This window comes from Kitasatospora sp. NE20-6, assembly GCF_045862635.1.
The window spans coordinates 1-55,898 of sequence record NZ_BPRL01000004.1; the positions used below are offsets into that span (position 1 = coordinate 1).

Annotated in this window: 56 protein-coding genes and 2 rRNA genes (1 of these 58 running past the window's edge); 42 read left to right on the forward strand and 16 right to left on the reverse strand. The window is 72.9% G+C overall.

Features of this window, described 5'->3' with window-relative positions:
- The 10 genes from SNE206_RS04220 to pstB form a co-directional block, all read left to right on the forward strand.
- Window positions 1–125 (forward strand): 23S ribosomal RNA (locus SNE206_RS04220); the annotation flags it as partial.
- Between the two features lie 94 nt (window positions 126–219).
- Window positions 220–336, forward strand: a 5S ribosomal RNA gene (rrf, locus tag SNE206_RS04225).
- A 195-nt stretch (window positions 337–531) separates the two neighbouring features.
- Window positions 532–1,551 (forward strand): mycothiol synthase, encoded by a 1,020-nt coding sequence (gene mshD / locus SNE206_RS04230; RefSeq protein ID WP_407911984.1) that lies wholly within the window; start codon window positions 532–534, stop codon window positions 1,549–1,551.
- A gap of 264 nt (window positions 1,552–1,815) precedes the next feature.
- On the forward strand, window positions 1,816–4,212 hold the full coding sequence (locus tag SNE206_RS04235) for an RNA degradosome polyphosphate kinase (protein ID WP_407912221.1): 2,397 nt from the start codon (window positions 1,816–1,818) through the stop codon (window positions 4,210–4,212).
- Between the two features lie 101 nt (window positions 4,213–4,313).
- Complete coding sequence (locus tag SNE206_RS04240) at window positions 4,314–5,372, forward strand: CHAD domain-containing protein (protein ID WP_407911985.1); 1,059 nt, start codon at window positions 4,314–4,316, stop codon at window positions 5,370–5,372.
- Entirely contained in the window at window positions 5,357–5,917 is a 561-nt protein-coding gene (locus SNE206_RS04245) for an NUDIX hydrolase (protein ID WP_407911986.1), read from the forward strand. Before SNE206_RS04240 ends, SNE206_RS04245 begins: the two co-directional genes overlap by 16 nt.
- Before the next feature lie 311 nt (window positions 5,918–6,228).
- The gene (gene pstS / locus SNE206_RS04250; protein ID WP_407911987.1) at window positions 6,229–7,365 is read left to right on the forward strand and encodes a phosphate ABC transporter substrate-binding protein PstS; all 1,137 of its coding nucleotides are present in this window, start codon (window positions 6,229–6,231) and stop codon (window positions 7,363–7,365) included.
- Between the two features lie 137 nt (window positions 7,366–7,502).
- Window positions 7,503–8,486 carry a phosphate ABC transporter permease subunit PstC gene (gene pstC / locus SNE206_RS04255; RefSeq protein WP_407911988.1) on the forward strand — a complete coding sequence of 328 codons (984 nt, stop codon included), beginning with the start codon at window positions 7,503–7,505 and terminating at the stop codon, window positions 8,484–8,486.
- A complete protein-coding gene (gene pstA, locus SNE206_RS04260) occupies window positions 8,483–9,550 on the forward strand; it encodes a phosphate ABC transporter permease PstA (RefSeq protein WP_407911989.1) in 1,068 nt (355 codons plus the stop codon). The genes pstC and pstA overlap by 4 nt, the downstream gene beginning before the upstream one ends.
- Window positions 9,551–9,587: 37 nt before the next feature.
- A complete protein-coding gene (gene pstB / locus SNE206_RS04265) occupies window positions 9,588–10,364 on the forward strand; it encodes a phosphate ABC transporter ATP-binding protein PstB (protein ID WP_407911990.1) in 777 nt (258 codons plus the stop codon).
- A 126-nt stretch (window positions 10,365–10,490) separates the two neighbouring features.
- Here pstB and SNE206_RS04270 read toward each other — a convergent pair whose 3' ends face one another.
- Together SNE206_RS04270 and SNE206_RS04275 are read right to left on the reverse strand one after the other, a co-directional pair.
- The gene (locus SNE206_RS04270; protein WP_407911991.1) at window positions 10,491–11,486 is read right to left on the reverse strand and encodes an anion permease; all 996 of its coding nucleotides are present in this window, start codon (window positions 11,484–11,486) and stop codon (window positions 10,491–10,493) included.
- Window positions 11,487–11,491: 5 nt separating this feature from the next.
- The gene (locus tag SNE206_RS04275) at window positions 11,492–12,112 is read right to left on the reverse strand and encodes a DUF47 domain-containing protein (protein WP_387586396.1); all 621 of its coding nucleotides are present in this window, start codon (window positions 12,110–12,112) and stop codon (window positions 11,492–11,494) included.
- 232 nt (window positions 12,113–12,344) lie between these two features.
- On the opposite strand from SNE206_RS04275, the gene SNE206_RS04280 reads away from it, so the two are divergent.
- The gene (locus tag SNE206_RS04280) at window positions 12,345–12,728 is read left to right on the forward strand and encodes a metal-sensitive transcriptional regulator (protein WP_407911992.1); all 384 of its coding nucleotides are present in this window, start codon (window positions 12,345–12,347) and stop codon (window positions 12,726–12,728) included.
- A gap of 105 nt (window positions 12,729–12,833) precedes the next feature.
- Here the strand turns inward: SNE206_RS04280 and SNE206_RS04285 are convergent, their stop codons facing one another.
- The gene (locus SNE206_RS04285; RefSeq protein WP_407911993.1) at window positions 12,834–13,040 is read right to left on the reverse strand and encodes a hypothetical protein; all 207 of its coding nucleotides are present in this window, start codon (window positions 13,038–13,040) and stop codon (window positions 12,834–12,836) included.
- Window positions 13,041–13,178: 138 nt separating this feature from the next.
- Window positions 13,179–14,021, reverse strand: coding sequence for a hypothetical protein (locus SNE206_RS04290; RefSeq protein WP_407911994.1), 843 nt, complete (start codon window positions 14,019–14,021; stop codon window positions 13,179–13,181).
- 159 nt (window positions 14,022–14,180) lie between these two features.
- Between SNE206_RS04290 and SNE206_RS04295 the strand changes: the two genes are divergently transcribed.
- Complete coding sequence (locus SNE206_RS04295; protein WP_407912233.1) at window positions 14,181–14,363, forward strand: hypothetical protein; 183 nt, start codon at window positions 14,181–14,183, stop codon at window positions 14,361–14,363.
- Between the two features lie 100 nt (window positions 14,364–14,463).
- Here the strand turns inward: SNE206_RS04295 and SNE206_RS04300 are convergent, their stop codons facing one another.
- Together SNE206_RS04300 and SNE206_RS04305 are read right to left on the reverse strand one after the other, a co-directional pair.
- Window positions 14,464–15,201, reverse strand: coding sequence for a phosphatase PAP2 family protein (locus SNE206_RS04300; RefSeq protein WP_407911995.1), 738 nt, complete (start codon window positions 15,199–15,201; stop codon window positions 14,464–14,466).
- Window positions 15,202–15,351: 150 nt separating this feature from the next.
- Window positions 15,352–16,401: an NlpC/P60 family protein gene (locus SNE206_RS04305; protein ID WP_407911996.1), complete on the reverse strand. Its 1,050-nt coding sequence runs from the start codon at window positions 16,399–16,401 to the stop codon at window positions 15,352–15,354.
- A 264-nt stretch (window positions 16,402–16,665) separates the two neighbouring features.
- Here SNE206_RS04305 and SNE206_RS04310 point away from each other — a divergent pair, with 264 nt between their 5' ends.
- The 6 genes from SNE206_RS04310 (at window position 16,666) to SNE206_RS04335 (ending at window position 24,085) form a co-directional block, all read left to right on the forward strand.
- Window positions 16,666–17,001 (forward strand): hypothetical protein, encoded by a 336-nt coding sequence (locus tag SNE206_RS04310; RefSeq protein WP_407911997.1) that lies wholly within the window; start codon window positions 16,666–16,668, stop codon window positions 16,999–17,001.
- Window positions 17,002–17,113: 112 nt separating this feature from the next.
- Window positions 17,114–17,929: a hypothetical protein gene (locus SNE206_RS04315; RefSeq protein ID WP_407911998.1), complete on the forward strand. Its 816-nt coding sequence runs from the start codon at window positions 17,114–17,116 to the stop codon at window positions 17,927–17,929.
- A complete protein-coding gene (locus SNE206_RS04320; RefSeq protein ID WP_407911999.1) occupies window positions 17,919–19,172 on the forward strand; it encodes a hypothetical protein in 1,254 nt (417 codons plus the stop codon). The genes SNE206_RS04315 and SNE206_RS04320 overlap by 11 nt, the downstream gene beginning before the upstream one ends.
- Window positions 19,173–19,226: 54 nt before the next feature.
- Window positions 19,227–20,750 (forward strand): SCO6880 family protein, encoded by a 1,524-nt coding sequence (locus tag SNE206_RS04325; RefSeq protein WP_407912222.1) that lies wholly within the window; start codon window positions 19,227–19,229, stop codon window positions 20,748–20,750.
- Window positions 20,751–20,799: 49 nt separating this feature from the next.
- The gene (locus tag SNE206_RS04330) at window positions 20,800–22,110 is read left to right on the forward strand and encodes an ATP-binding protein (RefSeq protein WP_405015435.1); all 1,311 of its coding nucleotides are present in this window, start codon (window positions 20,800–20,802) and stop codon (window positions 22,108–22,110) included.
- Between the two features lie 169 nt (window positions 22,111–22,279).
- Window positions 22,280–24,085, forward strand: coding sequence for a bifunctional metallophosphatase/5'-nucleotidase (locus SNE206_RS04335; protein ID WP_407912000.1), 1,806 nt, complete (start codon window positions 22,280–22,282; stop codon window positions 24,083–24,085).
- A gap of 85 nt (window positions 24,086–24,170) precedes the next feature.
- Here SNE206_RS04335 and SNE206_RS04340 read toward each other — a convergent pair whose 3' ends face one another.
- From SNE206_RS04340 to SNE206_RS04360, 5 genes are all read right to left on the reverse strand, one after another.
- A complete protein-coding gene (locus SNE206_RS04340) occupies window positions 24,171–25,658 on the reverse strand; it encodes a sensor histidine kinase (RefSeq protein WP_407912001.1) in 1,488 nt (495 codons plus the stop codon).
- Window positions 25,655–26,425: a response regulator transcription factor gene (locus SNE206_RS04345; RefSeq protein ID WP_387586408.1), complete on the reverse strand. Its 771-nt coding sequence runs from the start codon at window positions 26,423–26,425 to the stop codon at window positions 25,655–25,657. The genes SNE206_RS04340 and SNE206_RS04345 overlap by 4 nt, the downstream gene beginning before the upstream one ends.
- A gap of 59 nt (window positions 26,426–26,484) precedes the next feature.
- Window positions 26,485–27,708: a S1C family serine protease gene (locus SNE206_RS04350; protein WP_407912002.1), complete on the reverse strand. Its 1,224-nt coding sequence runs from the start codon at window positions 27,706–27,708 to the stop codon at window positions 26,485–26,487.
- An 89-nt stretch (window positions 27,709–27,797) separates the two neighbouring features.
- Window positions 27,798–28,850: a LacI family DNA-binding transcriptional regulator gene (locus tag SNE206_RS04355; RefSeq protein ID WP_407912003.1), complete on the reverse strand. Its 1,053-nt coding sequence runs from the start codon at window positions 28,848–28,850 to the stop codon at window positions 27,798–27,800.
- A gap of 134 nt (window positions 28,851–28,984) precedes the next feature.
- The gene (locus SNE206_RS04360; RefSeq protein ID WP_407912004.1) at window positions 28,985–29,713 is read right to left on the reverse strand and encodes a response regulator transcription factor; all 729 of its coding nucleotides are present in this window, start codon (window positions 29,711–29,713) and stop codon (window positions 28,985–28,987) included.
- A gap of 661 nt (window positions 29,714–30,374) precedes the next feature.
- Between SNE206_RS04360 and SNE206_RS04365 the strand changes: the two genes are divergently transcribed.
- From SNE206_RS04365 to SNE206_RS04390, 6 genes are all read left to right on the forward strand, one after another.
- A complete protein-coding gene (locus SNE206_RS04365) occupies window positions 30,375–30,686 on the forward strand; it encodes a MoaD/ThiS family protein (protein ID WP_407912005.1) in 312 nt (103 codons plus the stop codon).
- 98 nt (window positions 30,687–30,784) lie between these two features.
- Window positions 30,785–31,456, forward strand: coding sequence for a DUF2993 domain-containing protein (locus SNE206_RS04370; protein WP_407912006.1), 672 nt, complete (start codon window positions 30,785–30,787; stop codon window positions 31,454–31,456).
- A 351-nt stretch (window positions 31,457–31,807) separates the two neighbouring features.
- Window positions 31,808–31,888: a putative leader peptide gene (locus tag SNE206_RS04375; protein ID WP_350637490.1), complete on the forward strand. Its 81-nt coding sequence runs from the start codon at window positions 31,808–31,810 to the stop codon at window positions 31,886–31,888.
- A gap of 216 nt (window positions 31,889–32,104) precedes the next feature.
- Window positions 32,105–32,938 (forward strand): sulfurtransferase, encoded by an 834-nt coding sequence (locus tag SNE206_RS04380; protein ID WP_407912007.1) that lies wholly within the window; start codon window positions 32,105–32,107, stop codon window positions 32,936–32,938.
- Between the two features lie 34 nt (window positions 32,939–32,972).
- Entirely contained in the window at window positions 32,973–33,263 is a 291-nt protein-coding gene (locus tag SNE206_RS04385; RefSeq protein ID WP_405012070.1) for a DUF1416 domain-containing protein, read from the forward strand.
- A 63-nt stretch (window positions 33,264–33,326) separates the two neighbouring features.
- Window positions 33,327–33,599 carry a DUF3099 domain-containing protein gene (locus tag SNE206_RS04390; protein WP_407912008.1) on the forward strand — a complete coding sequence of 91 codons (273 nt, stop codon included), beginning with the start codon at window positions 33,327–33,329 and terminating at the stop codon, window positions 33,597–33,599.
- Window positions 33,600–33,610: 11 nt separating this feature from the next.
- Here SNE206_RS04390 and SNE206_RS04395 read toward each other — a convergent pair whose 3' ends face one another.
- Entirely contained in the window at window positions 33,611–33,973 is a 363-nt protein-coding gene (locus SNE206_RS04395) for a DsrE family protein (RefSeq protein WP_405012068.1), read from the reverse strand.
- A 289-nt stretch (window positions 33,974–34,262) separates the two neighbouring features.
- On the opposite strand from SNE206_RS04395, the gene SNE206_RS04400 reads away from it, so the two are divergent.
- The 3 genes from SNE206_RS04400 (at window position 34,263) to SNE206_RS04410 (ending at window position 36,387) form a co-directional block, all read left to right on the forward strand.
- Complete coding sequence (locus tag SNE206_RS04400) at window positions 34,263–34,847, forward strand: FABP family protein (RefSeq protein ID WP_407912009.1); 585 nt, start codon at window positions 34,263–34,265, stop codon at window positions 34,845–34,847.
- 105 nt (window positions 34,848–34,952) lie between these two features.
- On the forward strand, window positions 34,953–35,402 hold the full coding sequence (locus SNE206_RS04405) for a Fur family transcriptional regulator (protein WP_407912010.1): 450 nt from the start codon (window positions 34,953–34,955) through the stop codon (window positions 35,400–35,402).
- Between the two features lie 19 nt (window positions 35,403–35,421).
- Window positions 35,422–36,387: a YgfZ/GcvT domain-containing protein gene (locus SNE206_RS04410; RefSeq protein WP_407912223.1), complete on the forward strand. Its 966-nt coding sequence runs from the start codon at window positions 35,422–35,424 to the stop codon at window positions 36,385–36,387.
- 21 nt (window positions 36,388–36,408) lie between these two features.
- Here SNE206_RS04410 and dtd read toward each other — a convergent pair whose 3' ends face one another.
- On the reverse strand, window positions 36,409–36,840 hold the full coding sequence (dtd, locus tag SNE206_RS04415) for a D-aminoacyl-tRNA deacylase (protein WP_407912011.1): 432 nt from the start codon (window positions 36,838–36,840) through the stop codon (window positions 36,409–36,411).
- Window positions 36,841–37,184: 344 nt separating this feature from the next.
- Between dtd and SNE206_RS04420 the strand changes: the two genes are divergently transcribed.
- From SNE206_RS04420 to SNE206_RS04430, 3 genes are all read left to right on the forward strand, one after another.
- Window positions 37,185–37,694 carry an ABC transporter substrate-binding protein gene (locus SNE206_RS04420; RefSeq protein ID WP_407912012.1) on the forward strand — a complete coding sequence of 170 codons (510 nt, stop codon included), beginning with the start codon at window positions 37,185–37,187 and terminating at the stop codon, window positions 37,692–37,694.
- A gap of 56 nt (window positions 37,695–37,750) precedes the next feature.
- Entirely contained in the window at window positions 37,751–38,701 is a 951-nt protein-coding gene (locus tag SNE206_RS04425) for an asparaginase (RefSeq protein ID WP_407912013.1), read from the forward strand.
- Between the two features lie 152 nt (window positions 38,702–38,853).
- Window positions 38,854–39,069 carry a dodecin gene (locus SNE206_RS04430; RefSeq protein ID WP_407912014.1) on the forward strand — a complete coding sequence of 72 codons (216 nt, stop codon included), beginning with the start codon at window positions 38,854–38,856 and terminating at the stop codon, window positions 39,067–39,069.
- A gap of 144 nt (window positions 39,070–39,213) precedes the next feature.
- On the opposite strand, the gene SNE206_RS04435 is transcribed toward SNE206_RS04430, so the two are convergent.
- Window positions 39,214–39,705: an inorganic diphosphatase gene (locus tag SNE206_RS04435; RefSeq protein ID WP_407912015.1), complete on the reverse strand. Its 492-nt coding sequence runs from the start codon at window positions 39,703–39,705 to the stop codon at window positions 39,214–39,216.
- Window positions 39,706–39,781: 76 nt separating this feature from the next.
- Here SNE206_RS04435 and dacB point away from each other — a divergent pair, with 76 nt between their 5' ends.
- The 6 genes from dacB (at window position 39,782) to folE (ending at window position 47,620) form a co-directional block, all read left to right on the forward strand.
- On the forward strand, window positions 39,782–41,287 hold the full coding sequence (gene dacB / locus SNE206_RS04440; RefSeq protein WP_407912016.1) for a D-alanyl-D-alanine carboxypeptidase/D-alanyl-D-alanine-endopeptidase: 1,506 nt from the start codon (window positions 39,782–39,784) through the stop codon (window positions 41,285–41,287).
- A gap of 98 nt (window positions 41,288–41,385) precedes the next feature.
- Window positions 41,386–42,552: a zinc-dependent metalloprotease gene (locus tag SNE206_RS04445; protein ID WP_407912017.1), complete on the forward strand. Its 1,167-nt coding sequence runs from the start codon at window positions 41,386–41,388 to the stop codon at window positions 42,550–42,552.
- Between the two features lie 320 nt (window positions 42,553–42,872).
- A complete protein-coding gene (gene tilS / locus SNE206_RS04450) occupies window positions 42,873–43,994 on the forward strand; it encodes a tRNA lysidine(34) synthetase TilS (protein ID WP_407912018.1) in 1,122 nt (373 codons plus the stop codon).
- A 62-nt stretch (window positions 43,995–44,056) separates the two neighbouring features.
- Complete coding sequence (gene hpt / locus SNE206_RS04455) at window positions 44,057–44,611, forward strand: hypoxanthine phosphoribosyltransferase (protein ID WP_405012057.1); 555 nt, start codon at window positions 44,057–44,059, stop codon at window positions 44,609–44,611.
- Window positions 44,612–44,833: 222 nt separating this feature from the next.
- Window positions 44,834–46,882 carry an ATP-dependent zinc metalloprotease FtsH gene (gene ftsH, locus SNE206_RS04460; RefSeq protein WP_407912019.1) on the forward strand — a complete coding sequence of 683 codons (2,049 nt, stop codon included), beginning with the start codon at window positions 44,834–44,836 and terminating at the stop codon, window positions 46,880–46,882.
- 132 nt (window positions 46,883–47,014) lie between these two features.
- Entirely contained in the window at window positions 47,015–47,620 is a 606-nt protein-coding gene (gene folE, locus SNE206_RS04465) for a GTP cyclohydrolase I FolE (protein ID WP_405012055.1), read from the forward strand.
- Between the two features lie 61 nt (window positions 47,621–47,681).
- On the opposite strand, the gene SNE206_RS04470 is transcribed toward folE, so the two are convergent.
- Entirely contained in the window at window positions 47,682–48,869 is a 1,188-nt protein-coding gene (locus tag SNE206_RS04470; protein WP_407912020.1) for an alpha/beta hydrolase, read from the reverse strand.
- A 443-nt stretch (window positions 48,870–49,312) separates the two neighbouring features.
- Between SNE206_RS04470 and SNE206_RS04475 the strand changes: the two genes are divergently transcribed.
- The 6 genes from SNE206_RS04475 to SNE206_RS04500 all read left to right on the forward strand — a co-directional run bounded on the left by SNE206_RS04475 (window position 49,313) and on the right by SNE206_RS04500 (window position 54,528).
- Entirely contained in the window at window positions 49,313–51,157 is a 1,845-nt protein-coding gene (locus tag SNE206_RS04475) for a phosphatidylglycerol lysyltransferase domain-containing protein (protein ID WP_407912021.1), read from the forward strand.
- A 109-nt stretch (window positions 51,158–51,266) separates the two neighbouring features.
- Entirely contained in the window at window positions 51,267–52,124 is an 858-nt protein-coding gene (folP, locus tag SNE206_RS04480) for a dihydropteroate synthase (protein WP_407912022.1), read from the forward strand.
- A gap of 139 nt (window positions 52,125–52,263) precedes the next feature.
- Complete coding sequence (locus tag SNE206_RS04485; RefSeq protein ID WP_407912224.1) at window positions 52,264–52,686, forward strand: nuclear transport factor 2 family protein; 423 nt, start codon at window positions 52,264–52,266, stop codon at window positions 52,684–52,686.
- A gap of 202 nt (window positions 52,687–52,888) precedes the next feature.
- Window positions 52,889–53,251 (forward strand): dihydroneopterin aldolase, encoded by a 363-nt coding sequence (gene folB / locus SNE206_RS04490; RefSeq protein WP_407912225.1) that lies wholly within the window; start codon window positions 52,889–52,891, stop codon window positions 53,249–53,251.
- Between the two features lie 40 nt (window positions 53,252–53,291).
- Entirely contained in the window at window positions 53,292–53,891 is a 600-nt protein-coding gene (folK, locus tag SNE206_RS04495) for a 2-amino-4-hydroxy-6-hydroxymethyldihydropteridine diphosphokinase (protein ID WP_407912023.1), read from the forward strand.
- 145 nt (window positions 53,892–54,036) lie between these two features.
- On the forward strand, window positions 54,037–54,528 hold the full coding sequence (locus SNE206_RS04500; protein ID WP_407912024.1) for a DUF3180 domain-containing protein: 492 nt from the start codon (window positions 54,037–54,039) through the stop codon (window positions 54,526–54,528).
- A 24-nt stretch (window positions 54,529–54,552) separates the two neighbouring features.
- On the opposite strand, the gene SNE206_RS04505 is transcribed toward SNE206_RS04500, so the two are convergent.
- On the reverse strand, window positions 54,553–55,898 hold the 3' portion of the coding sequence (locus tag SNE206_RS04505; RefSeq protein ID WP_407912025.1) for an alpha/beta hydrolase. 199 nt of this gene lie beyond the right edge of the window; only the last 1,346 of its 1,545 coding nucleotides appear in the window; its start codon lies off the right edge, out of view — the gene reads right to left on this strand; the stop codon is at window positions 54,553–54,555.

Genomic DNA, 55,898 nt, shown 5'->3' on the forward strand with positions numbered 1-55,898 from the left:
AGATGAGCACTCCCACCTCCTTGAGAGGGTAAGGCTCCCAGTAGACGACTGGGTTGATAGGCCGGATATGGAAGCCCTGTAAGGGGTGGAGTTGACCGGTACTAATAGGCCGAGGGCTTGTCCTCAGTTGCTCGCGTCCACTGTGTTGTTCTGAAACAACGACCCCCATCGCACCGGCCTGTTCCGGTCCGCGGGTGGGTGGTGACAGTTTCATAGTGTTTCGGTGGTCATAGCGTGAGGGAAACGCCCGGTTACATTCCGAACCCGGAAGCTAAGCCTCGTAGCGCCGATGGTACTGCAGGGGGGACCCTGTGGGAGAGTAGGACGCCGCCGAACAATTCTTCGAGAGAAGCCCCCTCCCCTTGCCGGGAGGGGGCTTCTCTGCGTTTCCGGCCCAGTTTCCGGCCGGTATTCACCACACGACCGGACCAGGTGCCGATATCGGTGCCGATGTCGGTGGGACGGCGGCCGTTGCCCGCTCTTCTCGGGGTTCCCCGGAGGGCTCCCTCCTCGGCGACGTAGGGTCGCAGCATGGAGACCACCCCCACGTCGCTCGGCGGCGAGCGCATCCGTGTCACGTCCGTGCTGTCGTCCGACGATCTGGCGGTCGCCCGGGCCGTTCTGACCTCCGCCGCGGTGGACGACGGTCGGGAGGCGGTGTCCGAGGCCGGCCGGCTCCGGTTGCGCGAGGGCGCGGGGCGGCCCGGTGTGCGGCACGTCCTGCAGACGCTCGACGGACGCCCGGCCGGTTACGGCCAGCTGGACGTGCCGGAAGCCGGCGGCCGGGCGACCGCGGAGTTCGCCGTCCACCCCGAGCTGCGGAGGCGAGGTCTGGGCCGCCGGCTCGCGGCCGCCGTGGTGGCGGCGGCAGATCCCGCGGAGGCCGATCCTTCAGCGGCCGATCCCGCGGACGCGGGCACGGCGGAAACGGACGCGGACGCGTCCGGCCTCGACGTGTGGGCGCACGGCGGTCACCCGGGTGCCGCCCGGCTCGCCGAGCGCTACGGCGCCGTCCTGGTGCGGGAGCTCCGCCAGATGCGCCGTCCGTCCGTCGAGGTGCCGGCGGTCGTGCTGCCCGACGGTGTGGAGCTGCGGACCTTCCGTCCCGGCGAGGACGACAAGGCGTGGCTGCGGCTCAACGCCCTGGCCTTCGCCCACCACCCGGAGCAGGGCGCCTGGACGGAGGCCGACCTGGCCGACCGCCTCGCGGAGCCGTGGTTCGACCCGGCGGGCTTCTTCCTCGCGACCCGCGGCGGCGAGCTGGTCGGCTTCCACTGGACGAAGATGCACCCGGACGGCCTCGGTGAGGTCTACGTGGTCGGAGTGGACCCGGAGGAGCAGGGCGGCGGCCTCGGCCGTGCGCTGACCTCGGCCGGTCTGCGGCACCTGTACGGCGACCGCGGCGTGCCGTCCGTGCTGCTCTATGTGGACGCTGACAATCCGGCCGCTGTGCGGGTATATGAACGGTTGGGATTCACCGTGCACGAGGTGGACCTGATGTACCGCGTGCCGGCGGGCGCTGTTCCGGGGGCCTCCGACCCACAGGGGTGACCGACTCAGCTTTCCTCCTGGCCATGCGGTGTTTACCGTGGATTCAATTGACGCCGCGAAGATCACAGGATGACGCCCGTAGTGCCTCGTCCCCGCTCCGCCCGCCGGCCGGCCGCGCATCCCGTGGCCGCTCCCGGAGGGTGGGCGCTGGTGTGGCAGGACGAGGACACTGCGTACGGCACGACCGCGAACGGCGCCGCGAGTGCGGCGGACGCCCGCGGGACGTGCTTCCGGGACTTCGCCCTGCAGGAGGAGCTGGCACCGATGAGCATTCCTGGCCCTGTCTCCGCTTCGTCCGGCGCGGGCTCGAGTGCCGCCTCGTCCGCGGGCTCCGGCGCGAACCCGGGTCCGGCCGGGGAGCCGGCGACGAAGAGCCGCGCGCGGGCGCCGAAGACGTCCCGTGCTGCGGCGCCGTCCGCCGTGCCGGCCCCGGTCTCCCGGACGGCGGCGGCCCCGCCCCCCGGGGTGTCCGCCGCGCTCGGCCTGCCGCTGAAGGACGCGCCGGTCGCCGGAGCGCTGTCCCGGGTGGGGCGGGCTCCCGCGGCGGGCGTGCTGACGGCACCCGCGGACATCGGGTCCGAGTTCGGCGACCTTCCGGAGGGCCGGTTCCTCGACCGTGAGCGCAGCTGGCTGGCGTTCAACGAGCGGGTGCTGGAACTCGCCGAGGACCCGGACGTCCCGCTGCTGGAGCGGGCGAAGTTCCTGGCCATCTTCGCCAGCAACCTGGACGAGTTCTTCATGGTGCGGGTGGCCGGGCTCAAGCGCCGCATCGCCACCGGTGTCGCCACGCGCAGCGCGTCCGGCCTCCAGCCGCGCGAGGTGCTCGACCTGATCTGGCGCCGCTCGCGCGAACTGATGGCCCGGCACGCGGCCTCGTTCCAGCACGAGGTGCTGCCCGACATGGCGGCCGAGGGCATCGAGGTGGTGCGCTGGCCGGACCTCCCGGAGAAGGAGCAGGCCCGGCTGCACACGCTCTTCCGCCAGCAGATCTTCCCGGTGCTCACCCCGCTGGCCGTGGACCCGGCCCACCCGTTCCCGTACATATCCGGGCTGAGCCTCAACCTGGCCGTGGTGGTGCGGAACCCGGTGTCCGGCCACAAGCACTTCGCGCGGGTGAAGGTGCCGCAGTCGCTGTCGCGCTTCCTGGAGTCCTCGCCGCAGCGGTTCGTGCCGCTGGAGGACGTGATGGGCGCCCACCTGGAGGAGCTCTTCCCGGGGATGGAGGTGCTCGCCCACCACGCCTTCCGGGTCACCCGCAACGAGGACCTGGAGGTGGAGGAGGACGACGCCGAGAACATCCTCAAGGCGCTGGAGAAGGAGCTGATGCGGCGCCGCTTCGGCCCGCCCGTCCGGCTGGAGGTGGAGGAGTCGATCGACCCCTACATCCTCGACCTGCTGGTGCGCGAGCTGAACATCACCGAGGCGGAGGTCTTCCCGCTGCCCGGGCCGCTCGACCTGACCGGGCTCTTCGGCATCGCCGGGCTCGACCGGCCGGAGCTGAAGTACCCGGCGTTCGTCGCCGGCACCGCCCGCGGACTGACCGACGTCGAGTCGGCGTCGCAGCCGGACATCTTCGCCGCGATGCGCGAGCGGGACGTGCTGCTGCACCACCCGTACGACAGCTTCTCCACCTCGGTGCAGGCCTTCCTGGAGCAGGCCGCCGCCGACCCGCACGTCCTCGCCATCAAGCAGACGCTGTACCGCACCTCCGGTGACTCGCCGATCGTCGACGCACTCATCGACGCGGCCGAGTCCGGCAAGCAGGTGCTCGTGCTGGTGGAGATCAAGGCGCGGTTCGACGAGCAGGCCAACATCAAGTGGGCCCGCAAGCTGGAGGAGTCCGGCTGCCACGTCGTCTACGGCCTGGTCGGCCTCAAGACGCACTGCAAGCTGTCGCTGGTCGTCCGACAGGAGGGCGACACGCTCCGCCGCTACGCGCACGTCGGCACCGGCAACTACCACCCCAAGACCGCCCGGCTGTACGAGGACCTCGGCCTGCTCACCGCCGACCCGCAGGTCGGTGCGGACCTCTCCGACCTGTTCAACCGGCTGTCGGGCTACTCGCGCCGCGAGTCGTACCGGCGGCTGCTGACCGCGCCGCGCGGCCTGCGGGACGGCCTGGTCTCGCGCATCCACGGCGAGATCGCCCACCACCGGGCCGGCCGCCCGGCGTACGTGAAGCTGAAGGTCAACTCGATCGTCGACGAGGCACTGATCGACGCGCTGTACCGGGCCTCGCAGGCCGGTGTGCCGGTGGACGTGTGGGTGCGCGGCATCTGCGCGATCCGGCCCGGCGTGGCCGGCCTCAGCGAGAACATCCGGGTGCGCAGCGTGCTCGGCCGGTTCCTGGAGCACTCGCGGATCTTCGTCTTCGGCAACGGCGGCGAGCCCGAGGTCTGGTTCGGCAGCGCGGACATGATGCACCGCAACCTCGACCGCCGCATCGAGGCGCTGGTGCGGGTCTCCGACCCGGCGCACCGCACCGAACTGTCCGGGCTGCTCGACCTCGGGCTCTCCGACGAGACGGAGTCCTGGCACCTCGGCGCGGACGGCAGCTGGACGCGGCACGCGACCGACGCCGACGGCAAGCCGCTGCAGCACGTCCAGGATCTGCTGATCGCCTCACGCCGGCGCCGCCGCAACGCGTCCTCGGGGCGCTGACCGACCACTGCCCGGGCCCGTCGGCCGTCCCGGTCCCGGCGGTGGCCGGGGCGGGCGGCCGCGGAGCCGACCCGGGACGACCACATGGGGGAGTCCTTGTCATGACCGATTCGCCGATGACGGCCCCGACGGCGCCCGGTGCGTCCGCCGGGGAAGTCCTCTCCGGCTACCTCACCACCCAGGCCGGCGCGTTCCTGCGCGCCCTGCCGCAGGCGGTGGGCGAGGCCGGATCGAGACCGGGCTCGCTCCCGGCCTCGGCGGCGGGTGCGGACGACCTCCTCCGGGCGGCCCGTCGGATCGGCGGTGCGCTCCACACCTTCGGGCCCGCCTTCGAACCCGGCTGGTCGGGGGAGCTCCGCACCGAGCTGCGCTGGCTGCTCGACCTGCTCGGCCGCGAGCCCGGCTACCGTCGCCGCGCGGCCCGGCTGCTGGCCGCGCTGGACTCCCTCGGCGGCACGTCCGCGGACACGCCCGGCATGCTGGCCGGTCACGCCGGCACCCCGAAGGCGCGGGCCCTGCTGGAGCGCCAGCTCACCCTGGCCCGGACCCGGGCGCACACGAGCCTGCTGCAGGAGCTCCGCTCCTCCCGGCTGCACGCCCTCGCCGACCGGATGACCCTGCTGACCGGCGACGTGCCGCTGGCCGGCGAGGCCGCCGACCGCTCCGGCGCGGCCCTGCTGGGGCAGGCCGGCGCCGCGTTCGCTGCCCTCGCCGCCGGGGCCGGCCGGCTCCCGCTGGACCGTGCCGTGCAGCCGTACGGCGGTGACGGCCTGCACCGGCTGGCCGTCCTGCCCGCGCCGCGCAGCGGGGCGGTCCCCGGGCCGTCCGACGCCGACAGCCTGCTCGCGGCGGACGACGAGCCCTGGCACCGGGTCCGCATCCTGCTCAAGCGCATGCGGTACGCCCTGGAGGTGTGCGGGGCGCCGGCCACCGGCCTGGACGGGCTCGCCGGCGCGCTCGACCGGCACCGGGACGCCTCCGACGCCGCGGCCACCGTCTCCCTGGCGGCACGGACGCCGAGGATCACCCCGGCGACGGCGTACGTGCTCGGAGTGGTGCATGCTGATCAACGACTGGAGGTGGAGGCGGCCCGGTACGCCTTCGGAGTCCAGTGGCCGAAGCTCCCGCACCACGGATGGCATGAATGGGCGACCGCCTGACCGCAGCGCACACCGGCGCCGCCAACCCCTTCGCCGTCCGCCCGGACGGCGGGCCCGGCGGCCCCGCGTCCGGGGGCGGCCCCGTGCCCGTCGTACGGCGCGGCGCGGGCCGCGGCTCCACGGTGCTGGCCGCCGGGGCGGTGCTGTGGGTGCCCGGCCCGCCCCGGAAGGACGGCCGGGGCTGGAAGAAGCCCCGGATCGCGCTGATCCACCGGCCCAAGTACGACGACTGGAGCCTGCCGAAGGGCAAGCTCGACCCCGGCGAGGGCTGGCGGGCCGCCGCGCTGCGGGAGGTCCGGGAGGAGACCGGGCTGTCCTGCGTGCTCGGTCCCGAGCTGCCGGCCCAGCACTACCTGGTCGACGGCCGGCCCAAGGAGGTCCGGTACTGGGCCGGTTCGCCGACGGGCGGTTCGTTCACTCCCAACCGGGAGGTCGACCGGCTGGAATGGCTGCCTCCGAAGAAGGCCCGGGCCCGGCTCACGCACCCCCGCGACCGGGCGCTGATCGACGCGCTGCTGCACCTGCTGGGCTCCGGGGAGGGCTGACCGGGGAGGTCCGGGGCCGGTCCGCCGCCCGCTGCCGCGCCGCAGGTCAGGGCCGGTGGTGGCGGCCGGCGCCGGGAGACCTCACCGCGCCCTCACCGTGACGCAACCGTTACTACCGGACGCGGTTTCCTGCCATCCGTTCGAGGTTCACTCTCCGTTCATTTGCGACCGGGTGATGCGTCACCTGTCCGGCCTACCTTCGGGACTACCGGAGGGCCGAACGGGCCCCGGACCACAGCACGACCTGCGCCGAATCGAGCCATCGACGAGCTCGCCCCGGGCGTCGGCCGTGCGTCAGAAAGGGACACCCAGTGAAGCTCCAGCGGAACGGCCGCTCCAAGGCCCTCGCCATCGGTGCCGTGGCGCTCGTCAGCTCGCTGTCGCTTGCGGCCTGCGGCACGGACGACAACACCACCACCACCGGCACCGGCTCCTCGGCCTCCGGCGCGGCCTCCGCCGCCTCGATCGAGTGCGGCAAGGGCGGCCAGCTGCTGGGCGCCGGCTCCACCGCGCAGACCAACGCGATCGACGTCTGGAAGGCCGCCTTCGGCTCCGCCTGCTCCAGCTCGACCATCACCTACGGCGGCGGCGGCTCCGGCGCCGGCGTGCAGCAGTTCAACCAGGGCAAGGTCGCCTTCGCCGGCTCCGACTCCGCCCTGAAGCCCGCCGAGGTCGACGCGTCCAAGGCCGCCTGCAAGACCGGCCAGGGCATCAACCTCCCGATGGTCGGCGGCCTCATCTCGATCGTCTTCAACATCGACGGCGTCGACAAGCTCGTCCTCGACGCGCCCACCGTCGCGAAGATCTTCGACTCGCAGATCACCAAGTGGAACGACCCGGCCATCGCCGCCCTCAACGCGGGCGTCACCCTGCCGGACGCGCCGATCCAGGCCATCCACCGCTCGGACGACTCCGGCACCACCGCCAACCTGACCGGCTACCTCGCCAAGGCCTCGGGCGGCGCCTGGAAGTACCCGGCCGCGAAGACCTGGGCGGGCCAGGGCGGCCAGTCCGCCAACGGCTCGGCCGGCGTCTCGGCGCAGGTCAAGCAGGTCAAGAACTCGATCAGCTACGTCGAGCTCTCCTACGCGCAGACCAACAGCCTCAAGAGCGCCGCCATCGCGACCGGCGCCTCCAAGCCGGTCGACGCGACCGCCGAGAACGCCGCCACCACCTTCGCCACCGCGAAGGTCACCGGCACCGGCAGCGACCTGGCCCTGAGCCTGGACTACGCGACCAAGACGGACGGCGCCTACCCGATCGTCCTGGTCACCTACGAGATCGTCTGCGACAAGGGCAACAAGGCCGAGAGCCTCGACACCCTCAAGGCGTTCCTGACCTACACCATCAGCGACGCCGGCCAGCAGGCCATCGGCGCCAAGGGCTACGTCCCGCTGCCGAAGGAGCTCTCCGCCAAGGTCCAGGCCGTCATCCCGACCCTGGCCTGATCCCGCGCCACCGGCGGAGCGGCCCCCTAGGGGGGACGGGCCGCTCCGCCGGAGCACCACCCACAGCACAGTCCGGGGCACCGCCGCCAGGTGCCGTCCCCCACGGGGACAGCGCCGTCAGACCGGAGTAGACGATCATGACTTCATCCCCCCCTGCCGCCTCACGAGGCAGGGCCCGCCGCAGCCGGAGCGACAGCCGGCTCGGCGACAGCATCTTCTTCAACCTCTCCCGAGGGTCGGGCATCCTGCTGCTGGTCATCATGGCCGCCATCGCCGGGTTCCTCGCCTACCGCTCGGGCATCGCCCTCTCCAAGAACGAGGGCAACTTCCTCACCACCTTCGAGTGGAACCCCGACGCGCCCCAGCCGGTCTTCGGCATCGCCGTCCTCGCCTTCGGCACCATCGTCAGCGCGCTCATCGCCATGGTGATCGCCGTCCCGGTGGCCGTCGGCATCGCGCTGTTCATCTCGCACTACGCGCCGCGCCGCATCGCCCAGCCGTTCGCCTACCTGGTCGACCTGCTCGCAGCCGTCCCCAGCATCGTCTACGGCCTGTGGGGCGTGCTCTTCCTCGTCCCGCACATCGACGGCCTGACCTCCTGGCTGGACGAGTACCTGGGCTGGACCTTCGTCTTCGACCAGACCCAGCCCGGCGTCACCCCGCGCAACCTCTTCACCGTCGGCATCCTGCTGGCCATCATGATCCTGCCGATCATCACCGCGGTCAGCCGCGAGGTCTTCCGGCAGGTGCCGCGGATGCACGAGGAGGCGGCGCTCGCCCTGGGCGCGACCCGCTGGGAGATGGTCCGCACGGCCGTCCTGCCGTTCGGCCGCCCCGGCATCATCTCCGCCTCGATGCTCGGCCTCGGCCGCGCGCTCGGCGAGACCATCGCCGTGGCCATCGTGCTCTCCGCCAACAGCGTCCTGTCGCTGCACGTGCTCGACACGGGCGGCGGCACCTTCGCGCAGAACATCGCGCTGAAGTTCAACGAGGCCCAGCCCTTCGGCCGGGACGCGCTGATGGCCTCCGGCCTCGTCCTTTTCGTGATCACCCTGCTGGTGAACGGCGCCGCCCGACTGATCATCGCGCGCCGCAAGGAGTACTCGGGGGCCAACGCATGAGCACGGCAACACTCTCCGACACGGTGCCGGTGCGCCGCGACCTGACCGCCGCCCGGCTGCCGAAGTGGGCCCCGGCCGGCGTGGCCGTCCTCTCCGTCGGCGTCGGCTGTGCCGTCGGCGCGGCTGCCGGTCTCGCCAGCCACCTGCAGTGGGGCATCATCGCCGCCGCCCTCTACGTGGTCGTCAGCTACGCGCTCTCGGCCCGCGTCGAGGGCCGCCGGCAGGCCAAGGACCGGCTGGCGACCGCGATCGTCTGGGTCGCCTTCATCCTGGCGGTCGTGCCGCTCGCCGCGCTGACGATCTACACCGTGCAGCAGGGCCTGGCGGTCGTGGACGGCAACTTCCTGTCCCACTCCATGAAGAACGTGATCTCCTCCGGCCCCGGCGGCGGCATCTACCACGCCATCATCGGCACCCTGGAGCAGGTCCTCCTCGCGACGGCCATCGCCGCCCCGATCGGCCTGCTGACCGCCGTCTACCTGGTCGAGTACGGCCGCGGCCGGCTCGCCGCGTGGGTGACCTTCTTCGTCGACGTCATGACGGGCGTCCCGTCGATCGTCGCCGGCCTGTTCATCCTCTCGCTGTGGAACCTCATGCTCGGGTTCGACTACTCGGGCTTCTCCGGCAGCCTCGCGCTGGCCATCCTCATGATGCCGGTCGTCGTGCGCTCCACCGAGGAGATGCTCAAGCTCGTCCCGAACGAGCTGCGGGAAGCCTCGTACGCCCTCGGCGTGCCCAAGTGGAAGACCATCCTGCGGATCGTCCTGCCGACCGCGATCGGCGGTATCACGACCGGCGTCATGCTGGCCGTCGCCCGCATCACCGGCGAGACCGCGCCCGTGATGATGCTGGTCTTCGGTGCCGACGCGATCAACGGCGACCCGTTCAACGGACCGCAGCAGTCACTGCCGCTCTACATCTGGCAGCAGTACTCGATGGTCAACAACGACTTCGGCTATGCCCGTGCCTGGGGTGCCGCGCTGGTGCTGATCGTCCTCGTGATGGGGCTCAACCTCATCGCGCGGGGCATCGCCCGCTGGCGTTCGCCCAAGGGCGGACACTGACCCGACTGACGTACGAGAAGACGAGAGAAGAAGAATCATGGCCAAGCGCATCGACGTCAGCGGACTGTCCGCCTACTACGGCTCCACCCGTGCCATCGACGACATCTCGATGACCATCGAGCCCCGCTCCGTGACGGCCTTCATCGGCCCCTCCGGCTGCGGCAAGTCCACCTTCCTCCGCACCCTCAACCGGATGCACGAGGTCATCCCCGGCGCCCGCGTCGAGGGCAAGGTGCTGCTCGACGACGAGAACCTCTACGCCGCCAACGTCGACCCGGTGGCCGTGCGCCGCTCGATCGGCATGGTCTTCCAGCGCCCGAACCCCTTCCCCACCATGTCGATCTACGACAACGTGGCGGCCGGCCTCAAGCTCGCCGGTGTCCGGAGGAAGTCCGTGCTGGACGGCGTCGTGGAGAAGTCCCTCAAGGGCGCCAACCTCTGGAACGAGGTCAAGGACCGCCTCAACAAGCCGGGTGCCGGTCTCTCCGGCGGCCAGCAGCAGCGCCTCTGCATCGCCCGCGCCATCGCGGTCGAGCCCCAGGTGCTCCTGATGGACGAGCCCTGCTCCGCCCTCGACCCGATCTCCACCCTCGCCATCGAGGACCTGATCGGCGAGCTGAAGGCGCAGTACACGATCGTGATCGTGACGCACAACATGCAGCAGGCGGCGCGCGTCTCCGACCGCACGGCCTTCTTCAACCTCGCCGCCGTCGGGCAGCCGGGCAAGCTGATCGAGCTGGACGACACCCAGCGGATCTTCTCCAACCCGTCCGTCCAGGCCACCGAGGACTACATCTCCGGCCGCTTCGGCTGAGCCGACCGCACGGAGACACGAACTGCTCCGCGGCGCTGCATGGCGGTGCCGCCGCGGAGTACGAAGGGCCCGCCCCCGTGATGTGGGGGCGGGCCCTGCCCTGTGCCGGCCGCGGGCCGACGGGGCTCAGAGGAAGATCAGGTCGACGATCCCGTACATGGCCGCCGCCACCAGGGCCGCGGCCGGCATGGTGATGAACCAGCCGAGCACGATGTTCTTCGCCACGCCCCAGCGCACCGCGCGGATCCGCTTGGTCGCACCCACGCCCATGATCGCCGAGGTGATCACGTGGGTGGTGGAGATCGGCGCCGCGTAGACGAACGAGGTGATGTACATGACGCTCGACGCGGTCGCCTCGGCGGCGAAGCCCTGCGGGGGGTCCAGCTCGATGATCTTGCGGCCGAGGGTGCGCATGATGCGCCAGCCGCCCGCGTAGGTGCCCAGCGAGAGCATCGTCGCGCAGGAGATCTTCACCCAGATCGGGATGTCGCTGCCGCTCTGGTGACCCGAGATGGTGAGCGCCAGGACCACGATGCCCATCGTCTTCTGCGCGTCCTGGAGACCGTGCGCCAGGGCCATCGCCGCCGCCGAGGCGGTCTGCGCGACCCGGAAGTTGCGCTTGGCGCGGTGCGGGTTGGCCCTGCGGAAGATCCACAGGATGGCCAGCATCACCAGGAAGCCGCCGATCAGACCGACGACCGGCGAGACGAACATCGGAATGATGATCTTCTCGACGACGCCGCTCCAGATCACGTCGGTACCGCCGGCCAGCGCCGCACCCACCATGCCGCCGAACAGCGCGTGCGAGGAGGAGGACGGGAGCCCGAAGTACCAGGTGATCAGGTTCCAGGTGATCGCACCGACCAGTGCGGCGAAGAGGATCGCCATGCCCTGGCTGCCGGTGGGTGTCTCGATGATGCCCTTGGAGACGGTCTTCGCCACGCCGGAGCCCAGGAAGGCGCCCGCCAGGTTCATCACCGCCGCCATCGCCAGCGCCGCCCGCGGGGTCAGCGCCCGCGTGGAGACGGAGGTCGCGATGGCGTTCGCCGAGTCGTGGAAGCCGTTGGTGTACGTGAAGAAGAAGGCCACGCCGAGGACGGCGATCAGTGCTGCCATGTCCACGGGGGTCAGGACTCCTTGACCGCGATGGTCTCCACCGTGTTGGCCACGTGCTCGAACGCGTCGGCTGCCTCTTCGAGGACGTCCACGACCTGCTTCAGCTTGAGGACCTCGATCGCCTCGTACTGGCCCGAGAAGAGGTGGGCGAGCAGCTTCCGGTGGATCTGGTCGGCCTGGTTCTCCAGCCGGTTGATCTCGATCCAGTACTCGGTGAGGTTCTGCATCGACCGGAGGTTCGGCATCGCCTCGGCGGTCAGCTCCGCAGCCCGGGCCAGCACCTCGATCTGCTGCTCGACACCCTTGGGGAGGGCTTCGATGTCGTAGAGGACGACCAGGTCGACCGCCTCCTCCATGAAGTCCATGATGTCGTCCAGCGACCCCGCGAGGCTGTAGATGTCCTCACGGTCGAAGGGCGTGATGAAGGAGGAGTTCAGCTGGTGGTAGATCGCGTGGGTGGTGTCGTCACCGGCGTGCTCGGCGGCGCGCATGCGCTCGACGATCTCCGCGCGGGCCGACACGTCCGCCCCCAGCAGTTCCAGCAGGAGCTTCGATCCGACGACGAGGTTCTCCGCCGCGGCGGCGAACATGTCGTAGAAGCTCGTCTCCTTCGGGGTCAGGCTAAAACGCACGGATATCTCCGATGTGCGGGGTAGGGACTGAACGACTCTAGGCGCTCGTCGTCCCGGACGTGCAAACGGGGTGTGGAAGCGGTTCCCCAGTCTGGCGGAACATCGGCCGGAATGCTCCCGCGTTGCACGGGGAGATCCACGCAGCCGCCCGGACGGCGGAACACCGGAAAGGGCGGGCGTGTTGGACACTGAAGGTCCAGGCACGGCGAGCAGGGAGACAGAGGCGGGTCGGATGACCACGATGCACACGGGCACCGCGCAGACCACCACCCCCGACACGGCGGCCGGGGGCGACGACGTCACCGCCGAGGCCGGCGCCGCCCACCCCCACGGCCCGCACGGCTACAGCTCCCAGAAGAACGAGCACCTCAAGCGGCTCCGGCGGATCGAGGGCCAGGTCCGCGGCCTGCAGCGGATGGTCGACGAGGACGTCTACTGCATCGACATCCTCACCCAGGTGTCCGCCGGCACCAAGGCCCTCCAGGCGTTCGCCCTCTCGCTCCTCGAAGAACACCTGCGGCACTGCGTGGCCGCCGCGGCCGAGCAGGGCGGTGCCGAACTGGACGGGAAGGTGGCGGAAGCGACCGCTGCCATCGCGCGCCTGCTGCGCACCTAGTGCGCCGGGGTCCGGCCCCGGGCACCGGATCCGCGGGCCTGCGGATCCCGCAGGGCGGGCGGCTCCGGGCGGGGCTCCCCGCCCGGTACGGCCCCTGAGGACCGGTCAGTCCCGGCCACCGGGCTCCGGGCGCCCGCCCCCCGGACGGCCACCGTGACCGGGAACCCGGTCCAGCAGGACCCGGTCGATCTGCTCGGTGGCGAGCCGGTCGTCGGCACTGGTCGACGCGGCGATCATCAGCTCGCCGGCCAGCTCGATCTCGTCGAGCGCCGTCTCGTCGTGGCCGCCCGTGCGGTCGTCCGAGGACGCCACCTGCACCACCCCCCTCCAGCGCCGCCTCCGGCCGGGGCCGCGACGCCCCGTCCCCAGGGTAGGGAAGTACGGGGCCGTACCGTATGGCACGGACGGGTCATCTCTGCGGCCGCAGGCACTAGGCCGCGACCCGGACCGTCACTTCGCCGGGGCCGAGGGCTTCATCGAGTAGATCTCCGACGCCGCCGGCTCGGCGGCCTGCACGGGCGCGCCGAACTCGGCCAGCGAAGTGGTCGAGACCACCGTGACCTGGTCCTTCGCCTCCTTCGACCCGGCAACCCCGGCGAACGCGAACGTCTCCACCACCTTGCGGAGCCGCCCCTGGGCGTCCAGCCACGCCTCGTACGGCACCTGCTTCACCGTGAACGTCTGCGCGGCCATCCGCAGGCCGTCCGCGCCGCGGCCGCCGGTCGCCTCCGCGGCCTTCGCGAGGTCCAGCGTGCCCTTGTACCGGGTGAGCAGGACGCCGCCCACCGTCTCGGTGCCGACCAGCTCGGCCGACTGCGCCCCGCGCAGCGCACCCGCGGCGCTCGCCGGATCGGTGGCGCCGCTGCTCACCAGGTTGCCGTCGGGGAGCTGCCGGACGTCCAGGCGCACCCACTTGCCCTCGGGCACCTTCGCGCCGCTGTTCTGCAGGTAGACGGTGCCGGGCAGGACGATCTCCCGGATGGTGCCGGTCGTCGCGGCACCGGGCGGCACGGTGACCTCCAGCGTGCCGACCCGCTTCACGTAGTCGTAGCCGCCGGTGCCGTTGAAGACCGCCTTCTTGTCCCCCGACTCCGTCACCAGCTCGGTGGTCGTGCGTGCGGAGCCCGTCCGGCCGGTGATGTCGGCCGCGGAACGGACCGCCGTCAGCGGGTCGGCGGAGAGCTCGTCCGCCGACGTCCCCCGGGCCCGGCCGTCGCCGCCCGAGCAGCCGGACAGCACGGCGGTGAGCACGGCCACGGCGGCAGCGGCACGCACGGGCTTCAGCTTCTTCACGATCGACACAACCCCCTCGGGCCCCGCGGCCCGGCAAGCACCACCCCGGATGGGCGAAGCTTTCCTGCGCCCAACGAGCAGGTGCCCGGGGGGTTACGGTTCACCCGGCGCGCGGAATACCGCCGCGCGCCGGGTCCGGCGGGCGTTACCGTGAGGCACGTGCGCAGCGAGCTCCACGTCGGATCCGGACCGGCCCCGACGGACACCCACCGGGTGGCGGTCGAAGAACGAGGTTCCTTCAGTTTCGCCGTCTGCAGCTGCGGATGGTTCGCCCCCGCGCGGCGGTCGCGGGACAAGGCCCGCAGGGACGCCGACGAGCACCTGCGGTGCGGCGACGACTGAACCCCGCAGGTGCCGGGGCGCCGCCCCGACCGGACGGCCTCGGACCGGACGGCCTCGGACCGGACGGCGTCGGACCGGACGGCGTCGGACCCGGCGGCGGTCAGGCGGCCAGGTCGGACCTGGCGGCCGGGTCGTCGGCGGGCACCCGTTCACGCCTGCGGCGGCTGCGACCCGTACCGCCCGCACTGCCCGTACCGCCCGTACCGGCCGCGTTCCCGCGGTTCCGGGCGACGATCAGCGGCGCCGCCGCCGTCCGGGTCAGCGCGTGGCAGAGCGGCACCAGCACCGCCATGGCGACCGGGGCGAGCAGGAGCACCACGGCCGTGGCGAGGGCGAAGCCGCCGATCACGTCGGTCGGGTAGTGCACCCCCATGTACATGCGGCAGAAGCCCTGCAGCAGTGCGAGCGCCCCCGCCAGCAGGCCCAGCCGGCGGTTGACCAGCAGCAGCGCGACCGCGATGCCCATCGACATCGCGGAGTGGTCGCTGACGAAGGAGAGCGTGCCCTCCTTGCCCTCGACCAGCACCTCCAGGTCCGGATGGTCGACGAAGGGCCGAGGCCGGTCGACGATCGCCGAGATCGGCAGGTTGGCGAGCTCGCACACCGCGACGGCGAGCGGGGCCCACAGCAGGCCGGCGACGGCGACCGGGGCGTCCGGGCGGCGGCGGGCCTGCAGCCAGGCGGTGAGGCAGACGGCGGCAAGGCCGAGCAGGATGCCGTACTCGCCGATCCACGAGACCAGGGAGTCCAGCGGGCCGGGCGCCGACCGCGCCAGGCCGTTGATCGCACGGAGCAGTCCGAGGTCCGGGTTGGCCGTGTCGGCGAGCAGCGTCGACATGCCGCACCTCCCTATCTGTTCACGCACCTGCGGGTGCCCCGTCAGCACCGGACAACGTCATGAGCAGGCCACAGGGTTCCACGGAAACCTCGTGTTATGGAAACTTGACCCGCCGTCCACCAGCCTCGCACACCTCGCCGCGGGCCCGGATCAGGTCTTTGCCGGGCCTTGACCGCTGGTGATGGTGCCGTCGGCGTTCCGGACCGGGAGCGCCCCGGCACCGTCCGGCGTGACCCGGGTGGCGCCGATGTAGTCGCGGTGGTCGATCCTGTCGTAGCGGATGACGGCGCCGGTGTGCGGGGCGTCGATCATGTAGCCGCCGCCGACGTAGATCCCGACGTGGTGGATCGACCGCGGGTCGCCGAGGTCGTTGGCGAAGAAGACGAGGTCGCCCGGGCGCAGCTGGTCGCGGGACGGGTGCTCGCCGGCGTACCACTGGTCGTTCGCGACGCGCGGCAGCGTGATGCCCACGCTCGCGAACGCCGCCTGGGTGAGCCCGGAGCAGTCGAAGCGGCCGCTCTGCGACGGCAGGCCCTCCCCGCCCCAGAGATAGGGAGTGCCGAGCTTCGTCTGCGCGAAGTAGATCGCCCCGGCCGCCTGCGCGGAGAGCGCCACCCCGGTCGCCGGCTCGGGCGCGGTGAAACTGCGGGCCAGTGACTGGATGTTCTTCACATAGCCCTGGGTCTCCCGGTAGGGCGGAATGCCGCCTGCTCTTATCACCGCGTACGGTCCGGCGTTGTACGCCGCGAGCATGTTGGCCTGCCGGTCGCCCGGCACCCGGGAGACGTCCTTGGCGAGGGCGCAGTCGTAGGTCGCGGCGGAGGCGATCGCGTCGGCCGGATCCCAGATGTCGCGCTTTCCGTCGCTGTTGGCGTCGACGCCGTAGGTGGCCCAGGTGGCCTCCAGGAACTGCGCCATGCCGTACGCCTTGGCCGGGCTCTTCGCCGACGGGTCGAACCCGCTCTCCTGGTACAGCTGCGCCGCGAGCATCGGGGGCGAGATCTCCGGGCAGAGGGTGCCCCACTGCTGGATCAGCGGCTGGTAGGCGGCCGGCACGGTGCCCGTCGACAGGGTGGCGGCGCCGCTCCGGGTGCCGGCGGTGCCGCTGGCGGCGAAGGTGCCGACGGCGACGACGCCGATCAGGCCGACCGTCACGACCGCGGCCGCCGCGGCTGCCGTGCCCGCTCTGCGGAGTACCATCTGCACCATCCCCGACGTGGCGTCAGTTACGAGTGTCCCGGAAGGCGTTGCTCAGCGCAATCAGCACAGATACGAAGGGTGAGCGGTATCCTTCGTACGGTGGACATCCTGTCGTACGTGTCCCATGCCTCACGACCAATCCGCGAGATATAGCCAAGTCGACATCAGATCTGGCCAAGAATAGGTCCTGCCCCTTCGCGAAGCCGTGCTCCGGGGCCTTGAATTTGCCTGATCGGGCGGTGAGATGGAATGAACCTGAGCAGCATGGACAACAAGATGATCGGCTACCTGGCCGAGGACCCACCCAAGAAGGCCAACATCGACACCATCATCGGCGGAATCGCCCCGGACTGGGGGCCGTTCGCCAGCCTCGGCTCCGAGGCGCGCGTGATGGTCGAGGTCGTGATGGCGGTCGCCATCCTCGGCTGCCTGGCCATCGCCGTCTGGGGCGCCGCCAAGCAGCGGATCGGCGCCACCGCGATGCGTGACACGTTCAGTGCCGAGCAGGGCAAGGGACTGATCATCGCGGGGTTGACCGGCGTGTTCATCATCGGATCGCTGGGCACCCTGTTCACCATTGTCTACGGCATGGCGATCTGACGATCGTACGGATCAGATAGTCATCCCGGCGGAGCGGCCATGCCCACTCTGCCGGCGCAGTCGTGTTCGCGTCACCGGGGCCCGCAAGGCCCCCTGCATCAGGAGGGCCGCCGTGCCGTTGTCCGACGACCAGCCGCACACCCGAACGCGGCTGCCGGTCGGCGAACAGCCCTCGGTGGCCCCGCGTCAGCCCAAACCCGTACGCACCCTGCTGACCGTCCTCGTCGTCGTCACCCTCCTCGTCGTCGCCATCTCCGTCGCCAACCGCGGCAAGCCCGACCCGACCGGCCCCACCACGGGCACCGGCTCCGGATCCGGCGACGGCAGGGCCGCCGGCGCGGCACCCACCGCCCCCACCGGACAGCAGCCCGTCGACACCAGCACCAACGGCATCGCCGACGGCTACCCGCACACCGACCAGGGCGCGCAGTCCGCCGCCGCCAACTACGCCACCGCACTCGGCTCCGCCGAGATGTTCCGGACCGGCAGCCGGCACACCATCGTCGACACCGTCGCCGACCCGACCGTCGCCCCCCAGCTCCAGCAGCGCCTCGACACCGCCTTCAGCGCCGACAACAACGCCCGCTTCGGCCTCGACGCCGAGGGCAAGGCCCCGAAGGGGCTCACCTTCGTCAGCCGGACGATCCCGGTCGGCACGAAGACGGTCAACGCCGCCGACACGGCGACATCGGTCGAGGTGTGGTGCACGGGTCTGAACGGGCTGGCGGGCGAGAGCTCGACCAAGCCGGTCTCCCAGGACTGGTACACCCTCACCCTCACCATGCGCTGGACCGGCAGCGACTGGAAGGTGACCGACTTCGAACGGGCCTCGGGCCCTGCTCCCGTCCCGGGCGACCAGCAGGCAGCCACGGCGCAGGAGATCACTGACGCAGTCCAGAAGTTCGGAGGCTTCCGCTATGCCCGGTGACGGCTCGACAAGGCCGGTCGTACGCCGGGCAGGCGTGCTCGGCGGTGCGCTCGTGATGTTCCAGGCGACGGCATTGACGACCGCCCAGCGCGTGCTGGCCGATCCCAGTCCCTCACCTTCGCCGTCGTGCGCCGCGCAGAGTGTGCCCCTGCCCGGTGCGGGCGCCCAATGTGCCCCGCCCGGCACCACCGTCATCCCCGGTTCCGGTGCCGTCGGCACGGCCGCCGACCCGCTCGGGTCGCTCGCCAAGGGGTGCGCGCAGGCGGCGGCGTGGGTGGTGCGGCGGCTGTCGGAGGCGATCGACGGCACGACGCAGGTGGACTTCACCAACGCCGCGTTCCTGCAGCAGTACGCCGTGGTGTTCGCCGGTTCGACCGTCATCACGCTGGTGCTGTGGCTGCTGGCGGTGACGAAGCGCGCGGTGCGCGGCGCCCCGCTGACGCAGGCGTTCTCGGAGGCGATCGGCTTCCTGTGGCTGACGGTGGTGGCGTCGGCGTTCACCCCGCTGATCCTGTACACGGTGGTGTCGGCGACGGACGGCCTGACCGCCGCGGTCGCGGCCGGCACGAAGTCCGACACCGGTACGTACCTGGGCGGCTTCGCGGACACCCTGGAGAAGGGGTCGATCGGCGGCGGCCCGCTGATCCTCATCATCGTGTCGCTGGTGGCGGTGCTGGCCGCGGCGGTGCTGTGGGTGGAGCTGCTGATCCGGGCGGCGATGCTGTACGTGGGGGCGCTGCTCGGCACCGCGGTGTACGCGGGCCTGGTCGACAAGCAGCTGTGGAAGCACGTCCGCCGCTGGGCGGGGCTGATGCTCGCGGTGGACCTGGCGAAGCCGATCGTGGTGATCATCCTGGGGCTGGCGGGCGCGGTCGCCACCGGCGCGGGGGCGAACGACGACTTCGCCCGGGTGCTGTCCGGTCTGGCGATCCTCTTCCTGTCGATCTTCTCCAGTGCGGCCGTCTACCGGTTCGTGCCCGGTTTCGGCGACGAGCTGCAGTCGATGCGCCATGCCCGTGCGAGCGCGGTGTCGGCGGGCTCGGCGATGATCAACGGTCCGGCGAACCTGGTGAAGCAGGGCATCTCCGCGCACGGTTCGCGCGGCGGCGCGCAGGCCGGCAACGGCTCCCCGGGGGCCGGCGGGGGCTCGGTGGCCCCCGGCATCGCCGCGCACGCCGGCCGTACCCCCGTTCCGCCGCCGCAGGCACCCGCCCCGGTCAACAACCCCACGAACGGAGGCTGACCGGTGAGCAGCGATCAGCTCGGCCAGTTCGGCGGCCAGTACGGCCAGCCGTACATGCACCAGCGCCGCACCTACCTGATCGGCAAGTCGCGGCCGAACGCGCCGATCGGGCGCAACCGCGAGTCCGGCGAGATCGTGCTGATCATCTTCGGTGCGTTCCTCGGCATGATGTGGGGCCTGCTCATGCCGGTCCTGCCGCTGCGCATCGCGGGCCTGGTGGGGCTGCCGCTGCTCGCGATCATGGCGGTGTACGTGCCGTACCGGCGCCGCACCTTCTACAAGTGGGTGGAGATCAACCGTACGTACCGGCGGACGGTGCGCAGCGGCCGTGCGGTGTGGAAGTCCGAGGTGATCGACGCCGGGACGCGGCTGGACGGCCGTGAGGTGGAGATCGGCCCGCCGCCGGGTGTCGGGCGGCAGCGCTGGCTGTCGGCGCCGTTCGGCCCGGACGAGGTCGGGGTGCTGATGCACCTGGAGCGGCGCACGGTGACGGCGGCGATCGAGATCGAGGGCCCGGGCGTCGGCCTGCGCGACTCCGAGGACCAGGAGACGCTGGTCGACCGGTTCGGCACGCTGCTCAAGCACGTGGCCAACGGCGACGGCTTCGTGACGCGCCTGCAGATCCTGGCCCGGACGCTCCCCGCGGACCCGGACGCGCACGCGAAGGACGTGGAGCGCCGCGGCGCCCACGACGCCCCGCGCTGGCTGCAGGACTCGTACGACCAGCTGCAGTCGATGGTGTCGACCTCCTCGGAGCAGCACCGCGCCTACCTGGTGGCGTGCATGCACTACACGCGTGACCTGGCGGCCGAGGCGCACGCGATGGGCCGGACGGCGGACGGGCGGCGGCAGCGCGACGACGAGGGCCTGGCGACGGTGATGGCCCGTGAGCTGACCGACATCTGCGCCCGGCTGGCGGAGGCGGACATCCGGGTGCGGCAGCCGCTGGGGGAGGCCAGGCTGTCGTCGCTGGTGCACTCGATGTACGACCCGGACCACCCGATCGACCACATCCAGGCGATGTCGCGCCGCAACGCGTGGCCGGCCGAGCTCGACGCCACGCACCCGCAGCTGCTGGGGGCCAAGACGCGTGAGTCGGCGACCCGTGAGCCGTGGTGCCACGCGACCGCGTGGATCAAGGAGTGGCCGCTGACCCCGGTCGGCGTGAACTTCCTCGCCCCGCTGCTGGTGCACACCCCGGACGTGATCCGTACGGTCGCCGTCACCATGGACCTGGAGCCGACCGACGTCGCCATCGAGCGGATGCTGACGGAGAAGACCAACGACGAGGCGGAGGCCAACCGCGCCGCCAAGATGAACCGCACCGTCGACCCGCGCGACCTCGCCCACACCGGCCGCGTGGACCAGCGCGGCGACGACCTCGCCTCCGGTGCGGCCGGCGTCAACCTGGTCGGGTACATCACCGTGTCGTCCCGCAGCCCGGAGGCGCTGGCCCGTGACAAGCGCACGATCCGGGCCTCCGCGGGCAAGTCGTACCTGAAGCTGGAGTGGTGCGACCGCGAGCACCACCGGGCGTTCGTCAACACCCTGCCCTTCGCCACCGGCATCCGACGCTGAGGAGGCGCCCCCCGTGATCGGCAACCTCACCGACGCGTTCACCAGCCTGATGTTCGGCAAGGTGGAGACCACCCGCCTGCCGGTCCGCACCTCCACCGGCCAGGCCCAGGCCGTCTACCTGCCGACCGCCGCACCCGGCCTCGGCGACTCCGGCGTGATCATCGGCCGCGAGGTCTACAGCGGCAAGGGCTACGTCTACGACCCGTTCCAGCTGTACGGCCAGCAGCTGCCCGCGCCGCACTGGCTGGTCCTCGGGGAGTCCGGCAACGGCAAGTCGGCGCTGGAGAAGACGTACGTGCTGCGCCAGCTGCGCTTCCGCGACCGGCAGGTCGTGGTGCTCGACGCGCAGGGCGAGGACGGCGTCGGCGAGTGGAACCTCATCGCCAACGCCCTGGGCATAAAGTCCATCCGGCTCGACCCGATGGCGGCCCGGGACGGCGGTGTGCGGCTCAACCCGCTGGATCCGTCGATCACCACCAACGGCCAGCTGTCGCTGCTGCGCACCATCATCGAGGTGGCGATGGGCCGGCCCCTGGAGGAGCGGGCCGGTTTCGCGCTGAAGGCCGCCCACGGGCACGTGCACGCCACGGTGACGGACCGCCAGCCGGTGCTGGACGACATCATCAACACGCTCCGCAACCCGGAGCTGTCGTCGGTGGAGTCGCTGGGCGTGGCCGTCGGCGACGTGCAGTCCTGGGGCCTGGACGTCGCCCTGGTGCTGGACCGCCTGGTCGACGGAGACCTGCGCGGCATGTTCGACGGCCCCACCTCGGCCGGCATCGACCTGGACGCGCCGCTCATCGTCTTCGACCTGTCGCACATCGACCGCAACTCCATCGCGATGCCCATCCTGATGGCGATCGTCGGCGTCTGGCTGGAGCACACCTGGCTCCGCCCGGACCGGGTGAAGCGGATCTTCCTGGTCGAAGAGGCCTGGCACATCATCAACAGCCCGTTCGTGGCGCAGCTGTTCCAGCGGCTGCTGAAGTTCGGCCGGCGGCTGGGCCTGTCGTTCGTCGCGGTCGTCCACCACCTCTCCGACGTGGTGGACGGTGCCGCCGCGAAGGAGGCCTCGGCGATCCTCAAGATGGCCTCGACCCGCACGATCTACATGCAGAAGGCCGAGGAGGCGAGAGCCACCGGCCGGGTGCTGGGCCTGCCGCGCTGGGCGGTGGAGATCATCCCGACCCTCTCGCCGGGCATCGCGGTGTGGGACGTCAACGGCAACGTGCAGGTGGTGAAGCACATCATCACCGAGGCCGAGCGGCCGCTCGTCTACACCGACCGTGCCATGACCGAGGACGCGGTGGCCGAGCGCCAGCGGGCCGAGCAGCAGCTCGCCGCCGAGCCCCGGATCTGAGCGGCGGCCGGGCTCCGCGACGACGGATGCTCGGCCGCGCGTCGACCACGGGTAACCCGCTCGTTACGTCAGATGTCCTGACAGCTACGCGCGTTGACTCTAGGCTGCACTGGTCACGCCACGATGTCCCGGGCCCGTGCCGGGCCCCCGACGGTGCAGGGGTACCCTCATGTCCAGATCAGGTCGTACCGGCAGATACCGCCGCGCGACACTCGCAGCCGCGGCGACCGCCGGGCTGATCGGCACGCTCCTCGTGCCGAGCGTCGCCGAGGCCCACGGCCACCACAAGCCGAAGGTCGAGGACCTGCAACTCCTCGCCATCAACGACTTCCACGGCAACCTCGAACCGCCGGCGGGCTCCTCCGGCACCATCAAGGAGATCGACCCGGCCACCGGCCAGGTCGTCTCCACCCCGGCCGGCGGCGTCGAGTACCTCGCCACCGCGCTGCGCGAGGCCCGCAAGGGCCACCCGAACACCCTCACCGTCGCGGCCGGCGACATCGTCGGCGCCAGCCCGCTGCTGTCGGGCCTGTTCCACGACGAGCCGACCGTCGAGGCGATGAACAAGCTCGGCCTCGACGTCACCGCCGTGGGCAACCACGAGTTCGACGAGGGCGCCAAGGAGCTGCTGCGCCTCCAGAACGGCGGCTGCCACCCGACCGACGGCTGCTACGTGGAGGGCCGCAAGTTCAAGGGCGCGGACTTCGACTACCTCGCGGCCAACGTCACCAGCGAGAAGACGAACAAGCCGGTCCTCGACCCGTACTGGGTGACGAGCGTGCACGGCGTGAAGGTCGGCTTCATCGGCGTCACGCTGGAGGGCACGCCCAACATCGTCACGGCCGCGGGCGTCAAGGGCCTGAAGTTCGGCGACGAGGTCGCCACGATCAACAAGTACACGGCCGAGCTGAAGCGCAAGGGCGTCCGCTCGATCGTCGCCCTGATCCACGAGGGCGGCCTCCCGGCGAGCAGCACGTACGACTACGACTGCGGCGCGGGCGGCACCGGCATCTCCGGCCCGATCGTCGACATCGCGAAGAACATCGACCCCGCGGTCGGCGCGATCGTCACCGGCCACACCCACAATGCTTATGCCTGCTCGATCCCGGACCCGCAGGGCGTGCCGCGTTCGGTGACCAGCGCCGCCTCCTTCGGCCGGCTGTACACCGAGATCAACCTGCAGCTGGACAAGCGCACCGGCGCGATCGTCCGCCCGTCGGTGACCGCCGCCAACCACGTCGTGCGCCGCACGGTCGAGAAGGCCCCGGACCTCACCCGGCTGATCGACTACTACAACAAGATCGCCGCGCCGATCGCCAACCGTCCGATCGGCTGGATCGCGTCCGACATCAACGGCCGCGGCTCCGCGGACCTGGAGAAGCCGCTCGGCTCCGTCATCGCCGACGCCCAGCTGGCCGGCCTCGCGCCCGCCGACAAGGGCGGCGCGCAGCTGGCCTTCATGAACCCCGGCGGCATCCGCTCGGACCTGGTCTACAAGGCCTCCGCGGCCGAGGGCGACGGCGTCGTGACGTACGGCGAGGCGTTCACCGTGCAGCCGTTCACCAACATGATGCAGGTCAAGACGCTGACCGGCGCCCAGGTGATCCAGGTGCTGCAGCAGCAGGTGAGCGGGTCCAACACCGCCGCCGTCAAGATCCTCCAGATCTCGAAGGGCCTCACCTACACGCTGGACATGAGCAGGACCGGCGCCGACCGCGTGATCGTCTCCTCGATCAGGCTCAACGGCACCCCGATCGACCCGGCCGCGTCCTACCGCGTCGCCGCGAACGAGTTCCTCGCGGGCGGCGGCGACGGCTTCCCGGCGTTCGCCGCGGGCACCGACACCCTGGTCGGCGTCTCCGACCTGGACCTCTTCAACGCCTACCTGGCGGCCAACAGCTCGGCGGCCGCACCGCTGGCCGCCCCGGCCCGCGACCGCATCACCCTGGCGACGGCCTCGGCCGACCAGGACTGACCCACGGCCGGTCCGCCGGTCGCAGCACGCCGAGGGCGGGGCACCCGGAAGGGAGCCCCGCCCCCGGCGCGTGCGGGGGGCGGCGTCAGTGCGGCGGATCCGCCTGCCCGGGCAGCCGTACGGTCGCGAGCGCACCCGGACCGCCGTCGGCGGCGGGCCCCAGCGAGACCTCGCCGCCGGTGTCGCGGACGGTCTGCGCGACGATCGACAGCCCGAGCCCCGACCCGGGCAGCTGGCGCGAGGACGGCGAGCGCCAGAAGCGGTCGAAGACGTACTGCAGCTCGTCGGGCGGGATGCCCGGGCCGTGGTCGCGGACGGAGAGCCGGCCGTCCAGCAGCGACACGTCGACCGTGCCGCCGGGCGGGCTGTACTTCACGGCGTTGTCGAGCAGGTTGATGACCGCGCGTTCCAGTGCGGCCGCGTCGCCGTGGACGAACCACGGGTGGACGGCCACGTTGAAGACCAGGCCGGGGCCGCGGAGCCGGGCGCGTTCGAGGGCCCGGTCGGCGATCTCGTGCAGGGCCACGACGGCGAGCGCCTGCGGGGGCCGGGCGGAGTCGGGACGGGAGAGCTGCAGCAGGTCGCCGATGAGCAGGGTCAGTTCCTGCATCTGCGCCTTCATGTTGCCGAGCAGCTTCGCGCGGGTCGCGGCCGGGAGCGGCCGGCCGGTGTCGTCGCTGCGGATCAGCAGGTCGACGTTGGTGCGGAGCGAGGTGAGGGGGGTGCGCAGTTCGTGCCCCGCGTCGGCGATCAGCCGGGTCTGCCGTTCGCGGGAGTTGAGCAGGGCGGTCGACATCGAGTTGAACGAGGTGGAGAGCCGGGCGATCTCGTCGCTGCCGTGGACGGGGATCGTCGCCCCGACCTCCTCGGTGCGGGCGATGTGCTCGACGACGTCGGTGAGCTGGTCGACGGGCCTCAGCGCGGAGCGGGCGACGAGCCGGCCGGTGAACCCGGCACCGACGACACCGAGCGCGGCGACCCCCATCAGGACGAACGCCAGCTCGCGCAACGACGTCTGGACGCTCTCGGTCGAGGCCGGCACCAGTTGGACGTACTGGCGGGTGACGCCGTCCACCGTCAGGGTGACGGCCGAGCGCCGGACCATCGCCGACTCGCCGTCCACGTACTCGCCGTCGCGGTAGGACACCTGATGCGTGCCGAGGACGTCGAGGTCCGACGGGCTGGTCCTGATCGCCCGCTCGCTGGAGAGCGGGAAGCAGGTCGTGCCGTCGGCCGCGAGCAGCTGGACGTTCCACTTGTAGCCGTTGTACCCGCCGGGGAACGGGCGGTCGTCGGCCTCCTCCGCGGCCTTGGCCGCCGCGACGGCCCGGTCGAGCGCGGTTTTGGCGCTGATGTCGCACGAGACGAACTTCTGCTGGGGGCCGGCCAGTCCGGGGGGCGCACCCTTCAGGGTGTCCCTGACCTGGTCGTACAGCCGGTCCCGGACGACGAACCAGCACGCGAACGCCGCGAGCGCGATGGCCACGGCGACCGCCGCCGCGGTGAGCATGGCCAGCCGGCCCCGCAGCGAACGGCTGCGGTACCACCCCGTGAGCCGGCCGGTGGGCTTCACGCCGCCGCGCCGCTGGCGGCGCGCAGCGCGTAGCCGACCCCGCGGACGGTCTGGATGAGCCGGGGCATGCCGCCCAGCTCGGTCTTGCGGCGCAGGTACATCACGTACACGTCGAGGGAGTTCGACGAGGGCTCGAAGTCGAAGCCCCAGACGGCCTTGAGGATCTGTTCGCGGGTCAGGACCTGCCGGGGGTGGGCGAGGAACATCTCCAGCAGCATGAACTCGGTGCGGGTGAGTTCGATGGGCTTGCCGCCGCGGGTGACCTCGCGGGTGGCGGTGTTCATCCGCAGGTCGCCGAAGGCCATCACCTCGCTGTCGTCCTCCGCGGCGGCGCGGGCGGCGGCTTCGCTGGCGAGGGCGCTGCGGCGGAGCAGCGCGCGGACGCGGGCGAGCAGCTCGTCGAGTTCGAAGGGCTTGGCGAGGTAGTCGTCGGCGCCGACGTCGAGGCCGGTGACGCGGTCGCCGACCGCGTCGCGGGCGGTGAGCATCAGGACGGGGGCGGTGTCCCCGCGGGAGCGCATCCGGCGGACGGCGGTGAGGCCGTCCATGCGGGGCATCATGATGTCGAGCAGGACGAGGTCGGGGTGGTCGCGTTCGACGGCCTCCAGGGCCTCGAAGCCGTCGGTGGCGGTGGTGACCTCGTAGCCCTCGAAGGCGAGGCTGCTCTCCAGGGCGTCCCGCAGGGCGGGCTCGTCGTCGACCACGAGGAGCCGGGCCGGGGTGCCCGTGAGCTCGGCAGGTGTGCGGTCGTCGGCGGGGGGCGTCATGGGCTCGGGCCCTTTCTGAGTCCGTGGGGTGCTGCCATTGTCCTGCGGGTGGTGCTGGGTCACAGGTTCTGACCGGCCTGCATCTTCGACAGGACCTGCTTGACGTCGTTGATCGGGATGGCGAAGCCCAGGCCGACGCTGCCGGCGGTGCTGGAACCGGCGGTGGAGCTGGAGCCGCTCGCCGAGTACATCGCCGAGTTGATGCCGATGACCTGGCCGCTCGCGTTGATCAGCGGGCCGCCGGAGTTGCCGGGGTTGAGGGCGGCGTCGGTCTGCAGGGCCTTGTAGGTCGCGGAGTCGCCGGAGGAGGCCGACGAGCCGGAGGAGCCGGGCATGCCGGGCAGCTCGGGGAAGCCGAATCCGCCGTTGTCCCGGGTGGAGCCCTCGTCGACCTGCACGGTGACCTCGCGGTTCTCGGCACTGATGATGCCGGAGGTGACGGTGCCGGTGAGGCCCTCGGGGTTGCCGATGGCGACCACGGGGTCGCCGACCTGCACGGTGGAGGAGTCGCCGAGGACGGCCGGGGTGAGGCCGCTGACGCCGGACGCGGTGACGACGGCGACGTCGAGGGACTTGTCGGTGCCGGTGACGGTGGCGTCCGCGGTCTTGCCGTCCTTGAAGGCGACGGTCATCCGGCCGCCGTCCACGGCGCCCGAGATGACGTGGTAGTTGGTGAGGATCCGGCCCGTCGCGGTGAGGACGACGCCGGTGCCGGTGGCCGTGCCGCTGTCGGTCGTGACGGTGATCTGGACGACGCTGGGGGAGAGGGCCCCGGCGATGGCGGAGACGTCGGCGGTGCCGTCGGACTTCGCGGCGACCGGGCTGACGATGGTGCTCGCCGAGCCGGTCGAGCCGTCCCGGCTGCCGGCGACGACCCCGCCGGTGACGCCGCCGAGCAGGGCGGCGACCGCGGCGACCGCTGCGGCGAGGCCGAGCCTGCTGCGCAGGAGGCCGCGTCGGGCGCGGCCTCCGCCGGGGGCGGCATGGGCGGGGCCCTCCGGGGGTCCGGGCGGTTCGGGGGTGTCGGCGAGGCCCGCGGCGAGCGGGTACGCCTCCTGCGGACCGGGGGCGTGCTCGGCCCACGGCGCGGCGGCCTGCGTGCCCTGTGTGCCCTGCGCCTCCGGACGGCCGTACGCCTCGGCGGGCCGGTGGGCCTGGCCGGTCTGCGGGCCGTACGGCGTGCCGTACGGGGGCTCCGGGGCGTGGGCCGGCGGTGCGGGCCACACGAGGTTGCCGTCGGCGGTGCGGTAGGGCTCGTCGCTGCTGCGGTACTGGTCGCTCATGAGGACCAAGCTCCGCCCGCCGGATGAAGTTCCGATGAGAGCCGGGTCAGAAGGGTCCGAGAAGCCTGTCGGATTCTCATAAAGCCTGGTCAGGCCGAGTGCGTGGGCTCCTGCCCGGTGCAGCCGCAGGAACGGCGTACGACCAGGCGTGATTCGAATTTCCGCACCCGCTCGGTGTCCGACCCGGGCACCATCAGGGAGTCGTCGAGCACGAGGTCGACGGCGGCGCGGGCCATCGCGTCGCGGTCGGAGGCGACGGTGGTGAGCGGCGGGTCGGCCAGGGCGGCCTCGGGCACGTCGTCGAAGCCGGCGACGGCGAGGTCCTCGGGCACGCGCAGTCCGACCTCGCGGGCCGCCCGGAGGACGCCGATCGCCTGGTCGTCGGTGGAGCAGAAGATGGCGGGGGGCCGGTTCGGGGAACGCAGCAGCTCGACGGCGACCTCGTACGCGCCGTAGCGGTGGAACGGCGCGTCGACGAGGTGCGGCGCGGTGTCCAGGCCGTGGGCGGTCATGGCGCGCTGCCAGCCCTCGACGTGGTCGATGACGGGGTCGCCGGGGGCCGGGGACTCGACCGGGCCGCCGAAGCAGACCACGTACGGGTGGCCGTGGACCTCCAGCAGGTGGCGGACGGCGAGCTCGGAGCCGCCGACGTCGTCGGTGACGACCGCGACGTCGTCGATCGCCTCGGGCCGGCGGTGCAGGAGCACGACCTTGGCGCCCTCCATGGCGGCGAACTCCTCGGCGGCCCGCTGCGAGGGGCCCTGGCTGACGAGGATCAGGCCGGAGACCCGCATGCCGAGGAACGCGCGGACGTAGTGCACCTCGCGGTCGTCGACGTAGTCGGAGTTGCCGATGAGGACGAGCTTGCCGCGCTCGGAGGCGGCGCGTTCGACGGCGTGCGCCATCTCGGCGAAGAAGGGCTGGCGGGCGTCGGGGACGACCATGCCGATGAGGTTGGTGCGCCGGGAGGCCATGGCCTGGGCGACGCTGTTCGGCCGGTAGCCGAGCTGCTCGATCGCCGCGAGGACCTTCTCGCGGGTCGCGGGGGCGACCGGGCGGGGTCCGTTGTTGATCACGTAGCTGACGACCGCGGTCGAGGTGCCAGCCAGTCGGGCTACGTCGTCGCGCGTCACCTTGGCCACGGGGGGAGTCTACGCGGGTGGCGCGGCAGCGGTAGGAGGAGTCTCACGTACCGGCCGGTACGGCCCCGGGGTATCCCCCGCAAGCCGGACAAACCGGGCGGCCGGTCGCGGGGACCGGCCGCCCGGGTACCGGGTCAGACCTCCTGCACGGCCGGGCGCTGCTCGGCCCCGGGCCGCTCGCCCTTGTCGGGCTTCTCCGGCACGACGAAGCGGTAGCCGACGTTGCGGACGGTGCCGATGAGCTGCTCGTGCTCGACGCCGAGCTTCGCGCGCAGCCGCCGCACGTGCACGTCGACGGTGCGGGTGCCGCCGAAGTAGTCGTAGCCCCACACCTCCTGCAGCAGCTGGGCGCGGGTGAAGACCCGGCCGGGGTGCTGCGCGAGGTACTTCAGGAGCTCGAACTCCTTGAAGGTGAGGTCGAGCACCCGGCCCTTGAGCTTCGCCGAGTAGGTCGCCTCGTCGACGGAGAGGTCGCCGTTGCGGATCTCCATCGGGCTGTCGTCGGAGGTGACCTGGAGTCGGCCCATGGCCATCCGGAGCCGGGCCTCGACCTCGGCCGGGCCCGCGGTGTCGAGCAGCACGTCGTCGATGCCCCACTCGGCGGTGACGGCTGCGAGCCCGCCCTCGGTGACGATGAGGATCAGCGGGCAGCCGATGCCGGTGGACCGCAGCAGCTGGCAGAGGCTGCGGATCTGCGGCAGGTCACGGCGACCGTCGACCAGGATCACGTCGGCGCTCGGGGTGTCGACCAGGGCCGAGCCCTCGGCCGGGGCGACCCTCACGCTGTGGAGCAGCAGGCCGAGTGCGGGAAGAACCTCGGCGGACGGTTGCAGGGCGTTGGTGAGCAGGAGGAGAGAACTCATACCCGGTAGTCCCCTTTCCGGGTCGTCGCGGTCGCACCGCGCGTACGGTCGCCGCCGGCCGGCACTGGTGCGATGAAGGTGGAGGAAACGCTGGCAGGGCGCGTGCGGGGAGCTCCGGGGGATTCGTCGGTGCGCACGGCACGGCGGAGCGCACGACCGGGGTGAAGCAACCCGTGGCGTACCGTTCCTGCCCTGCTCATCCGCGAACCTTCCGGTCTGCTCCCGTGCCGGGCGGGGGCCCGGCGCCGGGTCCTGACGCCCCGTCGGACCGCGAGCACTCCGTCGTGCCGCTGTCGACGGGGGTGTTCCCGCGGCCGGTACGGGTGGCGCACCGCTCGCAAGAACGTCCGTACTGGCGTCCTGAAAGCACAAAAGGACCCGGGGGCGACTCTGCCCGGATCCCTTACGGATCGAGGATAGCCGACCTCACCCCGCTCCGGGAGGGGCGTGCAGCGAGGGGCAGGCCACAGAACGCACGCCCCGGCGCACATCCGGACCTCCGGCGTCCGCCGCCGGGAGCTGGGGGGTTTCCGTCCGGCCGTCCGGGCGGGCCATCATGGGGGCAGCACCGGCCGCACGGTACGTGTACACCTTCGGCGCGGGCGCCCGGCGCACGGAGCCGGGCCGCTGCACCGGGCGAGGACGACGAGGAGGGCCTGCCATGGACGCCATCACCGCTGCTTCACCCGGAGGAGTGACTCCGCCGGCCGCTCGGGTGACCGGCACGATCCGCTACTGGGCCGCGGCGAAGGCGGCGGCCGGTACGGCGGAGGAGTCGTACGAGGCCGCGACGCTGGCGGAGGCGCTCGACGCCGTCCGCGCGCGGCACGCCGGGCGGCCGCGGCTGCTCGGGCTGCTCGGGCACTGCTCGTACCTGGTCGACGGCGAGCAGGTCGGCACCCGCGACCGGGCCGGGGTGCGGCTCACCGAGGGCGGCACCGTCGAGGTCCTCCCGCCGTTCGCGGGCGGCTGATCCCACCCGGCGGGCCGGAACCGGAACCACCGGGCCCGGCCGATCGTCGTAGCTCTCCGGACGGCACGGCGAGACGGAGCCAGACCCCGGGGAGAGACATGCGCGGCCTGCTGAAGCTGACGATCGGTCTGGTGGCGCTGGTCGGCCTGCTGGCCGGGGCGGACCGGATAGCCGTGGGCGTGGCGGAGGACGAGGCCGCGGACCGGCTGGCGAGCGGCGGCCGGATGGCACAGCCGCCGAGCGTGCACATCGAGGGCTTCCCCTTCCTCACCCAGGCGCTGGCGGGCGAGTTCGACGAGGTTCGGCTGTCGGGCGAGGGAATGACCGTCGGCGACGGCAAGGAGCAGGTGGCGCTGCGCTCGTTCAGCGCCCGGCTCTCCGGCGTGGCGGTGGGCGACGGGTACCGCAGCGCCACGGTGCGCAGCGGCAGCGGCAGCGGGCTGATCAGCTACGCGGACGCCGCCCGGCTCGTCCCGGGCGCGGAGCGGCTGGAGCTCTCCTACGGCGGGCCGGGCAAGATCAAGGCCTCCGTGATGGGCGTGTCGATCGGGCAGGGCGACGTGCACAGCAAGGGCAACACGATCACCGCGGACGGCTTCCGGCTGACGGGCGTGGCGTCGCTGCTGAAGGGGCGTGCGGCGTCGCTGCTGGGGCCGCGCAGCTTCACGCTGACCGAGCTCCCGGCCGGGCTGAACCTCGCCGCCGCGGTGCCGCAGCCCGACGGCCTGCAGCTCAGCTTCAGCGGCGAGCACGTCGAACTGATCGGCTGACCGGCCCTGGCCCCGACCCCGGTCCTGGCTTCGACCCTTCCGACCCTTCCGTCCCTCCTGGCGCACCCCTGTCGCCCCGCCTGCCCGTCGGCCCGCGGTGCGCCCACGTGCACCCGTGTGCGCCCCCGGGGCGGGCCTTCGGCGGCCTGTCGTGCTGTCTTGATCCGCGAGACGCGCTGTCCATCACCGGCCGTTCCGCGGCCGAGCCGGTCCGAGCGCGGCCGGGCGCGTCGGAGGGATTCCCGTGCCCTGCCTGGCGTAAAATCGGAGAATCCCAGCATTCGGGCCATTCGGTCTCACTATTCGACACAATGATGACAGCGGGCCCGCGGTGTCCCTAGCATCGACGACATGAAGCGACAGGCGGATCTCACGAAGCGGCGGGCGGTAGACCTGTGCCGCGTGTCCACCTGCCTGTGTCGAATGCGCTGACCGGGCAGCCGACGAGCCCCTGAGTCCTGCCCGACCCCGCATGCCGGCCCCGATCCGACCCGTTCACCGGGCCGGCGGCCGGTCCGGCGCCCTGTTCCGACCGCGCGGCAGTCCCGCATCCCGCCGTGTCCACGATGTGGACGCGATGCCGGGCACGGCCCTGCCGGGCACCCCTCTACAGCCTTCCGCAAACCGCCCCCGGATGGAGACACCACCATGAGCCGCAGCGACGTCCTGGTCGACGCCGACTGGGTCCAGGAACGCCTGGACGCCCCGAAGGTCGTCATCGTCGAGGTCGACGAGGACACCTCCGCCTACGAGAAGAACCACATCCGCAACGCCGTCCGCATCGACTGGAAGACGGACCTCCAGGACCCGGTGCGCCGCGACTTCATCGACAAGGCCGGCTTCGAGGCGCTCCTGAGCGCCAAGGGCATCGCCAACGACGACACCGTGGTGCTCTACGGCGGCAACAACAACTGGTTCGCCTCGTACGCCTACTGGTACTTCAAGCTGTACGGCCACGGCGACGTCCGCCTGCTGGACGGCGGCCGCAAGAAGTGGGAGCTCGACTCCCGCGAGCTGGTCGCCGCCGTGCCCGAGCGCGCCGCCACCTCGTACACCGCGCAGCCGGCCGACAGCTCGATCCGCGCCTTCCGTGACGACGTGCTCGCCGCGATCGGCACGCTCAACCTGGTCGACGTCCGCTCGCCCGACGAGTTCTCCGGCAAGCTGCTCGCCCCGGCGCACCTCCCGCAGGAGCAGTCGCAGCGTCCGGGCCACGTCCCGTCCGCCCGCAACATCCCGTGGGCGAAGAACGCCAACGACGACGGCACCTTCAAGAGCGACGACGAGCTGCGTGAGCTCTACCAGGCGGAGGGCGTGGACCTCGCGAAGGACACCATCGCCTACTGCCGCATCGGCGAGCGTTCCGCGCTCACCTGGTTCGTGCTGCACGAGCTCCTCGAGCAGTCGAACGTGAAGAACTACGACGGCTCCTGGACCGAGTACGGCAGCCTCGTCGGCGTGCCGATCGAGCTCGGCAACTGAGCTCCGGCTCGAACCGTAGGAAGGGAAGACAGACATGTGCGGTGCGAAGGCCGGCGGCCCGGACCTGGCAGGAGTTGACGTGGCGAGCGAGACCATCATCCAGGGTTCGGTGACCCGCGACGGCGAGCCCGTCAACGGCTACGTGCGCCTCCTCGACGAGGGCGGCGAGTTCACCGCCGAGGTGCCCACCTCGGCCACCGGGCAGTTCCGCTTCTTCGCCCGTCCGGGCAAGTGGACGCTGCGCGCGCTGGTCCCGGGCGCGACCATCGACCGCCAGGTCGTGGCCGCCCAGGGCGAGTTCACCGAGGTGGCGATCGCGGTCTGACCGCGGCCCCTGCCCGGCCGAGGCCCCCTGCACCGCAGGGGGCCTCGGTCATACCCTGGAGGTGTGCAGGCACACCGGCGGCACGTCCGCTACTTCGTGATGATGGGCGTCTGCCTCGGCCTCTTCGTGCTGGCGTGGGGCGTCGTCCGCTTCTGGTCCGTGCCCGCCGCGATCGGCATGTGCGTGGTGGCCATGGTCATCCCCCCGCTCGCCGCGGTCTTCGCCAACAAGCGGGATCCCGACGACGACTGGTGGAACGACCCGCGGTGGGACGACCCGCGCTGGGACCGCCCGGGCCACGACCGCGACCGCCCCGACCACGAGCAGCGCCCCTGAGGGGTGCCGCGTCAGTACACCAGCGCCTGCACGCCGTCCTGCACGATCTCGCTGAGGAAGACCTGCGCGCCCGCGATGCGGACGCCCTCCACCGTGTCCTTCTCGGTGATGTCGCGCCGGGCCGCGCACTGGGTGCACAGCGTGACCGTGCCCGCGGCCAGCACCGACTCCAGGAGGTCGGGGAGCGGCGCCGCGTGCGGCAGCTCGAACTCCGCCGCCCGCCCCGGCAGGGCGAACCAGGACGACTCCCCGGTCAGCCAGAGCGACACCTCGACCCCGCTGGCGACCGCGACCGCCGCCACCGTGAAGGCCTGCGAGCAGCGCTCCGGCGCGTCCGCCCCGGCCGTGACCTTGATGACCAGCTTCTTCGACATGCGCCCCAGCGTAGCGACGGCGTGGCGGGGCTCACCAAGACCGGCCGGGGGTGCGGCCGATAGACTCCCCGGGACGTACGTATCTGCCCGCCCGCCCGCAATGGAGCGCCTCGTGTCCGGTCTGGAAATCTTCTTCGACAGCCTGCTCGTGCTCATGGCCGTGCTGATCACCTGGTTCGCGTTCTTCTCGGTGATGAAGCTCTACCAGGGCCAGCGCTGACGCCCACTGCCGTACCGTGGTGGCCGTAGCACGAGTCCGCAGGCCCACACCGACGACAGCAGCAGGAACATGATCGAGATTCCCTCCGACCTCCACCGGGACGTCGTCCCGCTGGCCTTCCTCCTGGGTACCTGGGAGGGCGCCGGCGTCTTCGACTTCCCCGGGGCCGAGAAGTGCAACTTCGGCCAGGAGGTCGTCTTCCGGCACGACGGCCGTCCGTTCCTCGAGTTCCGCTCCCGCACCTGGGTGCTGGACGAGCAGGGCGAGAAGGTCCGTCCGCTGGAGAACGAGCACGCCTTCTGGCGCATCACCACCAACCAGCAGGGCACGTCCGGCGAGCGCGAGGTCGAGGTCTCGTCCGTCCGCGACGACGGCACCGTCGAGGTCTGGTACGGCAAGCTGCACGACGGCAAGCCGCAGATCGACCTCGCCACCGACGCCGTCGCCCGGATCGAGGGCGCCGCGCCGTACACCGGCGGAAAGCGCCTCTACGGCCTGGTCAAGGACGAGCTGCTCTGGGTCGGCGAGAAGGCCGCCCCCGAGGTGCCGCTCCGGCCGTACATGTCCGCCCAGCTGCGCAAGGTGCTCAGCCCCGCCCAGCTGATCAAGGACATCAACGACCTCCCGGACGACGGGATCGCCTTCTTCCGCTGACCGGCGGCAGGGGCGTTCCCCGGCCCGGCGTCGGGCGAGACAGGGACCGGCCGCTCGGCCGGTCCCTACACTTGTCCCATCACCTCGAACCGGCAGGGACACACCGTGGCGAACACCGAGACCCCCACCGACTGGAAGAGCGATCTGCGGCAGCGCGGTTACCGGCTGACACCGCAGCGCCAGCTCGTCCTGGAGGCCGTCGACGCCCTGGACCACGCCACGCCGGACGAGATCCTCGGCCACGTCCGCAAGACCGCGAGCGGCGTCAACATCTCCACCGTGTACCGCACGCTGGAGCTGCTGGAGGAGCTCGGCCTGGTCTCGCACGCCCATCTCGGCCACGGCGCCCCGACGTACCACCTGGCGGGCCGCCACACCCACCTCCACCTGGTCTGCCGGGACTGCGACAAGGTCACCGAGACCGACACCTCGATCGCGGCCCCGCTGGTCGACGGCCTCCGCGCCGAGTACGGCTTCGACACCGACCTCAAGCACTTCGCGATCTTCGGCCGCTGCGCCGACTGCACCGAAAAGCGCCACCGCCCGCAGTCGTAAGCTGGCCGGTATGACCGGTATCAAGAGCCCGCTGCTCGACCTGCCAGGTGCCGTCCCCTCGGAGGGCGCCGACGCGGGCGTCGCCGCGCATTACGGCAACATCTTCCGCGAGCAGCGCGAGCTCGCCGCCGGCCGTGGATTCGTCGACCTCTCGCACCGCGGCGTGCTCACCGTCACGGGCGCCGACCGGCTCTCCTGGCTGCACCTGCTGCTCACCCAGCACGTCAGCGCGCTGCCCCCGGGGCAGGCCGCGGACGCCCTGGTGCTCTCCCCGAACGGCCACGTCGAGCACGCGCTCTACCTGGTCGACGACGGCACGACCACCTGGATCCACGTCGAGCCGGGCACGCAGGGGGCCCTGCTCGCCTACCTCGACAGCATGCGGTTCTTCTACCGGGTCGAGACCGCCGACGCCACCGACGGGTTCGCGGTCGTCCATCTCCCGGCCGGTTCCACCGCCTCCGCCGTGGGTGCCGCTGTCGTCCGCGAACTCCCGTACGGCCGCGACCTGTTCCTGCCCCGCGAGGAGCTGGGGAAGCTGACGGCCGGTTACGGCCCGGCGGCCGGCGTGTGGGCGTACGAGGCGCTGCGCATCGAGGGCCACCGGCCGCGCCTCGGCTTCGAGACCGACCACCGGACGATCCCGCACGAGGTCGACTGGCTGGCCACCGCCGTGCACCTGCAGAAGGGCTGCTACCGCGGGCAGGAGACCGTCGCCCGGGTGCACAACCTGGGCCGCCCGCCGCGCCGCCTGGTCTTCCTGCACCTGGACGGCACCGAGGAGAAGCTGCCCCCGCACGGCACCGAGGTGCGGCTCGCCGCCGACGGCGACGGCGGCCGGGCGCTGGGCTTCGTGACCTCCTCGGCGCGCCACCACGAGCTCGGGCCGATCGCCCTGGCGCTGGTCAAGCGGAACACCCCGGTCGACGCCGTGCTGCTGGCCGGCACCGTGCCCGGCACCCAGGACGTGGTCGTGCCGCAGTAGGGCGGTGACGCCCCCGGCGGCTCAGACCTCCAGCAGCACCGTGAACGGGCCGTCGTTCACCAGCGAGACCTTCATGTCCGCGCCGAACCGGCCGGTCTCCACCTTCGCGCCCAGCGCCCGCAGCTCGGCCACCACCGCGTCCACCAGCGGCTCGGCGGCCGGGCCGGGCGCTGCCGCGTTCCAGGTGGGCCTGCGGCCCTTGCGGGCGTCGCCGTACAGCGTGAACTGACTGATCACCAGCAGCGGTGCGCCCAGCTCGGAGCAGGACTGCTCGGGCGCGCCCTCGAACAGCCGCAGCGTCCACAGCTTCCGGGCGAGCTGCGCCGCCTTCGCCGGCGTGTCCTCGTGGGTCACCCCGACCAGGACGCACAGGCCCGGCCCGTCGATCGCACCCACGCAGGCGCCGTCCACATGGACGGCGGCCTCGGTCACCCGCTGCACCACTGCTCGCATGCCGCCATTCTGCCGGAGGCGTGCGGGGCGGTGGTGCGCGCCGGGTGGCGCACGCGTGCGCCGATGTCGGCGCAGGTCAGCGCCGAGGCGCCAATTGTCGTACCAGCCAGGGCGGTTCGCCAGGGGGGCCGTTCGGGTGCCGGGCGGTGCGCCGGGCCCCGCCGGGGTGGGACGCTGTCGGACGGCCCGAGGGTGGCGGCGCGTCCGAGCGGAGCGGGAAACCGCCGTCCGGTGTCGCCCGACCGGGTGGCAGCGACGCCCGCCGGGAACCGCCGGGGGCGGCCGGTACGTGCTCACCCACGGGCCGCACCGGCACCGGGACGCAGGACATTGGCAGGTGGTGGATGGACGCGAGCGACATCGGCGGGCTGGGCCTGGACCAGCTCCGGACGCTCTGGCGGAACGCGCAGGAGCAGGAGGCGGACCTCTCCTACCTCCGCCGCCTGCTGCAGGGCCGGATGGACATCCTGAGAGCCGAGCTCGCCCGCCGCCGGGTGTCGCACGACGTCCGCCCCCAGGACCCGGCCGACCTGCTCGACCGGCTGCCGGCCATCCTCGCGGACCTGCCGTCACCGGTCCGGCGCCCCGCCCGGCACGTCACCCTGGGCCCGCCCCGCGGCGAGGAGTACCGCCGCGAGGCCGACGCGCTCATGGGCGACGTCCAGCTCGCCGACCTCGACGCCCACCCCGCCGACGACCTCCTCGCCGCCGTGGAGCGCCTCACCCGGCACGAGCGCGAGGTCTCCGGACGGCGCCAGCACCTCCAGCGGACGGCGGACGACTGCAGCGCCGAGATCACCCGCAGGTACCGTGAAGGGGAAGCACGGGTCGACGACCTGCTCACGGGGGGCTGAGGAGCGGGCGGCGGCCGGGCCACCCTCACCCAGTGCACAGCCGTCAGGAGCCACCCATGCCCCAGTCCGTCCTGCCCGCCCTCGCCGAGGTCATACGCTCCGGCTTCACCGAGGGCCGCCACCGCGGCTCCCTCGTGCTGCTCGCCGCCGACGGCACCGTCGAGTACGCGCTCGGCGCGCCGCACGAGCCGGTCTTCCCGCGCTCCACCGCCAAGCCGTTCCAGGCCGTCGCCACCCTCCGGGCCGGCCTCGCCCTCGACGACGAGCTGCTCGCGCTCGCCGCCTCCAGCCACTCCGCGGAGGCCTTCCACCGCGCCGGCGTCCGCAGCATCCTGGCCGGTGCCGGGCTCACCGAGGACGACCTGCGCACCCCGGCCGACCTGCCGCTCGACCGCGTCGAGGCCGACCTCCTGCTGCGCTCCGGCGGCGGCCCCGCGCCGATCCTCATGGACTGCTCCGGCAAGCACGCCGGCTGGCTCGCCGCCTGCGCCGCCAACGGCTGGGACACCGCCGGCTACCTCGACGCCGGTCACCCCGTCCAGGTGCTGGCCCGGGAGGCCCTGGAGGAGGCCACCGGCGAGCAGGCCGCCCACGTCGGCACCGACGGCTGCGGCGCGCCGCTGCTCGCCGTCTCGCTCACCGGCCTCGCCCGCGGCTACCGCGCCCTCCTGCTCGCCGCGCCCGGCACCCCGCAGCGGCGGGTCGCCGACGCGATGCGCGCCCACCCGGAGTACGTGGCCGGCAGCCGCCGGGCCGACACGTGGCTGATGCGGGCCCTGCCGGGAGCGCTGTCCAAGATGGGCGCCGAAGCCGTCCAGGTCGTCGCGCTGGCCGACGGGAGGGCGCTCGCGTTCAAGATCGACGACGGCGCGGAGCGGGCGCGCGGCCCGGTGCTGGCAGCCGCGCTGCGCCGACTGGGCGTGGAGGACGAGGTGCTCGCGCGGATCGGCGCCGAACCGCTGCACGGCGGTGGCGCGGTGGTCGGCGAGGTCCGGGCCGCCTTCTAGGGGGCGCCGGGGCGGCCGGGCACCCGGCGGGGGCCGACCGGCGGCGTTGCCCCGGACGGCGGCTCGGCGCGCGCGGGCCGCGGCGTCCTGCGGCACGGTGGACGAGGGACCGCCGCACCACCCCCCGTCACATCGTTGCTGGGAGACCCGCCATGACCGACCACGTCTACCGCGTCACCGAGATCGTCGGATCCTCCTCCGACGGCGTCGACGCCGCGATCCGCAACGGCATCGACCGCGCCGCCCGCACCCTGCGCAATCTGGACTGGTTCGAGGTGACCCAGGTCCGCGGACACATCGAGGACGGCCGGATCGAGCACTACCAGGTCGGGCTCAAGGTCGGCTTCCGCCTCGACGACGCGGACTGACCCGCCGCCCCCGCGGTCCGGCACCCCCGGCACCGCCGGAGCCGCGGACGCGACGCCGCACCGCACGCACGCACGAGGGCCGGGACGAGCAGCTGCTCGTCCCGGCCCTCGTCACGTCGGAGAACCGAGCGGGAAGAGGACGGCTCAGTGGCCGCCCTGCTCCTCCAGGCGCTTGATCGAGGCGGTGATCTCGGCCTCGGCCTCGGCGCGGCCGACCCAGTCGGCGCCCTCGACGGACTTGCCGGGCTCCAGGTCCTTGTAGACCTCGAAGAAGTGCTGGATCTCCAGACGGTCGAACTCCGACACGTGGTGGATGTCCTTCAGGTGCTCCCAGCGCGGGTCCGTCGCCGGGACGCAGAGGAGCTTGTCGTCGCCGCCGGCCTCGTCGGTCATCTTGAACATGCCGATGGCGCGGCACTTGATCAGGCAGCCCGGGAAGGTCGGCTCGTCCAGGATGACCAGCGCGTCCAGCGGGTCGCCGTCATCCGCGAGGGTGCCCTCGACGTAGCCGTAGTCGGCCGGGTAGCGGGTCGAGGTGAAGAGCATGCGGTCAAGGCGCAGGCGACCCGTCTCGTGGTCGACCTCGTACTTGTTGCGCGAGCCCTTCGGGATCTCGATGAGGACGTCGAACTCCAAGGGTTCCTCCAAGGTAGGTACTGACAGAATCCCAGTGTCTCGCACGGCGGGGAGTGCTCGGGAAAGGGGCCGGTCGGTGAACGTAGGCGCAGGCACGGGGAGGACGCGCGCGAGGGCGGCCGACGGGGTCGTCGCGGCCCTGCTGGCGGTCGCCGTCGCGGTGGCCGTCCCGTCCTCGGCAACGGCCCGCCCGTCACCGGAACCTGGCCGGAGCGGGCAGCAGGGCCGGGCCGGGACCGACGGCGGACCCCGGGGCGCGGGCGCGACCGGGAAGCCGGACGCCCGTGCCTCCGGCGCCGCGCACCGGCCCGCTCCCGCCGCCGCCCCCGTCCTCGGGGCACCGGCCGACACCGGGGTCGCGCCCACCGGCCCCGGCGTGCAGAACGCGCTGGGCGCCACCGTGCAGGACCACGCGCTCGGCGCCCTCAACTTCGCAGTCGCCGACGCCGTCACCGGCCGCCTGCTGTACGGGTCCGGCGAGACGACCCCGGCCGTCCCCGCCTCCACCACCAAGCTCGCCACCGCCGTCGCCGCACTCGCCGTCATCCCGCCCACGACGCGGCTCGCCACGACCGTGGTGCGCGGCACCGAACCCGGCACCGTCGTCCTCGTCGGCGGCGGCGACCCGACGCTGACCGTGCTGCCGGCCGACCAGGTGAGGATCGGCGGGCTCCCGGCCGACCCCGACACCGCGCCCGCCTCGCTCGCCGACCTGGCCGCGCGCACCGCCGACGCCCTGAAGGCGTCCGGCACCACCGCCGTCCGGCTCGGCTACGACGTGTCGCTCTACACCGGCCCGCTGCTGCACAAGGAGCACGATGCGGTGAACATCGCCGCCGTGACCCCGCTCATGGTCGACGAGGGCCGGATCGACCCCCGGTCGCCCGACGAGGCCCCGGCCCGGGCGTTCGATCCCGCCGGGCAGGCGGCCACGGCGTTCGCCGACGCGCTGCGGGCCCGGGGCATCGCCGTGGACGGCGATCCCGTGCAGACCACCGCCCCCGCCGGTGCGCCGACGGTCGCCGAGGTGCGGTCGCCGACCCTGCCCCGGCTGATCGAGCGGATGCTGACCACCTCCGACAACACCCTCGCCGAGGCCGTCGCCCGGCAGGCCGCGCTCGCCGCGCACCGGCCCGCGAGCTTCGCCGGCGCCGCCGACGCCACCGTCCAGGCGCTGGCCGCGCTGGACGTGCCGACCGCCGGGGTCGTCCTCAACGACGGCAGCGGCCTCAGCAGGGCCAACCTCATCCCGCCGATCACCCTGACCGCGCTGCTCGCCCGGGCGGCCTCGCCGGCCCACCCCGAGCTGCGGCCCGTGCTGACCGGGCTGCCGGTCGCCGGGTTCACCGGCACCCTCGTCAACCGTTTCGGTGCCCGCTCCGGGGCGTCGGAGGCGGCCGGCGTCGTCCGCGCCAAGACCGGCACCCTCGCGGGCGTGAACACCCTGGCAGGGACGGTCGTCGACGCCGACGGCAGGGTGCTGACCTTCGCCCTGATGACGAAGACCGCCGCGGGCGCGTACGACGCCCGCTCCGCGGTCGACCGGATCGTCGCCAGGATCGCCTCCTGCGGCTGCCACTGACCGGCCCACCGACCGGCCCGCCGGCCGCCCGCCCGCCGCCGCCCGTGGCGGCGGCAGGTTCCCTCCCCACGCCGCCGTGGAACACGTACGGTGAGGGCATGACGAGCGCGAGCGGTGGAGCGGGCATGGTCGACTGGAACCTCGCGGTCGCGACCGCCACCCGGCTGGCCCGGCCCGGCCCGGAGGTGAGCCGCGAGGAGGCGGTGAAGGTCGTCGCCGAGCTGCGCCGCCACGCCCTGGAGGCCGAGGAGCACGTCCGCGGCTACACCGGGCTGCAGCCCGCCAGGCTCGCGGACGCCGAGGCCACCCCGGTCCTCGTGGTGGACCGCCCCGGCTGGGTGCGGGCCAACGTCGCGGGGTTCCGCACGATCGTCCAGCCGCTGGTCGACCGGCTCCAGGCCCGCCGCACGGACGGCGCGGGCGCCCAGTTCGCCGGCACCCTGGGGGAGAAGGCCACCGGCATCGAGATCGGCGCGCTGCTCGCCTTCCTGTCGACCAAGGTGCTGGGCCAGTACGAGACCTTCGCGCCGGCCGAGCTGCCGCCGGCGCCGGACAGCCCGGCCGGGCTGTTCGACAAGCCGCGGCGCGGACCGGAGCCGCCCGGGCCCGGCCGGCTGCTGCTGGTGGCGCCGAACATCGTGCAGGTCGAACGGGAGCTGGACGTCGACCCGCACGACTTCCGGCTGTGGGTCTGCCTGCACGAGGAGACGCACCGCACGCAGTTCAGCGCCGTGCCGTGGCTGCGCGACCACATCCAGTCCGAGGTGCAGGGCTTCCTCGCCCAGACCGACGTCGACCCCGGCGCCCTGCTGGAGCGGGCCCGCGAGGTGATCGCGGACGGCATCCCCGGCCTGGGCGGCCGCGGCGACGGCTCCGGGCCGACGACGCTGCTGGAGGCGGTGCAGTCGCCCGGTCAGCGCGAGGTGCTCGGCCGGCTGACCGCGGTGATGTCGCTGCTGGAGGGTCACGCGGACGTCGTCATGGACGGCGTCGGCCCGTCGGTGGTGCCGAGCGTCGCCGAGATCCGGGAGAAGTTCCAGCGGCGCCGCGACCGCGGCGCCGGCCGGCTCGACGTGATGCTGCGCCGCCTGCTGGGGATGGACGCCAAGCTGCGGCAGTACCAGGACGGGGCGGTGTTCGTCCGGGGCGTGGTCGACCGGGTCGGCATCGCGGGCTTCAACCGGGTCTGGACGTCGCCGAACACGCTGCCCACCAAGGAGGAGATCCACGACCCGGCCGCCTGGGTCGCCCGGGTGGCGCGCTGACCCCGGCCCGATCCGCCGGACCGCCGAGTCGCCTGGCCGCCGGGTGTCGGGGCCGCGCCGGAGCCGGGAACCCGGGACCGGCCGGAGGCCCTCCGGAGCCGTACAGATGCCCCCAGCCGGGCGTACGGCGCCCGAATGAACGTTTCTCCATTCACCCGTACGTGGGACGGTGGGGCCGACGCTGGCGCGCACGGCCTGGCGGGGGGCCGCTTTCTGCGACCATCTGTGAGCGCCCGGTGACCGTGAGCGTGCGAGGTCCCCGCCCCGCCGCCCCGGGCCAGGCCGCCCGTCCCTCCCCCTCTCCGTCAAGGAGTGCACCCGTGGGCCCTCACCCCGCCGTCGCGGCGATACGCCTCGCCGTCCGCCGTACGCTCGCCGACCTCGCCGCCGAGGCCGGCGTCCCCGCCGGCGCGCCGGTGCGCGCGCCGCAGAGCCGACCCGCCGCCGAGCTGGTGCCGTCCGGCGCCACCACCCTGATCGGCAACGCCCGCCGCCACCCGTCCGGGCTGCCCCGCACCCCCGCCGCCCCCGGCTCCCCGCTCGTGCTCGTCGCGGTCAGCGGCGGCGCCGACTCCATGGCGCTCGCCACCGCGACGGCCTTCGAGGCCCCCAAACTCGGCCTGCGCGTCGGCGCCGTCACCGTCGACCACGGCCTGCAGCCCGGCTCCACCGAGCGCGCCGACCTCGTCGCGATGCGCCTGCGCGAGCTCGGCCTGGACCCGGTCGAGGCCGTCCCCGTGCAGGTCGGCCGGGCCGGCGGCCCCGAGGGCGCCGCCCGCGACGCCCGCTACGCCGCCCTCGACGCCGCCGCCGACCGGCACGGCGCGCTCGCCGTCCTGCTGGGCCACACCCGCGACGACCAGGCCGAGACCGTCCTCCTCGGCCTGGCCCGCGGATCCGGCTCCCGCTCCCTCGCCGGCATGCCCGCCCAGAAGGGCCGCTACCGCCGGCCCCTGCTCGAACTCGACCGGGCCGCCACCCGCCAGGCCTGCTCCGCGCAGTCCATCCCGGTCTGGGACGACCCGCACAACACCGATCCGGCCTACACCCGGTCCCGTGTCCGCCACGAGGTGCTGCCGGTGCTGGAGAAGCACCTCGGCGGCGGCGTGGTCGAGGCGCTGGCCCGCACCGCCCGGCTGTTCCGCGACGACGCCGACGCGCTCGACCAGTGGGCCGCCCTCGCCGAGCGCGACCTCCGGACGGCCGAAGGCGCCCTGGACGTCGAGAAGCTCGCCGAACTCCCGCCCGCGGTGCGCCGCCGGGTGCTCCGCCGGGCGGCGCTGAGGGCCGGATGCCCGGCCGGCGACCTGTTCGCCCGCCACCTGGAGAGCGTCGACCTGCTCGTCACCGGCTGGCGCGGCCAGGGACCGCTGCACCTACCCGGGGGGGTCGAGGCGGGCCGCAGGTGTGGCACGCTGGTCTTTCGGCGACAGGGCGACTAGCGGCAACGCGTCGCAGGGCCGCCGCCGACACAGGACCCCGAACGTTTGAGGACGTATCCCCGGTGGATCAGAACGACATGGGCGCCGACCTGGCGAAGGTGCTCATCAGCAAGGACGAGATCGACGCCAAGCTGCTCGAGCTGGCCGAGCGGATCGACCACGACTACGCCGGGCGGGACCTGCTGCTCGTCGGCGTGCTCAAGGGCGCCGTGATGGTCATGGCCGACCTCGCCCGTACGCTGCACTCGCAGGTGACCATGGACTGGATGGCCGTCTCCTCGTACGGGATGGGCACCAAGTCCTCCGGCGTGGTCCGGATCCTCAAGGACCTCGACACCGACATCGCGGGCCGGGACGTCCTGATCGTCGAGGACATCATCGACTCCGGCCTCACGCTCTCCTGGCTGCTCGGCAACCTGGGCTCGCGCCGCCCGGCCTCGCTGGAGGTGTGCACCCTCCTGCGCAAGCCGGACGCCGCCAAGGTCGAGATCGACGTGAAGTACGTGGGCTTCGACATCCCCAACGAGTTCGTCGTCGGCTACGGCCTCGACTACGCCGAGAAGCTGCGGAACCTGCCGTTCATCGGCACCCTCGCGCCGCACGTCTACGGTGGCTGAGAACCCCACGGGCGAGAGGCGGGAACGGCACACCGTTCCCGCCCGTTGAGGGCACGTAGGAAAGAGGTCGTGTCGTCGTGCTCCCGCCACGTGCGGGTGCTACTGCGGTACGGTCCAATGAACCGCTCTTCTCATGAGCACATACCGGATGCGCCGGCGGCCCTCGGGGCCGTGCAGCGCCGTTGAGTGGCAGGAGGGACGGGGCGGCAACGCCCCGCATGGATGGACGTCAAGCGATACTTCCGTGCGCCGATCATGTGGATCGTGCTGGCCGTCCTGGCCGTCATCGTTCTGATGCAGGTCGTCTCTGACTCGAACGGCTACAAGACGGCGTCAACCGGCCAGGTCATTGCCGCGATCAACAACCAACAGGTCAAGCAGGCGCAGATCACCACGGGTGATTCGAACCTCATCAAGATCGAGCTGAAGGACGGCCAGCAGCTCCCGGCCAAGTCCTCGGGCAAGCCCCCGAGCGGCAGCAAGTTCCAGGCGTCCTACGTCTCGGACGGCCAGGCTGCCGCCATCTCCAACACGCTGCAGGACTCGTACAAGGCGGGCCAGCTGCCCGAGGGCTACACCGTGAGCCCCGAGCGCCAGTCGACCTTCGTCAGCCTGCTGCTGTCGATGCTCCCGATCGTCATCATCGTCCTGGTCTTCCTGTTCCTGATGAACCAGATGCAGGGCGGCGGCTCCCGGGTCATGCAGTTCGGCAAGTCCAAGGCCAAGCTGCTCACCAAGGACACCCCGAAGACCACCTTCTCCGACGTCGCCGGCGCGGACGAGGCCGTCGAGGAGCTCCAGGAGATCAAGGAGTTCCTCCAGGAGCCCGCGAAGTTCCAGGCCGTCGGCGCCAAGATCCCCAAGGGCGTGCTGCTGTACGGCCCGCCCGGCACCGGCAAGACCCTGCTGGCCCGCGCCGTCGCCGGCGAGGCCGGGGTGCCGTTCTACTCGATCTCGGGCTCCGACTTCGTCGAGATGTTCGTGGGCGTGGGCGCCTCCCGCGTCCGCGACCTCTTCGAGCAGGCGAAGGCCAACGCACCGGCGATCATCTTCGTCGACGAGATCGACGCCGTCGGCCGGCACCGCGGTGCGGGCCTCGGCGGCGGCCACGACGAGCGCGAGCAGACGCTCAACCAGCTGCTCGTCGAGATGGACGGCTTCGACGTCAAGGGCGGCGTCATCCTGATCGCCGCCACCAACCGCCCCGACATCCTGGACCCGGCGCTGCTGCGCCCGGGCCGCTTCGACCGTCAGATCGCGGTCGAGCGCCCCGACCTCCAGGGCCGTCTGGACATCCTCAAGGTGCACCAGAAGGGCAAGCCGATCGCGCCCGACGTCGACCTCAAGGCCGTCGCCAAGCGCACCCCCGGCTTCACCGGCGCCGACCTGTCGAACGTCCTCAACGAGGCGGCGCTGCTGACCGCCCGCTCGGACAAGAAGCTGATCGACAACTTCGTCCTGGACGAGGCGATCGACCGCGTCGTGGCCGGCCCGCAGAAGCGGACCCGGATCATGTCCGACCGCGAGAAGAAGATCACCGCGTACCACGAGGGCGGCCACGCCCTGGTCGCGGCGGCCTCCCCGAACGCGGACCCGGTGCACAAGATCACCATCCTGTCCCGCGGCCGGGCGCTCGGCTACACCATGGTGCTGCCGGAGGAGGACAAGTACTCGACCACCCGCAACGAGATGCTCGACCAGCTGGCGTACATGCTGGGCGGCCGTGCCGCGGAGGAACTGGTCTTCCACGACCCGACCACCGGCGCGTCCAACGACATCGAGAAGGCCACCGCCACGGCCCGCGCGATGGTCACCCAGTACGGCATGAGCGAGCGCCTCGGCGCGATCAAGTTCGGGTCGGCCGACGGGGAGCCGTTCCTCGGCCGTGAGATGGCCCACCAGCGCGACTACTCCGAGGAGATCGCCGGGCTCGTCGACGAAGAGGTCAAGAAGCTCATCGAGAACGCGCACAACGAGGCCTGGGAGATCCTGGTCGAGAACCGCGACGTGCTCGACAACCTCGTCCTGGAGCTGCTGGAGAAGGAGACGCTGAACAAGGAGCAGATCGCCGAGGTCTTCTCCACCATCGTGAAGCGTCCGGCCCGCCCCGCGTGGACCGGCTCCTCCCGCCGCACCCCGTCGACCCGCCCGCCGGTCCAGTCGCCGAAGGAGCTGGCGCTCACCAACGGCGCCGCCGCCTCCTCCGTCGAGGCCCCGGCGGTGGACGTCGTGAAGCTGCCGCCGGTCGGTGACGGCTCCGCCGAGGGCTGACCGCCCGGAGCACCCGCACGGAATGAATGCCGCGTCACCGGGGTTTGTACCCTGGAGGCGCGGCATTCGTGCTGCCGGGCGCCCCGACCCGGGCACCCGTCCCGCCCACTCCCTCAGGCAAGCGAGGCCCGCATGATCGACCCGGTGACTCTCGGTGGTGAGCCCGTCGTCGGGCACTTCGACCAGAAGCGTGCGGAGAACGCGGTGCGCGAACTCCTCCTCGCGGTCGGCGAGGACCCGGACCGCGAGGGCCTGCTGGAGACGCCGGCCCGCGTGGCCCGCGCGTACAAGGAGATCTTCGCCGGTCTGTGGCAGGAGCCCGAGGACGTCCTGACCACCACCTTCGACCTCGGCCACGACGAGATGGTGCTGGTCAAGGACATCGAGGTCTTCTCCACCTGCGAGCACCACCTGGTGCCGTTCCGCGGCGTGGCGCACGTCGGGTACATACCCTCGACCAGCGGCAAGATCACCGGCCTGTCCAAGCTGGCGCGGCTGGTCGACGTCTACGCCCGCCGGCCCCAGGTGCAGGAGCGGCTGACCAGCCAGGTCGCCGACTCGCTCATGCGGATCCTGGAACCGCGCGGGGCGATCGTCGTCATCGAGTGCGAGCACATGTGCATGTCGATGCGCGGCATCCGCAAGCCCGGCGCCAAGACGCTCACCTCGGCCGTCCGCGGCCAGCTGCGCGACCCGGCCACCCGTGCCGAGGCCATGAGCCTGATCGTCGCACGCTAGACGCCGTCCGGCCGCGGTGCCCGCGGCCCGGGCACCGCGGCCGGACGCGAACGCCCGCGCGCTACGGCCGCGGCTCGCGGTCCGGCGGCGGCGCCAGGTGGTCGCTCATCCACTCCAGCGCCGCCGGCAGCTCCCGCCGCCAGGTCTCGAAGCTGTGCCCGCCGTCGTCCAGGAAGAGCGACTCCGCGCTGAACTCGGGGTGCTCCCCCGAGACCTGCTGCGCGGTGGCGAGGAACTGCTGGGTCGCCGGGTAGTTGTCCTCGGTCTTCGTGCTCACCACGAGCAGGGACGCGCGCGGCGCCGGCAGGTTCTTCAGCCGCCAGGCGAGGTCCGACTGCGAGGCCGCCCCGGCGTCGCCCCCGAAGAGGTCGCCGTCCGTCCAGCGGTCGTTCGGCACCTGGTAGTCCGCGTGCAGCCCGGCCGCGTAGGGGAAGGCGTCCGGGTTGCGCATCGCGAGGCGCAGCGCGCAGCTGCCGCCGGTCGAGTAGCCGAAGACGCCCCACGAGCCCGTCGAGTGGCTCACCCGGTACGCCGAGCGGAGCGCGGCCGGCAGGTCCTTGGTGAACCAGGTCTCCGTCCGCGGACCGCCCGCCACGTCCACGCACTCGGTGTTGCGCGGCGGCGCCACGGTCGGCCTGGCCATCACGATGACGGTCGGCGAGATCCGCCCGGCACGCTCCAGCTCCGAGGCCGTCTGCGGCACCCGCAGGCCCTCCACCAGGTGCAGGGACGGGCCGGGGTAGCCGCCGATGGCCAGCATCACCGGGAAGCGCTCCCGCGCGTACCTGGGGACGAAGTACTCCGGCGGCAGGTAGACGAAGACCTGGTCGGACAGCCCGGACTCGGTGCCCGTGACCTTCACCGAGTCGACCCGGCCCACCTCCTCCGGCTTGCCGGCCGGCAGCACGTCCTTCACCGTCTCCAGCCCGCCCTCGGCGCTGGGCTCCACCAGCTTCTGCCCGCCCTCCGGCGCGGCCCCCGGCGCGTGCTCCGAACTCGTCAGCGCCAGCGCCGCACCGCCCGGGCTCAGCAGGTCGTTCCACGAGGTGTAGAAGCTGTACGAGTTGTTCACCGCCAGCGCGAGCACACTCAGCACCGACACCTGAACGACCGTCAGCAGGGCGAGCCGTCCGAGCACCGGCAGCGGCCGCTGGCGGGCCAGCCGGGGCCACAGCCAGAGGGTCGCCAGCAGCCCCGCAACCGCCGTCGCGGCCAGTGCGTACACCAGCGAACTGCTGGTCAGTTCCATGACGGCGCCTTCCATCGGGCGGTGTGTGGGCCAGGGTTCATCGTCCGTTCGCACACGGGGCCGGGCCACCGGGGCTAGCCTGACCGGGCGTCGGACGGCGCCGCCGGTGAGGCGCCGGGGCACACTGCAACCGAGGCCCTAGACTGCGGCGTCCCACCGTGTGTAGTGCGTGAGCCGGCGCCCCTCGGCGACGGTGCCCAGCGTCCGAGCCCTTCACCTCTGCCACCCGCCCGTGCGACCGGCCGGCCACGCCGACCCGTCCGAGGGCGGCCCCACCCGTCCCCCAGGCTTCCCCCGTCCGGGGAGGACCCGCTCCGGCACGCCCGCGCGCGGACCCTTCCTGACCTGCGGATCGCCCGATCGAGGAATAGCCATGAAGGTCCATCACCACTCCCGCCACGGAGTGACCGGGCGAGCCGCCCCAGCCCCTACGCTGAACCCCCATGAGCGCTCCCGTGTCCGTTGAGCCGTCGACCGAGCAGCCCCGCCGCCGCGGGCTGCAGACGCTGCGCACCCAGGCGGCGGCCGTCCCCCGCGCATGGCTCCCCGGCGTGGTCGGCTACGCCTGCCTGCTGATCGGCCTGCTCGACATCTGCAGCGCCGTCTTCCCGCGGCTGCGCCACACCCGGATGCACACCTTCGCCGGGCAGCTGCCGGGCATCACCACGGCCCTCGCCGCGGTCGGCACGCTCATGATCGGCATCCTGCTGGTGCTGCTCGCCCACGCACTGCGCCGCCGCAAGCGGCGCGCCTGGCGGGCGGTCTGCGTGCTGCTGCCGGTCGGTGCGGCCCTGCACCTGCTGCGCTGGCACGAGACCGTCCCGGCGGTGGTGTCGCTGGTGCTGTTCGCGGTGATCCTCGTGCACCGCGGCGAGTTCTACGCGAAGGCCGACCCGCGCACCCGCCTCCGCGCCGTGGTCAACCTCGTGGTGATGGGCGTCTTCAGCGTGCTGCTCGGCCTGCTGATCGTGAGCGTCCACCCGAGGTCGGAGCTGGGCGACCCCACGCTCGCCCAGCGGCTCCAGGAGACGCTCTACGGCCTCTTCGGCTTCGACGGGCCGATCCGCTACGGCTCCGACCGCATCTCCGACCTCGTCGCGTACTCGCTCGGCGCGCTCGGCCTGCTCACCGCCTTCACCACCGCCTACCTGGCGCTGCGGCCGGAGAAGCCCGAACCCGAGCTGACCGCCGAGGACGAGGTGAAGGTCCGCGGGCTGCTCGCCCGGCACGGCCACCGCGACTCGCTCGGCTACTTCGCCCTGCGCCGCGACAAGAGCGTGCTGTTCTCGCCCTCCGGCAAGGCGGCGATCTCCTACCGCGTGGTGTCCGGCGTGATGCTGGCCTCGGGAGACCCGGTCGGCGACGTCGAGGCGTGGCCCGGGGCGATCAAGGTCTTCATGACGGAGGCCCGCGAGCACGCCTGGGTGCCCGCCGTCATGGGGTGCAGCGAGGTCGGCGGCGAGGTCTGGACCCGCGAGGCGGGCCTCGCCGCCCTCGAACTCGGCGACGAGGCCATCGTCGACACCGCCACGTTCTCGCTCGCCGGGCGGGCGATGCGCAACGTCCGCCAGATGGTGAAGCGGATCGAGCGCAACGGCTACTCCTGCCAGGTCCGCCGGGTCGGCGACCTCACGGCGGACGAGAAGCGGCAGATCGCCGACGCCGCCTGCCGGTGGCGGGGCACCGACACCGAGCGGGGCTTCTCGATGGCCCTCGGCCGCTTCGGCGACGCCGGTGACGACGACTGCATCGTGGTCACCGCCCACCGGGCCCCCGTGGACGGAGGGACCGACCCCGGCCTCGCGGCCGTCCTGCACTTCGTGCCCTGGGGACCGGACGGCATCTCCCTGGAACTCATGCGCCGCGACCGCGAGGCCGACCCCGGCCTCAACGAGCTGCTCATCGTCGCCGCCCTGCAGGCCGTGCCGGCGATGGGCGTGCGCCGGGTGTCGCTGAACTTCGCGATGTTCCGCTCCGCGCTCGCCCGCGGGGAGCGCATCGGCGCCGGTCCCGTGCTCCGCGCATGGCGCGGCCTGCTGGTCTTCCTCTCGCGGTGGTTCCAGATCGAGTCGCTGTACAAGTTCAACGCCAAGTTCCAGCCGGAGTGGGAGCCCCGCTTCCTCGTCTACAAGCAGACCCGCGACCTCCCGCGGATCGGCTTCGCCGCCATGCAGGCGGAGGCGTTCATCACGCTGGGCCTGCCCCGCATCGGCCGGCCCCGCCCCCGGCAGAGCCTGATGCCCGAGAGCGGCGAGGCCCGGCTCGGATCGGTCACCGAGGCCGCCTGAGCCCGGCCGGCCCCGGCACGGACGCCGTCGGCGGGCACCGCAGCACGCGGTGCCCGCCGACGGCGTCCGGCGTCCGGCCCGGTGCCCCGGGTGGCTCGATAATGGCCCCATGGACAACCCGCTGCCCGGCCTTCCCGCCCTCGACCGCTGCGCCGTGATGGGCGTCGTCAACGTCACCCCCGACTCCTTCTCCGACGGCGGACTCTGGCTCGACCCGGAGGCCGCCGTCGCCCACGGCCTGCGCCTGACCGCGCAGGGCGCCGACCTGGTCGACGTCGGCGGGGAGTCCACCCGGCCCGGCGCGCAGCGCGTCACCGCGCAGGAGGAGCTGCGCCGGGTCGTCCCGGTCGTCCGGGACCTCGCCGCGGCGGGTGTCGCCGTCTCGGTGGACACCATGCGCGCGGCCGTCGCCGCGGCCGCCGTCGAGGCCGGCGCCCGGATGGTCAACGACGTCTCGGGCGGCCTCGCCGACCCGGCGATGGCCGAGGTGGTGGCCGCCACCGGCGCGCCGTTCGTGGTGATGCACTGGCGCGGGCAGTCCGCCGACATGGACTCCCTCGCCGTCTACCGCGACGTCGTCGCCGACGTCACCGCCGAACTCGCCGCCCGGATGGGCGCGCTGCTGGCCGCCGGGGTCAAGGAGGAGCAGATCGTCCTCGACCCGGGCCTGGGCTTCGCCAAGACCGCGGAGCACAACTGGGCCCTGCTCGGCCGGCTCGACGCGCTCACCGCCCTCGGGCGCCCGGTGCTCGTCGCGGCTTCGCGCAAGCGCTTCCTGGGTACGCTGCTCGCCAACCCGGAAACCGGGGAGCTGCGCCCGGCCAGGCAGCGGGACGACGCCACGGCGGCGGTCTCGGTGCTCTCCGCCCGGGCGGGCGCCTGGGCCGTCCGGGTGCACGACGTGGCCGGCACGGCCGACGCCGTACGAGTGGTCGCGGCCTGGCAGCAGGCCGGCCGAAGGGGGTAGGAGTGGCAGCAGCCCTGCAGGAGGCACGGTGCGGGACGACGACGAGGCGGGCGGTACGTCAGGAGGCGGCACGGTGAGCGGAGAGCAGGCGTCGGCCCTGGAAGTGGACCGCGAGGCCGTCCTGGCGGCCAACCAGGCGATGTACGAGGCGCTGGAGAACGGTGACCTGGAGGCCGTGGAAGGCATCTGGCTCGGGGCCGGGGACGCCGACGACAAGGGCGGCGTCGTCTGCGTGCACCCGGGCTGGCCGGTGCTGCGCGGGCGGGCCCAGGTGACCCGGTCGTACATGCTGATCATGATGAACACGGAGTACATCCAGTTCTTCCTGACCGATGTCGAGTGCGAGGTGCAGGGCGATGTGGCCCTTGTCACCTGCACCGAGAACATCCTCTCCGGCGGCGAGGCCGAGGAGGAGGGCGAGCTAGGCCCGCTCGTCGGCGGCAAGGTCGTCTCCACCAACCTCTTCCGCCGCACCCCGGACGGCTGGCGGCTCTGGTCGCACCACGGATCACCCGTGCTGACCAGCGGGGACGACGAGGACGACGACGAGGACGAGGACTGACGCCGCAGCCGGTGCGCGGCCGCCGCCGGAACGGCACGAAACGTTCACGTCAATCGCCGATCCGGCGCGCGTGACGGCCCGTGGTGCCGGGTAGACGGTCGGGGGCCACGGGCACCCGGAGGTAGATTCGACGGGTGGCGGGCGACGGGGCCCGCCGTCGCCCTGCCTCCGGCGGGGCCGTCTTCTGGGAGCAGTGATTCGTTTGCTCGACCGCGTCACCCTGCGGGGTCTGCGTGCCCGGGGCCACCACGGCGTCTTCGAACGGGAACGCGCCGAGGGCCAGACCTTCGTCGTCGACCTCGTCCTGTTCCTGGACACCCGCCCGGCCGCCGCCACGGACGACCTCACCCGCACCGCCCACTACGGCGTGATCGCCGAGGAGGTCACCGCGGTGATCGCGGGCGACCCCGTCGACCTGATCGAGACGCTCGCGCAGCGGATCGCCGACCAATGCCTCAAGCACGGCACGGTCGAGGAGGTCGAGGTCACCGTGCACAAGCCGGACGCCCCGATCACCGTCCCGTTCGACGACGTGACCGTCACCATCCACCGGGGCCGCACGTGACGTGCCGGCCGCGTCGCCCCCGAGCCGCAGAGGGAACCCGATGAGCACCAGCGACCCGACCGCCTCGCCGACCACGTTCGACCTGGAGCGCAGGGTCGACTCGGCGGACTCCACCCTGCAGACCGTCCGGCACGCCGCCGTCGCCCTGGGCGCCAACCTGGGCAACCGGCTGGAGACCCTGCAGGGCGCCGTCGACGCGCTCGCGGACACCCCCGGCATCCGCATCACGGCCGTCTCCGGCGTCTTCGAGACGGACGCCGTCGGCGGCCCCGCCGACCAGCCGTCCTACTACAACGCCGTGGTGCTGCTGCGCACCACGCTCCCGGCGACCTCGCTGCTGGAGCGCGGCAACGCCGTCGAGGACGCCTTCGGGCGGGTCCGCGAGGTCCACTGGGGCCCGCGCACCCTCGACGTCGACATCCTCGCGGTGGAGGGCACCCTCAGCGACGACCCGCACCTGGTGCTGCCCCACCCGCGCGCCCACGAGCGCGCGTTCGTCCTCGCCCCCTGGCTCGACGCCGACCCGGACGCCGAGGTGCCCGGCCGCGGCCCGGTCGCCGAACTGCTGAAGGCCCTGGGCGGCGAGGAGGCGCAGGGAGTGCGCCGTCGCTCCGACATCCGGCTGAGGCTGCCGGAGTGACCGGCCGCCGGGGAACTTCCCCCGGCACCGGACCGTCCGTACAGGTGGTGGCCGGCCGGCCGGTACGGTGGCCTGGCACCGCCGCACCGCGACGGTCCGTCAGGGACAGCAGTCCGTCGCGTCCGTCGGGAAGGACATCGTCCGCGTGAAGCCGCTCCGTCTCCGCCTGCTGCTCGGCATCACCGCCGTGGCCGGGGTGCTCTCCTGGGCCGGCGCCAAGCTGTGGGGCTCGCTCGGCAGCCTCCCCGGCGTGCCCGCGGCGGCCCCCGTGGTGCTGGCCGCCGTCGCCGTGGTGCTGCTGGCCACCGCGCTGTCGCTGCGGGCCCGGCTGAAGGCGGTCCGCGAGCGGCAGCCCGGCGCCAAGGGCGTCGACCCGCTGCACGCGGCGCGGGCCGTGGTGCTCGCCCAGGCCAGCGGCCTGGTGGCCGCCGTGGTCACCGGCATGTACGCGGGCACCGGCGTCTTCCTGCTCGGGCAGCTCGACATCGCCGCCCGCAAGTCGCAGGCCCTCACCGCCGGGTTCGCGGTGCTGGCCGGCGCCGCCGTCATGGCGGCCGCGCTCTGGCTCCAGCACGTCTGCAAGCTCCCCGAGGACCACGACGGGCCCACCCACCCCGCCGCCCCGTCGGCGCGCTGAACCGCACCCGCCGGCCGCGGCCGGTCAGCGGTGCGGCGCGGTGGTGACCTCCGCCCCGCGGCCCGCGACCACCCGGCCGATGTTGGCCAGCGACTCCGACGGACGCCCGTCGGCCGAGGCGTCGAAGTAGGCGGAGTGGCTCGCGAAGGCGCCCGCGCCGCCCGGCTCCACCCCGAACCGGTGGGCGCCGAAGCCCGCGCCGGCCGGGTCACGGCCGAACCACAGGTCGTCCGGGCCCGCGGCCTGCATCGCCGCGGCGGCGGGCAGCCCGCCCAGCAGCAGCCCGCCCGCCACCGACGCGCCGCCGGGCAGCCGGCCCACGGGGTCGTGGTCCGCCACCCCGACGTACACGTGGTCGGCGCCGACCCCCAGCTCCCCGGCCCGGCCGACGCCCGCGCCGGGGCTGCCGACCAGGACGACGTCGTCCATGCCGCCGCCCTGCCGGGCGGCCAGCCCGACGACCAGGGAGCCGTAGCTGTGACCGACCGCCGTGACGTGGGCGGGCGGGCCCGGGCGGGCGGCCCGCAGGCCGTCCAGGAAGCCGTGCAGGCCGTCCGCCCCGGCCCGGGCGCGGTCGTCCCCGGCGACCTGGGCCGACCGCGGGTCCAGCCCCTCGTTGGGCGGGGCGTCGTACCCCAGCCACACCATCGCGGCGGTCGTCCGGCCGCTGCCGCAGCGGTCGGCCGCGTCGCGGATCCGCTCCGCCCGGTCGGCGTCGCCGCGTCCCGCGGCGGCCAGGTCGGTGCCGAAGCCCGGCACGTAGACGGCGACGTCGTCCGCGGTGTCCGGGTCGCCGTGGCTGAGCACCGCCCGGCCCTGGCCCTCCGCGCCGAGGGCGAGCAGCAGGATGCCGTCCTCGGCCCGGGCCAGGCGCTCCGCGACGGCCTGCAGGCCGGTCCGCAGCGGTGCGGGCAGGGTGTCGGGGTGCTGCAGCAGGCGGGTCAGCCGGAGCCGGTTCGCCCGGTCGCGGTCACGGGCCGGCAGGCCGTCCAGGCCGCCGACGAGCTCGGGCCGGGCCTCCGTGAGGGCGGCCCGGGCGTCGGGGCCGAGCGCCCGCCACCAGGCGGCGGCCTCCGCGGGACGGGCACCGGGCGGCGGCAGCAGGGACGCCAGCGCGGTGTTCAGGGCCTCGCGCGGGTCGGAGAGCCGGCCGAGGCCGGCGGCCGCGGCGGTCGCGGTGAGGGCCGCGCCGCTGCGGGCGGTGGCGGCGAGCGCGGTCAGCCGGGCGGCGGCGGCCGCGTCGGCGCGCTCCGCCGCCGCGAGGGCTCCGTCGGGGTCGGCCGCCAGCCGGCCCCGGGCGACCCGGAACGCCTCCGCGGCCGTCCGCAGGGTGTCCCGCACCAGGGCCAGCTCCATCCAGGCGGCCTGGA

Bases quoted from the DNA above. Each gene is read 5' to 3' on its own strand.
- SNE206_RS04280 (WP_407911992.1), top strand. From the start codon at position 12,345: ATGACCACGATGCACACGGGCACCGCGCAGACCACCACCCCCGACACG.
- SNE206_RS04365 (WP_407912005.1), top strand. From the start codon at position 30,375: ATGGACGCCATCACCGCTGCTTCACCCGGAGGAGTGACTCCGCCGGCC.
- SNE206_RS04325 (WP_407912222.1), top strand. From the start codon at position 19,227: ATGCACCAGCGCCGCACCTACCTGATCGGCAAGTCGCGGCCGAACGCG.
- SNE206_RS04395 (WP_405012068.1), bottom strand. From the start codon at position 33,973: ATGTCGAAGAAGCTGGTCATCAAGGTCACGGCCGGGGCGGACGCGCCG.
- SNE206_RS04360 (WP_407912004.1), bottom strand. From the start codon at position 29,713: ATGAGTTCTCTCCTCCTGCTCACCAACGCCCTGCAACCGTCCGCCGAG.
- pstA (WP_407911989.1), top strand. From the start codon at position 8,483: ATGAGCACGGCAACACTCTCCGACACGGTGCCGGTGCGCCGCGACCTG.
- SNE206_RS04245 (WP_407911986.1), top strand. From the start codon at position 5,357: ATGGGCGACCGCCTGACCGCAGCGCACACCGGCGCCGCCAACCCCTTC.
- SNE206_RS04470 (WP_407912020.1), bottom strand. From the start codon at position 48,869: ATGGAACTGACCAGCAGTTCGCTGGTGTACGCACTGGCCGCGACGGCG.
- folE (WP_405012055.1), top strand. From the start codon at position 47,015: ATGATCGACCCGGTGACTCTCGGTGGTGAGCCCGTCGTCGGGCACTTC.
- SNE206_RS04350 (WP_407912002.1), bottom strand. From the start codon at position 27,708: ATGAGCGACCAGTACCGCAGCAGCGACGAGCCCTACCGCACCGCCGAC.
- SNE206_RS04385 (WP_405012070.1), top strand. From the start codon at position 32,973: ATGTGCGGTGCGAAGGCCGGCGGCCCGGACCTGGCAGGAGTTGACGTG.
- dtd (WP_407912011.1), bottom strand. From the start codon at position 36,840: ATGCGAGCAGTGGTGCAGCGGGTGACCGAGGCCGCCGTCCATGTGGAC.
- SNE206_RS04300 (WP_407911995.1), bottom strand. From the start codon at position 15,201: ATGTCGACGCTGCTCGCCGACACGGCCAACCCGGACCTCGGACTGCTC.
- SNE206_RS04475 (WP_407912021.1), top strand. From the start codon at position 49,313: ATGAGCGCTCCCGTGTCCGTTGAGCCGTCGACCGAGCAGCCCCGCCGC.
- folK (WP_407912023.1), top strand. From the start codon at position 53,292: ATGAGCACCAGCGACCCGACCGCCTCGCCGACCACGTTCGACCTGGAG.
- SNE206_RS04305 (WP_407911996.1), bottom strand. From the start codon at position 16,401: ATGGTACTCCGCAGAGCGGGCACGGCAGCCGCGGCGGCCGCGGTCGTG.
- folP (WP_407912022.1), top strand. From the start codon at position 51,267: ATGGACAACCCGCTGCCCGGCCTTCCCGCCCTCGACCGCTGCGCCGTG.
- SNE206_RS04485 (WP_407912224.1), top strand. From the start codon at position 52,264: ATGTACGAGGCGCTGGAGAACGGTGACCTGGAGGCCGTGGAAGGCATC.
- SNE206_RS04370 (WP_407912006.1), top strand. From the start codon at position 30,785: ATGCGCGGCCTGCTGAAGCTGACGATCGGTCTGGTGGCGCTGGTCGGC.
- SNE206_RS04235 (WP_407912221.1), top strand. From the start codon at position 1,816: ATGAGCATTCCTGGCCCTGTCTCCGCTTCGTCCGGCGCGGGCTCGAGT.
- SNE206_RS04310 (WP_407911997.1), top strand. From the start codon at position 16,666: ATGGACAACAAGATGATCGGCTACCTGGCCGAGGACCCACCCAAGAAG.
- ftsH (WP_407912019.1), top strand. From the start codon at position 44,834: ATGGACGTCAAGCGATACTTCCGTGCGCCGATCATGTGGATCGTGCTG.
- SNE206_RS04425 (WP_407912013.1), top strand. From the start codon at position 37,751: ATGCCCCAGTCCGTCCTGCCCGCCCTCGCCGAGGTCATACGCTCCGGC.
- SNE206_RS04400 (WP_407912009.1), top strand. From the start codon at position 34,263: ATGATCGAGATTCCCTCCGACCTCCACCGGGACGTCGTCCCGCTGGCC.
- SNE206_RS04445 (WP_407912017.1), top strand. From the start codon at position 41,386: ATGACGAGCGCGAGCGGTGGAGCGGGCATGGTCGACTGGAACCTCGCG.
- SNE206_RS04320 (WP_407911999.1), top strand. From the start codon at position 17,919: ATGCCCGGTGACGGCTCGACAAGGCCGGTCGTACGCCGGGCAGGCGTG.
- SNE206_RS04430 (WP_407912014.1), top strand. From the start codon at position 38,854: ATGACCGACCACGTCTACCGCGTCACCGAGATCGTCGGATCCTCCTCC.
- SNE206_RS04420 (WP_407912012.1), top strand. From the start codon at position 37,185: ATGGACGCGAGCGACATCGGCGGGCTGGGCCTGGACCAGCTCCGGACG.
- mshD (WP_407911984.1), top strand. From the start codon at position 532: ATGGAGACCACCCCCACGTCGCTCGGCGGCGAGCGCATCCGTGTCACG.
- SNE206_RS04380 (WP_407912007.1), top strand. From the start codon at position 32,105: ATGAGCCGCAGCGACGTCCTGGTCGACGCCGACTGGGTCCAGGAACGC.
- pstB (WP_407911990.1), top strand. From the start codon at position 9,588: ATGGCCAAGCGCATCGACGTCAGCGGACTGTCCGCCTACTACGGCTCC.
- SNE206_RS04345 (WP_387586408.1), bottom strand. From the start codon at position 26,425: ATGACGCCCCCCGCCGACGACCGCACACCTGCCGAGCTCACGGGCACC.
- SNE206_RS04375 (WP_350637490.1), top strand. From the start codon at position 31,808: ATGAAGCGACAGGCGGATCTCACGAAGCGGCGGGCGGTAGACCTGTGC.
- pstC (WP_407911988.1), top strand. From the start codon at position 7,503: ATGACTTCATCCCCCCCTGCCGCCTCACGAGGCAGGGCCCGCCGCAGC.
- SNE206_RS04330 (WP_405015435.1), top strand. From the start codon at position 20,800: ATGTTCGGCAAGGTGGAGACCACCCGCCTGCCGGTCCGCACCTCCACC.
- SNE206_RS04335 (WP_407912000.1), top strand. From the start codon at position 22,280: ATGTCCAGATCAGGTCGTACCGGCAGATACCGCCGCGCGACACTCGCA.
- SNE206_RS04240 (WP_407911985.1), top strand. From the start codon at position 4,314: ATGACCGATTCGCCGATGACGGCCCCGACGGCGCCCGGTGCGTCCGCC.